50 protein-coding genes (2 of these 50 running past the window's edge) are annotated in these 57,671 nt (G+C 38.5%); 35 read left to right on the top strand and 15 right to left on the bottom strand.

Going from position 1 to position 57,671, the window contains the following annotated elements:
* On the top strand, window positions 1-841 hold the end of the coding sequence (locus tag ACESOD_RS09320) for a YhgE/Pip family protein (protein WP_373095374.1). The gene continues 1,823 nt to the left of window position 1, outside the view; only the last 841 of its 2,664 coding nucleotides appear in the window; the start codon falls outside the window, past its left edge; it ends in the stop codon at window positions 839-841.
* 31 nt (window positions 842-872) lie between these two features.
* Here the strand turns inward: ACESOD_RS09320 and ACESOD_RS09315 are convergent, their stop codons facing one another.
* Window positions 873-3,422 carry a YfhO family protein gene (locus ACESOD_RS09315; protein WP_373095371.1) on the bottom strand — a complete coding sequence of 850 codons (2,550 nt, stop codon included), beginning with the start codon at window positions 3,420-3,422 and terminating at the stop codon, window positions 873-875.
* 61 nt (window positions 3,423-3,483) lie between these two features.
* Window positions 3,484-5,106 (bottom strand): ATP-binding cassette domain-containing protein, encoded by a 1,623-nt coding sequence (locus ACESOD_RS09310; RefSeq protein ID WP_000958799.1) that lies wholly within the window; start codon window positions 5,104-5,106, stop codon window positions 3,484-3,486.
* Window positions 5,107-5,312: 206 nt separating this feature from the next.
* Between ACESOD_RS09310 and trpS the strand changes: the two genes are divergently transcribed.
* A complete protein-coding gene (trpS, locus tag ACESOD_RS09305; protein WP_001039667.1) occupies window positions 5,313-6,338 on the top strand; it encodes a tryptophan--tRNA ligase in 1,026 nt (341 codons plus the stop codon).
* Window positions 6,339-6,500: 162 nt separating this feature from the next.
* The gene (gene guaB / locus ACESOD_RS09300) at window positions 6,501-7,979 is read left to right on the top strand and encodes an IMP dehydrogenase (protein ID WP_045762410.1); all 1,479 of its coding nucleotides are present in this window, start codon (window positions 6,501-6,503) and stop codon (window positions 7,977-7,979) included.
* Between the two features lie 54 nt (window positions 7,980-8,033).
* Here guaB and recF read toward each other — a convergent pair whose 3' ends face one another.
* A complete protein-coding gene (gene recF, locus ACESOD_RS09295; RefSeq protein WP_373095366.1) occupies window positions 8,034-9,125 on the bottom strand; it encodes a DNA replication/repair protein RecF in 1,092 nt (363 codons plus the stop codon).
* 2 nt (window positions 9,126-9,127) lie between these two features.
* On the bottom strand, window positions 9,128-9,496 hold the full coding sequence (yaaA, locus tag ACESOD_RS09290) for a S4 domain-containing protein YaaA (RefSeq protein ID WP_373095363.1): 369 nt from the start codon (window positions 9,494-9,496) through the stop codon (window positions 9,128-9,130).
* A gap of 161 nt (window positions 9,497-9,657) precedes the next feature.
* Here yaaA and yfmF point away from each other — a divergent pair, with 161 nt between their 5' ends.
* From yfmF to tsf, 13 genes are all read left to right on the top strand, one after another.
* Window positions 9,658-10,908, top strand: coding sequence for an EF-P 5-aminopentanol modification-associated protein YfmF (gene yfmF, locus ACESOD_RS09285; protein ID WP_373095360.1), 1,251 nt, complete (start codon window positions 9,658-9,660; stop codon window positions 10,906-10,908).
* Window positions 10,905-12,188, top strand: a complete 1,284-nt coding sequence (gene yfmH / locus ACESOD_RS09280; RefSeq protein WP_373095357.1) for an EF-P 5-aminopentanol modification-associated protein YfmH — start codon at window positions 10,905-10,907, stop codon at window positions 12,186-12,188. The genes yfmF and yfmH overlap by 4 nt, the downstream gene beginning before the upstream one ends.
* 37 nt (window positions 12,189-12,225) lie before the next feature.
* Complete coding sequence (rodZ, locus tag ACESOD_RS09275) at window positions 12,226-13,050, top strand: cytoskeleton protein RodZ (protein ID WP_373095354.1); 825 nt, start codon at window positions 12,226-12,228, stop codon at window positions 13,048-13,050.
* Between the two features lie 12 nt (window positions 13,051-13,062).
* Complete coding sequence (pgsA, locus tag ACESOD_RS09270) at window positions 13,063-13,602, top strand: CDP-diacylglycerol--glycerol-3-phosphate 3-phosphatidyltransferase (protein WP_061863869.1); 540 nt, start codon at window positions 13,063-13,065, stop codon at window positions 13,600-13,602.
* Between the two features lie 2 nt (window positions 13,603-13,604).
* Window positions 13,605-14,432 carry an energy-coupling factor ABC transporter ATP-binding protein gene (locus tag ACESOD_RS09265; RefSeq protein WP_373095350.1) on the top strand — a complete coding sequence of 276 codons (828 nt, stop codon included), beginning with the start codon at window positions 13,605-13,607 and terminating at the stop codon, window positions 14,430-14,432.
* The gene (locus ACESOD_RS09260; protein WP_373095347.1) at window positions 14,417-15,256 is read left to right on the top strand and encodes an energy-coupling factor transporter ATPase; all 840 of its coding nucleotides are present in this window, start codon (window positions 14,417-14,419) and stop codon (window positions 15,254-15,256) included. The genes ACESOD_RS09265 and ACESOD_RS09260 overlap by 16 nt, the downstream gene beginning before the upstream one ends.
* The gene (locus tag ACESOD_RS09255) at window positions 15,249-16,043 is read left to right on the top strand and encodes an energy-coupling factor transporter transmembrane component T family protein (RefSeq protein WP_373095344.1); all 795 of its coding nucleotides are present in this window, start codon (window positions 15,249-15,251) and stop codon (window positions 16,041-16,043) included. The genes ACESOD_RS09260 and ACESOD_RS09255 overlap by 8 nt, the downstream gene beginning before the upstream one ends.
* Before the next feature lie 21 nt (window positions 16,044-16,064).
* Entirely contained in the window at window positions 16,065-16,886 is an 822-nt protein-coding gene (mreC, locus tag ACESOD_RS09250) for a rod shape-determining protein MreC (RefSeq protein WP_049526148.1), read from the top strand.
* Window positions 16,883-17,377 carry a rod shape-determining protein MreD gene (gene mreD, locus ACESOD_RS09245; RefSeq protein ID WP_223140375.1) on the top strand — a complete coding sequence of 165 codons (495 nt, stop codon included), beginning with the start codon at window positions 16,883-16,885 and terminating at the stop codon, window positions 17,375-17,377. Before mreC ends, mreD begins: the two co-directional genes overlap by 4 nt.
* 91 nt (window positions 17,378-17,468) lie before the next feature.
* Entirely contained in the window at window positions 17,469-18,686 is a 1,218-nt protein-coding gene (gene pcsB / locus ACESOD_RS09240) for a peptidoglycan hydrolase PcsB (RefSeq protein WP_373095339.1), read from the top strand.
* A gap of 195 nt (window positions 18,687-18,881) precedes the next feature.
* The gene (locus ACESOD_RS09235) at window positions 18,882-20,096 is read left to right on the top strand and encodes an aminoacyltransferase (protein WP_373095336.1); all 1,215 of its coding nucleotides are present in this window, start codon (window positions 18,882-18,884) and stop codon (window positions 20,094-20,096) included.
* Window positions 20,097-20,532: 436 nt separating this feature from the next.
* Window positions 20,533-21,315 (top strand): 30S ribosomal protein S2, encoded by a 783-nt coding sequence (gene rpsB / locus ACESOD_RS09230; protein WP_000268462.1) that lies wholly within the window; start codon window positions 20,533-20,535, stop codon window positions 21,313-21,315.
* Between the two features lie 78 nt (window positions 21,316-21,393).
* Window positions 21,394-22,434 (top strand): translation elongation factor Ts, encoded by a 1,041-nt coding sequence (gene tsf / locus ACESOD_RS09225; protein WP_373095333.1) that lies wholly within the window; start codon window positions 21,394-21,396, stop codon window positions 22,432-22,434.
* Between the two features lie 122 nt (window positions 22,435-22,556).
* Here tsf and cysK read toward each other — a convergent pair whose 3' ends face one another.
* From cysK to ACESOD_RS09210, 3 genes are all read right to left on the bottom strand, one after another.
* Window positions 22,557-23,483: a cysteine synthase A gene (gene cysK / locus ACESOD_RS09220; RefSeq protein ID WP_373095330.1), complete on the bottom strand. Its 927-nt coding sequence runs from the start codon at window positions 23,481-23,483 to the stop codon at window positions 22,557-22,559.
* Window positions 23,484-23,579: 96 nt separating this feature from the next.
* Window positions 23,580-24,023: a PH domain-containing protein gene (locus ACESOD_RS09215; protein ID WP_045762425.1), complete on the bottom strand. Its 444-nt coding sequence runs from the start codon at window positions 24,021-24,023 to the stop codon at window positions 23,580-23,582.
* 16 nt (window positions 24,024-24,039) lie between these two features.
* A complete protein-coding gene (locus tag ACESOD_RS09210) occupies window positions 24,040-24,675 on the bottom strand; it encodes a YigZ family protein (protein WP_373095326.1) in 636 nt (211 codons plus the stop codon).
* A 55-nt stretch (window positions 24,676-24,730) separates the two neighbouring features.
* Between ACESOD_RS09210 and ACESOD_RS09205 the strand changes: the two genes are divergently transcribed.
* From ACESOD_RS09205 to polA, 9 genes are all read left to right on the top strand, one after another.
* Window positions 24,731-26,029, top strand: coding sequence for a DEAD/DEAH box helicase (locus ACESOD_RS09205; RefSeq protein WP_373095323.1), 1,299 nt, complete (start codon window positions 24,731-24,733; stop codon window positions 26,027-26,029).
* Window positions 26,026-26,688, top strand: coding sequence for a ComF family protein (locus ACESOD_RS09200; RefSeq protein WP_373095320.1), 663 nt, complete (start codon window positions 26,026-26,028; stop codon window positions 26,686-26,688). Before ACESOD_RS09205 ends, ACESOD_RS09200 begins: the two co-directional genes overlap by 4 nt.
* Before the next feature lie 79 nt (window positions 26,689-26,767).
* On the top strand, window positions 26,768-27,310 hold the full coding sequence (hpf, locus tag ACESOD_RS09195; RefSeq protein WP_045762429.1) for a ribosome hibernation-promoting factor, HPF/YfiA family: 543 nt from the start codon (window positions 26,768-26,770) through the stop codon (window positions 27,308-27,310).
* 148 nt (window positions 27,311-27,458) lie between these two features.
* On the top strand, window positions 27,459-29,432 hold the full coding sequence (locus tag ACESOD_RS09190; RefSeq protein WP_373095316.1) for a DHH family phosphoesterase: 1,974 nt from the start codon (window positions 27,459-27,461) through the stop codon (window positions 29,430-29,432).
* Window positions 29,429-29,881: a 50S ribosomal protein L9 gene (rplI, locus tag ACESOD_RS09185; RefSeq protein WP_000864204.1), complete on the top strand. Its 453-nt coding sequence runs from the start codon at window positions 29,429-29,431 to the stop codon at window positions 29,879-29,881. Before ACESOD_RS09190 ends, rplI begins: the two co-directional genes overlap by 4 nt.
* A gap of 42 nt (window positions 29,882-29,923) precedes the next feature.
* Complete coding sequence (gene dnaB / locus ACESOD_RS09180; RefSeq protein ID WP_000852500.1) at window positions 29,924-31,282, top strand: replicative DNA helicase; 1,359 nt, start codon at window positions 29,924-29,926, stop codon at window positions 31,280-31,282.
* A complete protein-coding gene (locus ACESOD_RS09175) occupies window positions 31,279-31,545 on the top strand; it encodes a Veg family protein (RefSeq protein WP_000128621.1) in 267 nt (88 codons plus the stop codon). Before dnaB ends, ACESOD_RS09175 begins: the two co-directional genes overlap by 4 nt.
* Before the next feature lie 101 nt (window positions 31,546-31,646).
* Window positions 31,647-32,780 carry an N-acetylmuramoyl-L-alanine amidase family protein gene (locus ACESOD_RS09170; protein WP_373095311.1) on the top strand — a complete coding sequence of 378 codons (1,134 nt, stop codon included), beginning with the start codon at window positions 31,647-31,649 and terminating at the stop codon, window positions 32,778-32,780.
* Between the two features lie 64 nt (window positions 32,781-32,844).
* Window positions 32,845-35,478, top strand: a complete 2,634-nt coding sequence (polA, locus tag ACESOD_RS09165) for a DNA polymerase I (RefSeq protein ID WP_373095308.1) — start codon at window positions 32,845-32,847, stop codon at window positions 35,476-35,478.
* Window positions 35,479-35,595: 117 nt separating this feature from the next.
* On the opposite strand, the gene ACESOD_RS09160 is transcribed toward polA, so the two are convergent.
* The gene (locus ACESOD_RS09160) at window positions 35,596-37,044 is read right to left on the bottom strand and encodes an APC family permease (RefSeq protein ID WP_373095306.1); all 1,449 of its coding nucleotides are present in this window, start codon (window positions 37,042-37,044) and stop codon (window positions 35,596-35,598) included.
* 425 nt (window positions 37,045-37,469) lie between these two features.
* The gene (locus tag ACESOD_RS09155) at window positions 37,470-39,554 is read right to left on the bottom strand and encodes a GH92 family glycosyl hydrolase (protein WP_373095303.1); all 2,085 of its coding nucleotides are present in this window, start codon (window positions 39,552-39,554) and stop codon (window positions 37,470-37,472) included.
* A gap of 171 nt (window positions 39,555-39,725) precedes the next feature.
* Between ACESOD_RS09155 and ACESOD_RS09150 the strand changes: the two genes are divergently transcribed.
* From ACESOD_RS09150 to ACESOD_RS09105, 10 genes are all read left to right on the top strand, one after another.
* A complete protein-coding gene (locus tag ACESOD_RS09150) occupies window positions 39,726-41,006 on the top strand; it encodes a glycoside hydrolase family 125 protein (protein WP_373095300.1) in 1,281 nt (426 codons plus the stop codon).
* 76 nt (window positions 41,007-41,082) lie between these two features.
* Window positions 41,083-43,728, top strand: coding sequence for an alpha-mannosidase (locus ACESOD_RS09145; RefSeq protein ID WP_373095297.1), 2,646 nt, complete (start codon window positions 41,083-41,085; stop codon window positions 43,726-43,728).
* An 83-nt stretch (window positions 43,729-43,811) separates the two neighbouring features.
* A complete protein-coding gene (locus ACESOD_RS09140; RefSeq protein WP_373095294.1) occupies window positions 43,812-44,681 on the top strand; it encodes an ROK family protein in 870 nt (289 codons plus the stop codon).
* Complete coding sequence (locus ACESOD_RS09135; RefSeq protein ID WP_373095291.1) at window positions 44,675-46,555, top strand: beta-N-acetylhexosaminidase; 1,881 nt, start codon at window positions 44,675-44,677, stop codon at window positions 46,553-46,555. Before ACESOD_RS09140 ends, ACESOD_RS09135 begins: the two co-directional genes overlap by 7 nt.
* Window positions 46,556-46,758: 203 nt before the next feature.
* Entirely contained in the window at window positions 46,759-47,688 is a 930-nt protein-coding gene (locus ACESOD_RS09130) for an ABC transporter permease (RefSeq protein WP_049530327.1), read from the top strand.
* Between the two features lie 13 nt (window positions 47,689-47,701).
* Window positions 47,702-48,622, top strand: a complete 921-nt coding sequence (locus tag ACESOD_RS09125; RefSeq protein ID WP_006149055.1) for a carbohydrate ABC transporter permease — start codon at window positions 47,702-47,704, stop codon at window positions 48,620-48,622.
* A gap of 109 nt (window positions 48,623-48,731) precedes the next feature.
* Entirely contained in the window at window positions 48,732-50,219 is a 1,488-nt protein-coding gene (locus tag ACESOD_RS09120; RefSeq protein ID WP_000800381.1) for an ABC transporter substrate-binding protein, read from the top strand.
* Between the two features lie 158 nt (window positions 50,220-50,377).
* Window positions 50,378-51,067, top strand: a complete 690-nt coding sequence (locus ACESOD_RS09115) for a CPBP family intramembrane glutamic endopeptidase (RefSeq protein ID WP_373095286.1) — start codon at window positions 50,378-50,380, stop codon at window positions 51,065-51,067.
* A gap of 131 nt (window positions 51,068-51,198) precedes the next feature.
* The gene (gene trhO, locus ACESOD_RS09110) at window positions 51,199-52,185 is read left to right on the top strand and encodes an oxygen-dependent tRNA uridine(34) hydroxylase TrhO (protein ID WP_373095283.1); all 987 of its coding nucleotides are present in this window, start codon (window positions 51,199-51,201) and stop codon (window positions 52,183-52,185) included.
* A 123-nt stretch (window positions 52,186-52,308) separates the two neighbouring features.
* Window positions 52,309-53,166: a DUF4299 family protein gene (locus ACESOD_RS09105; protein WP_373095280.1), complete on the top strand. Its 858-nt coding sequence runs from the start codon at window positions 52,309-52,311 to the stop codon at window positions 53,164-53,166.
* A gap of 155 nt (window positions 53,167-53,321) precedes the next feature.
* Here the strand turns inward: ACESOD_RS09105 and ACESOD_RS09100 are convergent, their stop codons facing one another.
* From ACESOD_RS09100 to ACESOD_RS09075, 6 genes are all read right to left on the bottom strand, one after another.
* A complete protein-coding gene (locus tag ACESOD_RS09100; RefSeq protein ID WP_373095277.1) occupies window positions 53,322-54,293 on the bottom strand; it encodes a DUF6574 domain-containing protein in 972 nt (323 codons plus the stop codon).
* A gap of 87 nt (window positions 54,294-54,380) precedes the next feature.
* On the bottom strand, window positions 54,381-55,289 hold the full coding sequence (locus ACESOD_RS09095; protein WP_373095274.1) for a DUF4097 family beta strand repeat-containing protein: 909 nt from the start codon (window positions 55,287-55,289) through the stop codon (window positions 54,381-54,383).
* Window positions 55,282-55,875, bottom strand: a complete 594-nt coding sequence (locus ACESOD_RS09090; RefSeq protein ID WP_049530316.1) for a DUF1700 domain-containing protein — start codon at window positions 55,873-55,875, stop codon at window positions 55,282-55,284. Before ACESOD_RS09090 ends, ACESOD_RS09095 begins: the two co-directional genes overlap by 8 nt.
* The gene (locus ACESOD_RS09085; protein ID WP_006149048.1) at window positions 55,862-56,188 is read right to left on the bottom strand and encodes a PadR family transcriptional regulator; all 327 of its coding nucleotides are present in this window, start codon (window positions 56,186-56,188) and stop codon (window positions 55,862-55,864) included. Before ACESOD_RS09085 ends, ACESOD_RS09090 begins: the two co-directional genes overlap by 14 nt.
* A gap of 173 nt (window positions 56,189-56,361) precedes the next feature.
* The gene (locus ACESOD_RS09080; RefSeq protein WP_373095270.1) at window positions 56,362-56,787 is read right to left on the bottom strand and encodes a hypothetical protein; all 426 of its coding nucleotides are present in this window, start codon (window positions 56,785-56,787) and stop codon (window positions 56,362-56,364) included.
* A 41-nt stretch (window positions 56,788-56,828) separates the two neighbouring features.
* Window positions 56,829-57,671, bottom strand: partial view of a gliding motility protein gene (locus ACESOD_RS09075; RefSeq protein WP_373095267.1) — the 3' portion only. The gene runs 654 nt beyond the window's last position; only the last 843 of its 1,497 coding nucleotides appear in the window; its start codon lies off the right edge, out of view; its stop codon occupies window positions 56,829-56,831.

Below are 57,671 nucleotides of genomic sequence, written 5' to 3'. Positions count from 1 at the left end.
TTCTCAACAATTAGCTGATAAATCAGACCAGCTAGTTTCAGGAGCAAATCAACTGGCTAATGGTTCTGAAAAAATAGCTAGTGGAGCAGATCAACTTGCTCAAGGATCTGAAATTTTACAATCAGGACTCGGAAAATTAAGTGATGGTTCAAGTCAATTAAATCAAGGTTTGACAGAGGCTGATAAACAATTGAATAAGGCTTCAACTGAACCAAAAAATGCAGACTTACTGGCTGATCCTCTAAGTCTTTCAAAAACTGATACGGATCAAGTTGCTGTTAATGGGATTGCCATGGCTCCGTATATGATATCAGTTGCTCTTTTTGTTGCTGCTATTTCAACTAATATGATTTTTGCTAAATTACCTTCTGGACGCCACCCAGAGAGTCGCTGGGCTTGGTTTAAGTCTCGCTTTGAAATTAACGGTATCATTGCTGGTTTGGCAGGATTATTAGTTTATGGTGGGGTACATTTAATCGGACTGACTGCAGTTCACGAATTCAAAACCTTAGCTTTGATTATTTTAACTAGTCTTGCTTTCATGGCGATGGTAACAGCATTGACAACCTGGAATTCTCGCCTAGGCGCCTTCTTCTCCTTAATTTTATTACTCCTTCAATTAGCATCAAGTGCAGGAACTTATCCTTTAGCTTTGACGAATCAATTCTTTAAAACTATTAATCCATGGTTACCTATGAGTTATTCAGTTTCAGGTTTACGACAAACCATTTCTATGACAGGCAATATTCATAGTCAGATTATTTTCCTTATCTTTACAGTAATGATTTTTGTTGCTTTAGGAATGCTAGCCTACCAACCTAAAAAAGTTGAAGAAGACTAAAAACAATCGACCGATTCGGTCGATTGTTTTTTTATCTAGAATATTTTTTTCTTTGAATATCATAAAAAATAAAGACAATAATGGCTATAAGAGAACAACTTGCACCAGCAACCAATCCTTTTGGAATAAAGGAAAGGGTAATAGTTCCTTCACCTTCAGGAACATCAATTTTCATAAATCCAGTTTGTGCCTGTTGAATTTGTATTTTTTTACCATTTTGGTAAGCAGACCATCCTCGGTCGTAAGGAATTGTGAAAAAGATCGATGTCTCATTCTTTACCTTATAATTTACAGTGACTTTATTTTTATAAGAGCTCACTTCTACTGGATTTTCTTTTATTTTGCGTATAGCCTCCGTATATTTCTTAGTATCTAAGCGATAGAAAGTTGGAGATTCAAATGATACTTGAGCATTTCCTGGGAACTTAATCTGGATATCAAAAGTTTGTTTATGTTCTGCATATCCAAGATTAAAAAATGTAAAAGCATTATCTGTGGTAAAGGATTTTTTTTCACCATTGACAATGATGTCAACTTGCTTTTTCTTATCATTTGAAAAATTTAGCTTTGTCATGGAAAGGTAAACCTGACTATTATCAGGTACTTCAATACTGTAGCTGATAGTTGCATCTTCAGTATCAGTTCCGTTTAGATTGACCACGTTGTCACCAGAGTCTGTATGATGATTTATCGGATAAAAGTACTCTTCATTTAAGCCAGCAATTTGATTTAAAAATTGAGTTTGATTATCAAGAGTATGATCATTAAAAGTGACATCTTTGTAAAGAGACTGTGTAGCAAAAGCAATTGGGAGAGCGAATTGATTTTTATAAAGGGTTAGATTATCTTTTTGATAGCTTGGATGAAAACCATATTTATCTGGATAGGTTTCAGAAATATTGTAGCTGATTCCAAATAAACTATCTGCAATGATAGTATTATTTGCATAACGAAGATTAAGGTTGGTACCTGAAGATTTAAAACCCAACTTATCTAACGTTGTACTTGCAGAACGATTACGAACAGATGAAAATTGTGAGATGCCATTGTAGTTAAATTTCATGCTATCGTTTCCAGTTTGAGTTTGTAACTTTTCAGTTCGTGTAAATGTATCTGGTTGCTGTTTGGTATACTCCAAAATAGCTTCCATACTTGGAATATCTTTATCATAGGTACTACGAGAAGCAAATCCCCATTCTTTCGTAATTCCATTTAGTTGAGATGAAGCATTAAAACTAATTTCACTTACTGTAAAAATCAAAATAAGAATTGAAAAGATTTTTGGAGAAATCAGTTTTTTAATAAGTGCTAATAATAACAGTAAGTATACCACTAAGAATTCAAGCGTTAAGAGTATATTTAATTTAGTTAAAAATGAATAATGATTTTTAAAATAAATGGTTGCCAAATAGCCAGATAAAAGTAAAGTCATTGAGAATAAAATATTCCATAACTTAATATCCTTAAATCTATTTAAAACTTCCGCAGATATATAAATCAAAAGAGTAGAGAAAATCCACGCATAGCGATGAAGAAACATATTTGGCGCGTGCATTCCTTGCCAAAATAGATCTAAGGCTTCTAGATAAAAACTAGCAATGATGATAATGAGTAGAGTTGCATAGCATAGTTTCACGTGAAACTTAATTGATTTTAATGTAAAGAATACAATTGTTAAGATAAAAGGAAGGAGGCCTACAAAAATCATTGGGATAGAACCATATTTAGTTGTATCGAAAGCACCAATAAATTGTTTAGCGAATAGATCTAGATACCAACTGGCATCTGTTTTTATTTTTGTAATAGCGGTTAGTTTTTCACCATGAGTTCTTAAATCAAACAAGGTTGGGAGTGTCATGATGAAACTTGTTAAACCAGCGAGTAAGGATGTTAGGAAAAAATCAAGGAAAGAATACTTGCGACTTTTAAAATCCCAGGAAAGTTGGCAAAAATACCAAACTGCCAAAAACAGGGCAGTCATATAACCAAAATAGTAGTTTTGGATAAATAAGATTGACAAACTTGTAAAGTATAGAATACGTTTTTTTTCCGTTATGAGTAGATGTAAACCAGTTAAAATTAAGGGGATTAAAATAAAAACATCTAACCAGGTTTTAATCTCAAGTTGACTAACTGTAAAGCTCATTAATGCATATGAGGTAGATAGAGCTAATCGAAGTAGGGCAGGTATATTTTTGAATATTTTACTCAAGCTAAAAAAGGTTGACAGACCTATCAAGCCAAATTTCAACAAGGTTGACAGATAGACTGCATCTGGCATGCTTGATACATCAAAAAAATAAACAAGAGGAGATAGAAAACTACCAAGGTAATAACTGGACAAGGCATAAAAATTGAGACCTAGACCACTGGTAAAAGTATAAAATAGACTATCACTCCCATGTAAAATATTACGAAGATTTAGATCAAAAATAACATATTGATGAAATCCATCCCCTAATAAAGGTGAAGTATCACTGTTCCAGTAGATACCTTGAGAAAGATAGACTCCTGACATAATTACTAGGGGAATGATGAAAGAAATAAAATAGGTCCAATAGTTTCTAAAAAATGTTTTCATGTTACCTCATAGAATGATAGAAAACTCAGTTGGTTAATCCAACTGAGTTTTAAAGTATTATTTAGTCTTTCCAAAGTTCTTTGACTTTTGCTTGTACTTCAGCATTTTCTAAGAATTCATCATAGGTTTCATCGATACGGTCGATTACACCATTTTTAGATAGGACAATAATGTGGTTAGCCAATGTTTGAATGAATTCATGGTCATGACTGGCGAAGATGATTGATTCTTTGAAGTTTTTCAATCCATCGTTCAAACTTGAAATAGATTCCAAATCTAAGTGATTAGTAGGATCGTCAAGTACTAGAACATTTGATTTCAAAAGCATGAGTTTCGATAGCATCACGCGCACCTTTTCTCCTCCTGACAAGACGTTTACAGGTTTGTTAACCTCATCTCCAGAGAAGAGCATACGACCAAGGAAACCACGCAAGAAGGTATTGTCATCTTCTTCTTTACTTGCAAATTGACGGAGCCAGTCAAGGATAGATTCACTCCCAGCAAAATCAGCTGAATTGTCTTTTGGTAAGTAAGAGCGACTAGTTGTAACCCCCCACTTGACAGTTCCTTCATAGTCGATATCACCCATGATCGCACGAATCAATGCAGTTGTTTGAATGTCGTTTTGACCGATAAGAGCTGTCTTGTCACCTGGACGTAAGATAAAGCTGATGTTGTCAAGAATAGTTTCACCATCAATCTTGACAGATAGATTTTCTACTGTCAAGAGATCGTTTCCGATTTCACGTTCAGCTTTAAAGTTGATAAATGGATATTTACGACTAGATGGCACAATTTCTTCAAGTTCAATCTTATCAAGCATTTTCTTACGTGATGTTGCTTGTCTTGATTTAGAAGCATTAGCAGAGAAACGAGCAACGAATTCTTGTAATTGCTTAATTTTTTCTTCTGCTTTAGCATTACGGTCTGCTAGCAATTTAGCAGCAAGCTCAGAAGATTCTTTCCAGAAGTCGTAGTTTCCGACATAGAGTTTGATTTTTCCAAAGTCAAGGTCGGCCATGTGAGTACATACTTTGTTCAAGAAGTGACGGTCATGGGATACGACAATAACGGTGTTATCAAAATCAATCAAGAAATCTTCTAACCAAGTAATAGATTGGATATCAAGACCGTTGGTCGGCTCATCCAAAAGAAGGACATCTGGTTTACCAAATAGAGCTTTAGCAAGGAGTACTTTCACTTTGTCTCCATTTGCAAGTTCACTCATATTTTGGTAATGAAGATCTTCAGGTATATTCAAGTTTTGCAAGAGTTGTGAAGCTTCACTCTCAGCTTCCCAACCACCTAGTTCAGCAAATTCACCTTCAAGCTCAGCTGCACGAACTCCATCTTCATCAGTAAAGTCTGCTTTCATATAGATAGCATCTTTTTCTTTCATGATATTGTATAGTTTTTCATTACCCATGATAACAACATCAATAACACGTTCATCCTCGTAGTCAAAGTGATTTTGACGAAGCACAGAAAGACGTTCATCAGGTCCAAGAGAAACATGACCAGTTGTAGGTTCGATATCACCAGCTAAGATTTTTAAAAATGTTGATTTACCTGCACCATTAGCACCAATTAAACCATAGGTGTTTCCTTCTGTAAATTTGATGTTGACCTCATCAAAAAGTTTGCGATCACTAAAACGTAGTGAAACATCAGATACTGTTAGCAATTTTTTTCTCCTATTATATGTAATACTCTAATTCTACTAGAAAATCAGCAAATATTCAAATTTTTATCTGTCAATTATTTGTAAAGAATGTTTACAGATAGTTTACAGTCAAGGAGTTGAAATCGTAATTATTTGATAAAAAAAATTACCTGTCTTTTTATCAAAAAAATGCTATAATTGAAAGGACTATATCAAAGGAGAATAAGATGAATAAACCCATTATTTTAACAGGAGATCGTCCAACGGGGAAATTACATATTGGGCACTACGTTGGTAGCTTAAAAAATCGTGTCTTATTACAGCAAGAAGATAAATATGACATGTTTGTTTTTTTGGCTGACCAGCAAGCTTTAACTGACCATGCAAAAGATCCACAAACTATTGTAGAGTCTATTGGGAATGTTGCTTTGGACTATCTTGCAGTGGGATTGGATCCTAACAAATCAACGATTTTCATTCAAAGTCAAATTCCAGAATTGGCAGAGTTGTCTATGTATTACATGAATCTAGTGTCTTTGGCTCGTCTGGAGCGTAATCCTACTGTAAAGACAGAAATTGCTCAGAAAGGATTTGGAGAAAGTATTCCAACTGGATTTTTAGTTTATCCAATTGCTCAAGCAGCAGATATCACAGCTTTTAAGGCTAACTATGTTCCTGTAGGTACAGACCAAAAACCGATGATTGAACAAACGCGTGAGATTGTGCGTTCATTCAATCATGCCTATAATTGTGATGTTTTAGTAGAACCGGAAGGAATTTATCCTGAAAATGAAGGAGCAGGTCGCTTACCTGGTCTTGATGGAAATGCCAAAATGTCTAAATCGCTTAATAATGGTATCTACTTGTCAGATGATGCAGATACTTTGCGTAAGAAAGTAATGAGTATGTATACAGATCCAGATCATATTCGTGTCGAGGATCCAGGTAAGATTGAAGGAAATATGGTCTTCCATTATTTAGATGTTTTTGGACGTCCTGAAGATGCTCAAGAAATTGCTGACATGAAAGAGCATTATCAACGTGGAGGTTTAGGTGATGTCAAGACTAAACGTTATCTACTGGAAATCCTAGAACGTGAACTTGGTCCAATCCGTGAACGTCGCCTAGAATATGCTAAAGATATGGGTGAAGTGTATAATATGCTTCAAAAAGGTAGTGAAAAAGCTCGAGAAGTTGCTGGTCAAACGCTATCAGAAGTAAAATCAGCAATGGGTCTAAATTACTTTCATTAATAGATAAAATATGAACTCTAAAACTATCTCTTCTTTAAAATTAAAGGGATAGTTTTTTTACATTATCTATTATCAATATAATTGACAAATTTTCATAGAATGGTATGATAGATACAATACAAAAAGCGTCAAGCTCAAAAAGAAAGAAAAGAGGAAACTTCAATGTCTAATTGGGACACTAAATTTTTGAAAAAAGGTTTTACCTTTGATGATGTATTGCTTATTCCAGCAGAGAGTCATGTATTGCCTAATGATGCGGATTTAACAACAAAATTGGCAGATAATTTGACTTTAAATATCCCAATTATTACAGCAGCCATGGATACTGTAACAGAAAGCCAAATGGCTATTGCCATTGCGCGTGCAGGTGGTCTTGGTGTTATCCATAAAAATATGTCTATTGAACAGCAGGCAGATGAAGTTCGTAAGGTAAAACGTTCTGAAAATGGTGTTATCATTGATCCATTCTTCTTGACTCCAGAGCATACAATTGCAGAAGCAGATGAACTCATGGGACGTTACCGTATCAGTGGTGTTCCAGTGGTTGAAACTCTTGAAAATCGTAAATTGGTTGGTATTTTAACAAACCGAGACCTTCGTTTTATTTCAGATTACAATCAACCAATCTCAAATCATATGACCAGTGAGAATCTTGTTACTGCTCCGGTTGGAACAGATCTTGAAACAGCTGAGAGCATTCTTCAAGAACACCGTATTGAAAAACTTCCTTTGGTTGATGAAGAAGGTCGTCTTTCTGGCTTGATCACGATTAAAGATATTGAAAAAGTGATTGAGTTTCCAAATGCAGCTAAAGATGAGTTTGGTCGTCTTCTAGTTGCTGGTGCGGTAGGTGTCACTTCTGATACATTTGAACGTGCTGAAGCCCTCTTTGAAGCAGGAGCAGATGCAATTGTCATCGACACAGCACACGGACACTCTGCAGGGGTTCTTCGTAAAATCGCTGAAATCCGTGCCCATTTCCCAGACCGTACACTGATTGCTGGAAATATCGCTACTGCTGAAGGTGCACGTGCTCTTTATGATGCAGGAGTTGACGTTGTTAAAGTTGGTATTGGGCCAGGTTCAATCTGTACAACTCGTGTTATCGCAGGTGTAGGAGTTCCACAAGTTACAGCTATCTATGATGCAGCAGCCGTTGCACGTGAATATGGCAAAACAATCATTGCTGATGGTGGAATCAAGTATTCTGGAGATATTGTTAAAGCCCTTGCTGCTGGTGGAAATGCAGTAATGCTTGGATCAATGTTTGCAGGAACAGATGAAGCTCCAGGAGAAACTGAAATCTTCCAAGGACGTAAGTTCAAGACATATCGTGGTATGGGTTCAATCGCTGCAATGAAGAAAGGTTCAAGCGACCGCTACTTCCAAGGTTCTGTCAATGAAGCAAATAAACTCGTTCCAGAAGGAATTGAAGGTCGTGTTGCTTACAAAGGAGCAGCAGCTGATATCGTATTCCAAATGATTGGTGGTATCCGATCTGGTATGGGGTATTGTGGTGCAGCTAACCTTAAAGAATTGCATGACAATGCTCAATTTATCGAAATGTCAGGTGCCGGTCTAAAAGAAAGCCATCCACACGATGTGCAAATCACAAATGAAGCACCAAACTACTCAATGTAATAAAAAATCTCCTGTAAAACAGGAGATTTTTTATTATTTACGCCAATGTAAAATTTAGTTTACAGATAATTGACCGTTCTTTACAGTAAATATACTGAGATTATCAGGTAAGTTTTGAAGATGCTCTAAACTAGTTGTTGTAATAAAGGTTTGAATATTTTGAGATATAGTTTCTAATAATTTAAGTTGACGAGTATTGTCAAGTTCACTCATAACATCGTCAAGTAAAAGTATAGGCGATTCTTTTGTAATGCTCTCCATTAATTCGATTTCAGCTAGTTTAATAGAAAGAACAAGGCTACGATGTTGCCCTTGACTTCCAAAGTTTGCGTCCATTCCATTGATTAAGAAAATTATATCGTCCCGATGAGGACCAACTCCAGTATTCTTCTTAAATAAATCTCTTGCTCTACTTTTTTGAAGTGCTGCATAAAAAGATTCTGATAGTTTTTCCTTGTCAGTGAAGTTTACAGATGGTTGATAACGAATTGACAACTCTTCTAATTGATCCGAAATATCAAAGTGTTTTTTACGACCAAAAGATTCCATTTTTTTGATAAATTCTTCTCTATGAACCATTACTCGACAACCATAGTCTACTAGCTGGTCATCCAGAACAGATAAAAATGTTTCGTCAATCTGATTCGCTGACTTTAAATAGGTATTTCTTTGTTTGAGCACATGGTTGTAGCTTGACAAGTCTGACAAGTATATGGGTTTGATTTGCCCTAGCTCCATATCTATAAACTTACGTCGGATAGCTGGTGCTCCTTTGACAAGTTGTAAATCTTCGGGTGCAAATAGAACAACATTCATGTGTCCAATATAGTCAGATAGCCGAGCTTGCTTTAAGTGATTGACTTTAGTAATCCGACCTTTTGGGGTTAAGTCAATCTCAAGTGGTACAGTAGCCGTTCTTTTTTGAAGAATTCCAGAAACTTGAAGTTGTTCTTCTTCAAATTGAATTAAATTCTTGTCTGTCTTTGTACGATGACTTCTAGTTAAAGCTAAAAAGTAAATACTTTCCAGAAGATTAGTTTTGCCTTGAGCATTTCGACCCACAAATACATTTAATTTAGGATTAAATTCAATTTCGGTATTCTGATAGTTTCTAAATTGCTTGATGGATAAGTTTTTTAGCCACATACTTATCTACCTGGGAAACGTGGTGCAGTTTTTGTTTTAGCTTTCGGGGTCTTTTTTGTTGGCTTTTTTTTGACCGTCTTATTCATTTCTTTGACAAGTTTAGCCACACGTTCTTTCTCAAGTTTTTCTTGGAGATATTCTTCCTGTTCTTCTAAGCTCGGTTGCGTCAGAATGATTTGGATTTTCATGTCAGGAATGTCGATAGAGTCTCCGATTCTTACTTTTTTCCCACGACGATTTTCTAATTCCCCATTAAAGTAGACATGATGCTCAGCTAAAAAGGATTTAATAGCTCCTCCACTGTGTATAATACCAAGTTCTTTCAAGAGAGCTTGGAGAGTGATAAATTCTTCAAATAATTTGTATTCCATAGTTCACCTCAATCTTTGGTATTATACCATATTTTACCTTGAAATGGCAGAGGTAAATTCGTTAGAAATGAAAGCGATTTTAATTCTAAAAGGGGTAAAGAGAACAAGAAAAATTTCTCTTTTCATGGTATAATAGAACTCTATGTAGAAGGAGGTAAGCGATGGAGTTAGTACCTGGAATTACAGTGCATTTTATCCAATCAAAAAAATTTAAAACTAATAAAATTACTGTGCGTTTCACAGCTCCATTGTCTTTGGATTCAATTTCAAGTCGCATGTTAAGTGCCAGTATGCTTGAAACTGCTAACCAAAGTTATCCAACTGCTCAACTGTTTAGAAAACGTTTAGCAACCTTGTATGGAACTGATTTGTCAGCGCACGCCTATCGAAGAGGACAAAGTCATCTTGTGGATTTGAGTATTTCCTATGTGCGTGATGAATTTTTAAGTAAGAAAAACGTATTAACTTCTCAAATTTTAGAATTACTGCACCAGGTTCTGTTTATACCATTGTCGGATGAGGATGGATTTGAGAAAAATGCTTTTGACATCGAGAAAAAACAGATCTTATCAAGGCTAGAATCAGAATTGGAAGACCCATTCTTCTTTGCACATAAAGACTTAGATCAATTGTTTTTCCAAGAAGAATCAATGCAGCTAGTTCCTAAAGATTTGATTTCTAGAATTTCAGAAGAGACTCCAGAAATATGTTTTTCAAGCTATCATAAAATGCTAAAAGAAGACCAAATAGATATTTTCTTCTTGGGTGATTTTAATGAAATTGAAGTTTTAGAGTTTTTACATAAATTTCCTTTAGTAGGTCGTAAATCAGCTGTAAACATTCAATATCAGCAACCCTATTCTAATATTCTTAGAGAAGGTATTGTTAGAAAGAGATTAGGACAGTCTGTTTTAGAGATGGGCTACCATAGTTCAGTGGCATATGGTGATGAAGCACAGATGGCAGTGCTTCTTGTCAATGGTCTTTTAGGAGCCTTTCCTCATTCGAAACTGTTTACCCAAGTGCGAGAAAAGGAAGGGCTGGCCTATACGGTATCGAGTCATTTGGATCTTTTTAGTGGATTTTTACGATTGTTTGCTGGAATCGATCGGCAAAATAGAAATAAAGTAAGAAAATTGATGAATCATCAGTTGCTTGACATAAAAAATGGCAAGTTTACAGATAAGGAGATTGATCAGACCAAACAAATGATTCGTCGATCAATACTACTTGCTCAGGATAATCAAGATTCTATCGTCGATAAATATTATCTGTCAACTTTTTTTGGAAAAGCGAATCTTGACACAAAAACTTTAATCGATAAGCTTGAACAAGTTGATAGAGAAGCAATTTGTGAAGCAGCAAACAGTTTTAAGTTGCAGGCTATTTATTTTATGGAAGGAGCAGAATGACAAGACCTACTTTTCAAAAGAAATATTATCCTTCTGTAAAAGAAACTTTGTATCAAACTAGCTTAGAAAATGGTTTGACAGTTACTTTACTACCTAAAAAGGACTTTAACGAGGTTTATGGCGTTGTAAGTGTCCAAGTCGGTTCTGTTGACACAAGGTTTACAGTGGATGATAAGGACTTACAACAATATCCACAAGGAATTGCTCATTTCTTAGAACATAAGCTTTTTGAAAGAGAAGATTCTGGAGATGTTATGGCAGCTTTTACAGAGTTGGGTGCTGAAAGTAATGCCTTTACGAGCTTTACGAACACTAACTATCTTTTCTCGACTTCTGAAAATGCTCTAGAGTGTTTAGATTTGCTAGAAGAACTTGTCACTACTTTCAATATGACTGAAGAATCTGTGGAGCGCGAAAAGGATATCATTCAACAGGAAAGAGAGATGTATCAGGATGATCCGGATTCTTGTTTATTTTTCAAGACTTTGGCAAATCTCTATCCAGAAAGTCCTTTAGCTTCAGATATTGTTGGTAGTGAAAACTCTATTGATGCTATTTGTTTGGAGGATTTAGAAGATAACTTTAAAGAGTTTTACAGACCTGTCAATAGTAATATCTTTTTAGTGGGGAATTTTGATTTTGAACTGCTTGAAGATTATTTTGCTAAGAAATCTCATCCTCAAGAAAAAAAACATGAGTTTAAGAGAGAAAAAATACCTTTACATCCTGTAAAGACTACTGAAAGTTTACGGATGGACGTGGCTTCTCCAAAATTAGCGATTGGTATTAGAGGAAATAAAGACATCGGAAATCGAGATCAGTATCGTTATCATCTTTTATTGAAATTGTTGTTTACAATGATGTTTGGTTGGACTTCACAAAGATTTCAAAAATTATATGAGACAGGTAAACTGGATGCTTCCCTGTCTCTAGAAATAGAAGTTGATCCTCGTTTCCATTTTGTGATATTAACAATGGATACAAAGGAACCTGTGGCACTTTCTCATCAATTTCGTAAAGCTATTCGCAATTTTATGAAAGATGAGGATGTAACTGAGGATCACTTGGATATTGTAAAAACTGAGATGTATGGAGAATTTCTTCATAGTATGGATTCCCTAGAATACATTGCCACTCAGTATCATCCAACCGATACAGGTTCTACCCTGTTTGACCTTCCTAAACTTTTGCAGGAAATTACTTTAGAAGATGTTCTAGAGGCTGGACATGATTTGATAGATAATAGCGATATGGTTGATTGTACAATTTTCCCGATATAATCGCTAGAAAATACACTAGAAAGAAGGAATGTTAAGTATGAGAAAAAAAACAATTGGTGAGGTCTTACGTCTTGCAAGAATTAACCAAGGACTGAGCTTAGAGGAATTGCACAGAAAGACAGATATTCAGCTGGATTTGTTGGAGGCAATGGAGTCAGATGATTTTGACAAACTACCGAGTACTTTTTATGCTCGTTCATTTTTGAGAAAGTATGCTTGGGCTGTTGAATTAGATGAAAATATCGTTCTAGATGCCTATGATTCGGGAAGTATGATTACTTATGAAGAAGTTGATGTAGATGAGATTGAACTTTCAGGACGTAGACGGTCTAATCGAAAGAAAAATTCATTTCTCCCGCTATTTTACTTTGTTCTTTTTTCTTTATCAATTTTAATTTTTGTAACCTACTATGTGTGGAATTATATTCAAACCCAACCAACTGCGTCTTCTGCGGCAACTTATAGTGTTGTGAGTTCAACAAGTAGCTCTAGTAGTGTAGCATCAAGTAGTAGTCAAGCTACTAGTTCATCAAGTTCGAGTGAGGCAACTACTTTGACTGTTTCAGGTCAGGGAGATACTTTGTCAGTGGAATATAAGACATCTAAAGATTCTGCGGATCTTCAATTATCTGTAACAGATATAACAAGCTGGATTAGTGTTTCGGATACTGATTTAGCAGGAGGAGTGACTCTCGAACCTAATAATAAAACAGCCAAAACAACCATCTCTAAAGGATCTCCAGTAACCATAACATTGGGTGTTGTTAAAGGAGTATCGGTGAAAATTGATAATAAGGAAATTGACACTTCAAAATTAACTGGTCAAACTGGTTGGATTACTCTAACATTAAGTTCAAACTAAAGGAAGGATAACATGAAAAAAGAGAATATTCCTAATATGCTTACGCTTGGTAGAATTTTATTTATTCCGATTTTTATTCTCCTTCTATCAGTTGGACCATCTCCTGTGTTACATAAAATAGCAGCAGTTATTTTTGCTATTGCCAGTATCACTGATTATCTAGATGGTTATTTAGCTAGAAAATGGCAAGTGGTTAGTAATTTCGGAAAGTTTGCGGATCCAATGGCTGATAAATTATTGGTCATGTCAGCCTTTATTATGTTGGTTGGTCTAAAGATGGCACCAGCTTGGGTGGTAGCAATAATTATTTGTCGTGAACTTGCTGTCACCGGTTTACGCTTGCTCTTAGTTGAAACAGGAGGTACTGTTCTAGCTGCTGCTATGCCTGGAAAAATCAAGACATTTAGTCAGATGTTTGCGATTATATTCTTGCTACTTCACTGGAATGTACTTGGTCAGATAACTCTTTATATTGCCTTGTTCTTCACAGTTTATTCTGGTTATGATTATTTCAAGGGAAGCGCATATTTGTTTAAAGGAACCTTTCGTTAGATATGGAATCGATTATTGAGATAAAAGACCTGTCTTTTCGATATCAGGCAGATCAAGAACATTATGATGTTCATAACATTTCGTTTCACGTGAAACGTGGAGAATGGTTGTCTATCGTTGGTCATAATGGTAGTGGAAAATCAACGACAGTTCGCTTGATTGATGGTTTGCTTGAGGCTGAATCTGGAGAAATTTGGATAGACGGTGATTGCCTAACTCCAGAAAATGTCTGGGAAAAAAGACGTAAGATTGGTATGGTCTTTCAAAATCCTGATAACCAATTCGTAGGAGCAACTGTTGAAGACGACGTTGCTTTTGGACTGGAAAATCAAGGAATCCCACTTGAAGAGATGAAGAAACGTGTTTCTGAGGCTTTATCATTGGTTGGGATGGCTGAATTTGCTAAAAAGGAACCAGCTCGCTTGTCAGGAGGTCAGAAACAGAGAGTAGCTATTGCAGGGGTTGTTGCTCTGCGACCAGATATTTTAATCTTGGATGAGGCTACAAGTATGTTGGACCCTGAGGGACGATTAGAGTTGATTAAGATAGTCCAGAAGATTCGCAAAGACCATCAGATGACAGTCATCTCCATTACGCATGATTTAGATGAGGTTGCTATGAGTGACCGTGTTTTAGTGATGAAAAAAGGAGAGGTCGAGTCAACAAGCGCGCCTAGAGAATTATTTTCTAGGTCAGATTTAGATCAAATTGGCTTAGATCAACCCTTTGTCAACCAATTAAAACAATCACTGCGTGATAATGGCTTAAAATTACCAGAGCACTACCTGACCGAGGAGGAGCTCGAGGAGGCTTTATGGGAATTATTCTAGACAATGTTAGTTATACGTATCAAGAAGGAACGCCGTTTGCCTCAGCTGCCTTGTCCGACGTCAGTTTGTCAATAGAGGATGGCTCTTATACTGCGATTATTGGGCATACAGGAAGTGGGAAATCTACAATTCTACAACTCTTGAATGGTTTGTTGGTTCCTACAAAGGGAAGTGTTCGTGTCTTTGATACATTGATTACACCAACATCCGTCAATAAGCAAATTCGTCAAATTCGCAAACAAGTGGGCTTGGTATTTCAGTTTGCAGAGAACCAAATTTTTGAGGAGACTGTCTTAAAAGATGTGGCTTTTGGACCTCAAAATTTTGGAGTTTCTGTAGAAGAGGCAGAAGCTATCGCGCGTGAAAAACTAGCTTTAGTAGGAATCGATGAATCACTCTTTGAACGAAGTCCATTTGAACTCTCAGGTGGACAAATGAGACGGGTTGCTATTGCTGGAATTTTGGCGATGGAGCCTAGCATTTTGGTCTTAGACGAGCCAACAGCTGGTTTGGACCCAATTGGTCGGAAAGAGTTGATGGCCTTGTTTAAAAAGCTTCATCAAGATGGCATAACAATTGTTCTAGTAACCCACCTTATGGATGATGTGGCCGAATTTGCTGACCAAGTTTATGTGATGGAAAAAGGGAAACTAGTTAAGAGTGGGAAGCCAAGTCTTGTCTTTCAAAATGTCGAATTTATGGAAAAAATCCAATTGGGTGTTCCTAAAATCACACGATTTGCTCAAAGGCTAGTTGACAGAGGAATTTCTTTCGAACAATTGCCGATAACGATAGAGGAGTTTAAGGAGTTTATCAATGGATAATATGATTTTAGGTCGATACATACCAGGAAATTCGATTATTCATCGTTTGGATCCTCGTAGTAAGTTAGTAGCAATGATTTTATTGATCATCATCGCTTTTTGGGCCAATAATCCAATTACAAATCTCATACTCTTCATTGCAACAGCCATATTTGTCATTTTATCAGAAGTTCCCTTATCTTTTTTTATAAAAGGTTTGCGGTCTATGTTTTTTCTGATTGCTTTTACAACCCTTTTTCAACTGTTCTTTATCTCTGGTGGTCAAGTCTTGTTCGAGATGGGATTTATAAAAATCACAAGCTATGGTATTGAGCAGGCAGGAATTATTTTTTGTCGTTTTGTGTTGATTATCTTTTTCTCAACCTTGCTTACTTTGACAACCATGCCATTGAGCTTGGCAACAGCGGTTGAATCCTTGCTTGGACCTTTAAAAAGATTTAAGGTTCCAGTTCATGAGATTGGACTCATGTTGTCAATGAGTTTACGATTTGTACCAACCTTGATGGATGATACGATTCGAATTATGAATGCTCAAAAGGCGCGTGGTGTTGATTTTGGAGAAGGTAATGTAATTCAAAAGGTTAAGGCTATGATTCCTATTTTGATTCCTTTGTTCGCTACAAGTTTGAAACGAGCGGATTCTCTTGCTACAGCCATGGAAGCTAGAGGCTATCAAGGTGGTAATGGACGTAGCCAGTATAGACAGTTAAATTGGATGAACAGAGACAGTATAGCGCTATTATTTGTTTGTGTATTGGGTGCAATTCTATTTTTGCTAAAATCTTAGAATGTAATATAAGGTAGAGGTATGAACCGTTTTAAAAAATCAAAATATATCATTGTTCTATTTGTCGTTGTATTAGTAGTATCCGTTTTTTTAGTAACAACACAATCAAGTGCAGTTGTAACAAAAGCTGGAGATGGCATTTCATTAGTCGATAGAATAGTGCAAAAGCCTTTTCAATGGCTTTCTTCCGTAAAATCTGATTTAGGTCGTTTGACCAGAACCTATAACGAGAATGAAACTCTCAAAAAAGAACTCTATCAGATGAAGAAGGAAACGAATGAAGCAGACAGTCTCAAGGAAGAAAATGAGCAACTGCGTCAGTTATTGGATATGAAGTCAAAATTGAATGCAACCAAGTTGATTGCTTCTGACGTCATCATGAGAACTCCGGCAACCTGGAAACAAGAGTTGACAATTGATTCAGGTTCTCAACAAGGTGTGACCAGTAATATGCTTGTGATTGCTGGTGGGGGACTGATTGGAAGCGTGGGAAAGGTTGAAGATAACTCTACTGTGGTCAACTTATTAACCAACGCGGAAAACACAGAGAAAATATCCGTTAAAATCCAACACGGCTCTACTAGTATATATGGCATTATCATTGGGTACGACAAAGAAAAAGACTTGCTTAAAATAAGCCAGTTAAATAGTAGTAGTGACATTAGTCAGGGAGACAAGGTAGTTACAGGAGGTCTGGGCAACTTTAAAACTACAGATATTCCCGTAGGAGAGGTTGTATCAGTTACCCATAGTAGTGATTATCTAACAAGAGAAGTTATGGTCAAACTCCATGCTGATCCAATGAATCTAAAAGTCGTAGAGTTAGTGGGGAATCCATCATGAGACTGTTGAAGCAGATAGGGATGTTTTTACTCTTGCCTATAGTTGTCTTAATAGACAGTCATTTAGGGCAATTTGTAAATAGTTTTTTTCCACATTTTCAAATTGTGAGCCACTTTATCTTCATCTTCTTGTTGTTTGAAACAATAGAAGTATCTGAGTATCTGTTTTTAGCTTATTGTCTAGTTCTAGGGCTTATATACGATATTTATTTCTTCCATTTGATTGGAATCGCTAGTCTTCTATTTGTGATTATTGGAGCAATAGTGTATAAAAGCAACTCAGTTATTTTGTCAAATAGATGGACTAGACTATTAGCTATTTTAATGATGACTTTCTCTTTTGAATTTGGTAGTTTTCTTCTAGCGCAAATGATTGGATTAACTGCTGAAAGTATAACAGTCTTTATCGTTTATGGCCTAGTTCCGTCAATGATATTAAACTGTCTCTGGATGTTAGTTTTCCAGTTTATTTTTGAAAAAATATATCTATAAGAAAGAAACAAAACTGTAATAAAGGCGTAATATTTATTAGGCCTTTTTTTGATATACTAGTATTGTCTTAAAAGAAGGAGTATTCACACTTATGAAGAAAAAAATCCTAGCATCACTTTTGTTAAGTACAGTATTGGTCTCACAAGGAGCTGTTCTTTCAAGTGTTAAAGCAAATACAACAGATGAAAAGATTGCTGCTCAAGATAGTAAAATTAGTAACTTGACAGCTCAACAGAAAGAAGCTCAAAAACAAGTAGACGAAATTCAAACTAAAGTTTCAGCTATTCAATCAGAGCAAGAAAAATTACAATCTGAAAACGAAAAACTTCAAGAAGAATCTAAAAAACTTGAAGGTGAAATCGCAGAGCTTTCAAAAAATATCGTAGCACGTAATGAATCACTTGAAAACCAAGCTCGTAGTGCACAAACGAACGGAACTGCTACAAGTTATATCAATACGATTATTAACTCTGACTCAATTACAGAAGCTATTTCTCGTGTAGCAGCTATGAGTGAAATCGTATCAGCAAACAATAAAATGTTGCAGCAACAAAAAGAAGATAAGAAAGCTATTTCTGAAAAACAAGTTGCAAACAACGAAGCAATCAATACAGTCATTGCTAACCAACAAACGCTTGCTGACGATGCTCAAGCTTTGACAACAAAACAAGCAGAATTGAAAGTAGCTGAGTTAAATCTTGCAGCTGAAAGAGCTACAGCAGAAAATGAAAAAGCTAGCTTGTTGGAGAAAAAAGCAGCAGCGGAGGCAGAAGCCAAAGCAGCAGCGGAGGCAGAAGCAGCTTATAAAGCTAAACAAGCAAGTCAACAACAAACAGTTGCTGCTTCAGCAAATACAACCTTTGCTGCACAAGTACAAGCAACTTCAAGTTCTTCATCATCTTCATCATCAGATGATGACTCAAGTTACACACCTGCACCAACTCCTGTAAGCCAACGTCCTACATATAGTACAAACGCTTCAAGTTATCCAGTAGGTCAATGTACATGGGGAGCAAAAACTTTAGCACCATGGGCTGGCGATTACTGGGGAAATGGTGGTCAATGGGCTGCAAGTGCAGCGGCTGCAGGTTTCCGTACAGGTTCTACACCACAAGTTGGAGCAATTGCTTCATGGGATGATGGAGGATACGGACATGTAGCAGTTGTTACAGCAGTTGAATCATCAACTCGTATTCAAGTTTCTGAATGTAACTATGATGGTAGTGGAACTCAACCAATCGGAAATTATCGTGGATGGTTTAATCCTACAGCATCACGTGGTACAGTAAGATACATTTATCCAAACTAACATATTAATTATTACTAAATTTAGGGTGAGGTTTTATTAATCTCACCCTTTGTATAGTATTAATAAAAAATTTTTATCATAATGTTTTTGTCATTGTGGAATTAAAGATGGGATGAAAACTATCGGATATGTAGCTAGGATAAGTATGTTTATCTAACAAAATAATATGTTTTTAAGAGAGTTGGTACTGGAATTATGTTTACTTATAAAATGAATGTTGATGTTCAAGAGTGGGATTTATTTTTAGAAAATCATCCTCAAGGGAATTTATTGCAGAGTAGTGATTGGGCCAAGATAAAGGATACTTGGGGGAATGAGAGAGTTGGATTTTATAAAGAAAATCAACTAGTTGGAGTAGCGAACATCTTAATTCAGCCTCTTCCATTAGGATTTTCCATGTTCTATATTCCAAGAGGCCCAGTTATTAATTATGAAGATAAAGAACTTCTGAAATTTGTGATTTTAACATTGAAAAAAATTGCTAAAAAAAGCAATGCAATAATGGTTAAATTTGATCCAAGCCTTTTTATCAGTCGAAGTCTTATCGACCAAAAAACTATTCAAAATTCTAAAACTTTTGAAATTGTTGAGGAATTGCAAAAAAATAAAGTTCATTGGACAGGATTGACAAAGGATATGGCAGAAAACATACAACCTCGTTTTCAAGCTAATATTCATAAAGAAAACTTCTCGCTGGATCAACTGTCCAAATCTACTCGACAGGCCATCCGAACTGCAAGAAATAAAGGATTGGAAGTGAAATTCGGTGGACTTGATTTATTAGATGAATTTTCATTTTTAATGAAGAAAACAGAGTCTCGTAAGAATATCAGTTTACGAGGAAAAGATTATTATCAGAAGTTATTGACTACTTATCCTGATCATTCCTTTATCACACTGAGCTATTTAGATTTACCTAATAGACTGAAAGAAGTTGAGCAGCAACTGGAAAAAAATCTTAAAATAGCGCAGAAATTCACTGATAAAACGAAAGAAGGCAAAGTAAAAGAGAATCAGCAAGAGAGAAAACGATTAGAAGAAGAAATTGCTTTTCTTAAGAGCTGTATTGATAGAGGGGATAGTGTTGTTCCATTGTCTGGAACTTTGACCATCGAATTTGGGAAAACATCTGAAAACTTATATGCTGGAATGAATGAAGAATTTAGACACTATCAACCTGCTATTCCAACATGGTTTGAGACTGCTCAACATTCATTTGAACGTGGAGCAGAGACTCATAATATGGGTGGAATTGAAAATAATTTAGAGGGTGGGTTATTTAATTTTAAATCTAAGTTTAATCCCACTATCGAGGAATTTGCTGGTGAGTTTAATTTCCCAACTAGCTCATTGTATTTCTTGTTTAATATAGCCTATAAAATCCGTAAGAAACTGCGAAGTAGCAAGTAGAAAGTCAAAGACTTATTGTCAAGTTTAATCTTTAGTAATTGTTTTTTTGAGAACATAGAGTATGAAGATATGACACTTGCTATCAAAAAATATAAAGTAGATTCTTTCATATCAAAACATTTAAGTTATCAACTCGAAATATTTTGTATTTATCTGAATCTCAACATAAGTGGTTATTGCATATTTAGCAGTAACAATTTATGTTGGGATATTTTTTTATTCAAAGTTAATAAATTTTTTTAAAATTTCAGTTGGGGAGTTAGGTTATGAAGGAAAAACTAGCAAAATTACTTGAAAAAAAGGCTCAACTATGATACAATGTAACTTGTCGTGTAAACGATAATACTCATTCTTGATGAATTGTGAAGCTGTTGCCTTCGGGTCGTTTTGCAAGCTGAAATCAAGAAGAGGAAAAAAACAAAAAGGAGAAATACTCATGGCAGTAATTTCAATGAAACAACTTCTTGAGGCTGGTGTACACTTTGGTCACCAAACTCGTCGCTGGAACCCTAAGATGGCTAAGTACATCTTCACTGAGCGTAACGGAATCCACGTTATCGACTTGCAACAAACTGTAAAATACGCTGACCAAGCATACGACTTCATGCGTGATGCTGCAGCTAATGATGCAGTTGTATTGTTTGTTGGTACTAAGAAACAAGCAGCTGACGCGGTTGCTGAAGAAGCAGTACGTTCAGGTCAATACTTCATCAACCACCGTTGGTTGGGTGGAACTCTTACAAACTGGGGAACAATCCAAAAACGTATCGCTCGTTTGAAAGAAATCAAACGTATGGAAGAAGATGGAACTTTTGAAGTTCTTCCTAAGAAAGAAGTTGCACTTCTTAACAAACAACGTGCACGTCTTGAAAAATTCTTGGGTGGTATCGAAGATATGCCTCGTATTCCAGATGTAATGTACGTAGTTGACCCACATAAAGAGCAAATCGCTGTTAAAGAAGCTAAAAAATTGGGAATCCCAGTTGTAGCGATGGTTGACACAAACACAGATCCAGACGATATCGATGTAATCATCCCAGCTAACGATGACGCTATCCGCGCAGTTAAGTTGATTACAGCTAAATTGGCAGACGCTATCATCGAAGGTCGCCAAGGTGAAGATGCTGTTGCAGCAGTTGAAGCAGAATTTGCAGCTTCAGAAGCTCAAGCAGACTCAATCGAAGAAATCGTTGAAGTTGTAGAAGGCGACAACGCTTAATTCATATAAATAGTAATTACCTAGGAGGGCGGGGCTTAGCCCGGCTCTCCTATTTTTAAAAAATATAGGAGAATCAAAATGGCAGAAATTACAGCTAAACTTGTTAAAGAGTTGCGTGAAAAATCTGGTGCTGGTGTTATGGACGCTAAAAAAGCATTGGTTGAAGTTGAAGGCGATATCGAAAAAGCGATCGAATTGCTTCGCGAAAAAGGTATGGCAAAAGCAGCTAAGAAAGCTGACCGTGTTGCTGCAGAAGGTTTGACTGGTGTTTATGTTGACGGTAACGTTGCAGCAGTTGTTGAAGTAAATGCTGAAACTGACTTCGTTGCGAAAAACGCTCAATTTGTTGAGTTGGTAAACGCAACAGCTAAAGCGATCGCTGAAGGAAAACCAACTAACAACGAAGAAGCTCTTGCTTTGACAATGCCTTCAGGTGAAACTCTTGAAGCAGCTTATGTGTCTGCAACAGCAACTATCGGAGAAAAAATCTCATTCCGTCGTTTTGCTTTGATTGAAAAAACAGATGCACAACACTTCGGAGCATACCAACACAACGGTGGACGTATCGGTGTTATCTCTGTAATCGAAGGTGGAGACGAAGCACTTGCTAAACAAATTTCAATGCACATCGCTGCTATGAAACCAACAGTTCTTTCATACAAAGAATTGGATGAGCAATTTGTTAAAGATGAGTTGGCACAATTGAACCACGTTATCGACCAAGATAACGAAAGCCGTGCTATGGTTGGTAAACCAGCTCTTCCACACTTGAAATATGGATCAAAAGCTCAATTAACTGATGAAGTGATTGCTCAAGCTGAAGCTGATATTAAAGCTGAGTTGGCTGCAGAAGGCAAACCAGAAAAAATCTGGGATAAAATCATCCCAGGTAAAATGGATCGTTTCTTGCTTGACAACACTAAAGTTGACCAAGCATACACACTTCTTGCACAAGTTTACATCATGGATGACAGCAAGACAGTTGAAGCTTACCTTGAAACAGTTAACGCTTCAGTAGTTGAGTTCGCTCGCTTTGAAGTTGGTGAAGGTATCGAAAAAGCTGCAAACGACTTTGAAGCAGAAGTTGCAGCTACAATGGCAGCAGCCTTGAATAACTAATAAAAAAGTAAGGAAGCAAATCTGCTTCCTTTTCTTTTGTTAGAGGGGATTCATAGGAATCCTTTTTTTATTTTAAACGGTAAACAAAAAGCCCTATACAAGGGCTTAGTGTATTTAGGAGACTATACTTCGAATTCATAGAGTGCTGTAGATAGGTAACGTTCTCCATTATCTGGTGCAAGCGCAAGGACTTTTTTACCTGCTCCAAGTTTTTTAGCGACTTCAATTGCTGCATAGATAGCTGCTGCAGAAGAAATACCGACTAAGAATCCTTCTTTTCCACCGATTTCACGGCCAAGTGCAAGAGCATTATCTGATGTTACACGAACGACACCATCGTAAGCTTTTGTATCAAGTGTATCTGGAATGAATCCAGCAGAGATACCTTGAATTTTGTGAGGACCTGGCTTTTCACCAGACAAGATAGCTGACTCGTCTGCCTCAACAGCAAAAACTTGAATGTTTGAGTTAGCAGTTTTAAGAGCATGAGAAACACCAGAAATAGTTCCTCCAGTACCAACACCAGCAACAAAGGCATCTAAACCATCAGATCCGAAATCAGCTAGAATTTCAGCTCCTGTTGTTCTTTCGTGAACTTCTGGGTTAGCTTGGTTATTAAACTGTAATGGTAGGAAACCATCACGCTCAGCAGCAATTTCCTGCGCTTTTGCAATCGCACCTTTCATTCCTTCGCTACCAGGAGTGAGGACTAGTTCAGCTCCATAAGCTTGGATAATTTTACGACGTTCCACGCTCATTGTTTCAGGCATAACGATAACAACTTTGTAACCTTTAGCGGCACCAACCCATGAGAGACCAATACCAGTGTTCCCACTAGTTGCTTCTACAATGGTAGAACCTGGTTTCAATTTACCTTCTTGTTCTGCTTTTTCAATCATGCTTAGGGCGATACGGTCCTTAACTGACGATCCTGGGTTAAAAGCTTCAAGTTTTACATAAACATCTGCTGCACCTTCTGGTACAATGTTATTCAATTTAACAATCGGTGTTCTACCGATGAGTTCTGTGATATTGTTATAAATTACCATATTAGCACCTCTTTATATAAGATGTTACTAGTATAACGCTAACTTTAACTTTTGTAAAATATAGAAATCCTATCGGAGTGATAGGATTTTTTTATATCAGTGATTCAAACCATTCATATTCAATCGATTATGATAAGCTAAGTCAAATAGATAGGTGTAAAGAGGTACAATATCAGTTTTCTTTGGAAATTCAAATTTGTGAGAATTAAAATGCTCATTGTGAGATTTTAAAAAGGCATTTTCTAAATAAGTAATCGTAATCTCACTATCATCAATCCCAAGTCCAGCAGTTTCCATTTCAACATTGACAATGTTCATGAGGAAAATTGATTTGATAGACATCTTCCGTCCGGTTGCCCCTTGTTTATCTGTAAAGATGATTCGGATATTTGTAAAGATAATTGAGTCACGAATGAGTTTATATCCGCTTTGAATTTCTTCATTTTCTAATAAATATTGTCCAAACTCCTTGGTAAGAGCTTCTTTACTTTGCTCACTGAAGTTTCCAGCGAGTCCCTGAATTAATCTTCCAAAAGCCATATGATATTTCCTTTCTTTACGATAGGTTTACAGGTACTTCAACTTCACGTAAACCTTTGTCGGTTAGAGTAACTTTTCCATTGAAAAATTCAATGAGATCAGCCTTGATACCGTATTTCTTTTCTTTATCAATGAAAATCATAGTGTCAACTTTATCTGTAAAGTTTGTCTCTAATTCTATAAGATTATTCTCTTTAAGAAAATTACCGTATTCTTGATATTGGGCATAAGACATTTGAATGGAGATGCCAGCTTGCTCTTTGATTTCAATAATGCCAATTTCCTTAACTGCTAGGGCAACACTACCAGCATAAGCGCGAATCAAACCACCAGCCCCTAGTTTGATACCACCAAAATAACGAGTAACTACAACACAGACATTAGTAAGGTTGTGATTCTCCAGAACTCCTAGCATAGGAACGCCAGCAGTCCCACTAGGTTCTCCATCATCACTAGTTCGCTTGATTTCACTACGCTCACCGACAATAAAAGCAGAGCAGTTGTGTGTAGCTTTATAGTGTTCTTTTTTAATAGTTGTGATAAAATCACGAGCCTCTTCCTCACTATAGACACGTTTGGCATGACAGATAAAGCGTGATTTTTTGATTTCTTCTTGGACTTGTCCGTCCTCTTTTATAGTTCTGTATTCCATATTTTTATTGTACTAAAAAATAGCGTAAAGTTCTACATTTTACGAATAAAGAAATATGAAAGTAAATCCAAATTATCTCGGTCGCCTTTTTACCGAACAAGAATTAAGTCATGAGGAGAGACAACAAGCAAAACAAATTCCATCCATGAAAAAAGAAAAGGGTCAACAATATTGTCAGCGTTGTGGTAGTCAGATAGAAGAAGAATGGCATTTGCCTATTGGTGCTTTTTATTGCCGAGAATGCTTGATTATGAAGCGAATAAGAAGTGATCAAAATCTCTATTATTTTCCGCAAGAAAGGTTTCCACAGCAAGATGTACTAAAATGGTCAGGTCAACTGACTCCATTTCAAGAGCGGGTATCACAAGGACTCCTTCAGGCGGTAGATAAGAAGGAGGCTACCTTGGTACATGCAGTGACAGGAGCTGGTAAGACAGAGATGATTTACCAAGTTGTTGCCAAGGTAATTGATCAAGGTGGAGCTGTTTGTTTGGCCAGTCCACGAATTGATGTTTGCCTAGAACTCCATAAACGATTACAAAATGATTTTGCATGTGAGATTGCACTATTACATGGGGAGTCGGATCCGTATTTTCGTACACCTTTAGTTGTAGCAACCACTCACCAGCTATTAAAATTTTATCAAGCTTTTGATTTATTGATTGTGGATGAAGTAGACGCCTTCCCTTATGTTGATAATCCTGTACTTTACCATGCTGTCAATAATTGTGTAAAGGAGACCGGATTGAGAATATTTTTAACAGCAACGTCAACTGATGAGTTAGATAGAAAAGTTAAACAAGGGGAGTTAAAGCGTCTTAGCTTACCCCGTCGTTTTCATGGAAATCCTCTCATTGTTCCCAAGCCAATCTGGTTATCGCATTTTAATAGATATTTAGAAAAAAATGGCTTACCTCCAAAATTAAAACTTTACATTGAGAAACAGAGAAAGACGGCCTATCCCTTACTAATCTTTGCCTCTGAGATTAAAAAGGGAGAAAAACTAAAAGAAATTTTGCAGGAGAAGTTTCCGAATGAGAAAATAGGCTTTGTATCTTCAATCACAGAAGACAGATTAGAGCAGGTACAGGCCTTTCGAGATGGAGAGTTAACGATATTAATAAGCACAACTATATTAGAGCGTGGAGTTACCTTCCCTCGTGTAGATGTTTTTGTGGTGGAAGCCAATCATCAACTCTTTACCAAGTCAAGTTTAGTACAAATTGGTGGACGAGTTGGAAGAAGCATGGATCGTCCTACTGGAGAACTTATATTTTTCCATGACGGACCCAATCTGTCCATTAAGAAAGCCATAAAGGAGATTAAACAAATGAATCAGGAGGCAGGAGTATGAAGTGTTTATTGTGTGGTAAAAACTTGCAAAAAGAAATAACCTTTACTAACCTGCTCTGTTTTAAAAAGGAGGAGGAACTAGTCTGTGAATCCTGTATTTCGTCTTTCGAGAGCGTTGGTGGTAATCATTGTCCGAGTTGTTTTAAAAAAGGTTTGTCAACTATTTGTCAAGATTGTCAATTTTGGTGTAAAAAAGGTGTAAAGGTTGATCATGTGGCTCTTTATTCCTATAATCAGGCCATGAAAGAATATTTTAGTCGCTATAAATTTGATGGTGATTATCTTCTTAGAAAGGTATTTTCTGAGATATTGCAAAAAAAGTTAAAGAAGTATAAGGACTATCAGATTGTGATTGTTCCTCTGAGTGACCATCGTTTAAAAAGCAGAGGCTTTAATCAAGTTGAAGGTTTGATAAAGGATACTGGGTTAGCATATCTGGATATTTTGGTTAAAAAAGAAGTGGAGGCTAGTTCTTCAAAAAATCGAGCTGATCGTTTACTTACAGAGTTTCCATTTTTTCTGAAAGATGGCGTGAAGCCCCCAGAAAATATCTTACTCTTTGATGATATTTATACAACTGGAACTACCTTGAATCGTCTTAAAAGTATGTTTTTAGAGGCTGGTTGTCAGAATATTAAAACTTTTTCCCTCGCAAGATGAGGAAAAAGTTTGCAAAAAAAATATGAAAGCGTTATAATATAATTAGAAAAACAAATATGTTTAGAAAGAAGGTACTTATATGATTAAATATAGTATCCGTGGTGAAAACCTAGAAGTAACAGAAGCAATTCGTGATTATGTAGTTTCTAAACTCGAAAAGATCGAAAAATACTTCCAAGCAGATCAAGAATTGGATGCGCGTGTTAACTTGAAAGTTTATCGTGAAAAGACTGCTAAAGTTGAAGTAACCATTCCGCTTGGATCTATTACTCTTCGTGCAGAAGATATTTCTCAAGATATGTACGGTTCTATTGATTTGGTGACAGATAAGATTGAGCGTCAGATTCGTAAAAACAAAACTAAAATTGAACGTAAGAACAGAAATAAAGTATCTACAAGTCAACTCTTTACAGATGCTTTAGTTGAGGACTTAGATGTAGCACAACCAAAAGTTGTTCGTTCAAAACAAATTGATTTGAAACCAATGGATTTGGAAGAAGCTATCTTACAGATGGATTTATTGGGACACGACTTCTTTATCTATGTAGATGTTGAAGATGAAACAACAAATGTTATTTATCGTCGTGAAGATGGAGACATTGGTCTTCTAGAAGTTAAATAATCAAAAAAATTAGTCTGTAAAAGTGGTTTACACTAGTGTAAACCACTTTTTAGTTTGGATGTTTTACTATTATTTGAAAATAGTGTTTCCTCTTTAAAAGTCGCATTTTGGCTACATTTATGGTATAATAATGCGCAAGAGGTTTGTAATGAAAAAAAATGAAATAAATCCCTTTTTTATGTATCTGATTGCTATGGTAACCTTTACGATTATGACCATTTTGATTGTGTTAGTAAAGGATAATCTTATCACTATAGCAAGTCTATTTTTATTTATCGTATTCTATGTTCTGCTATTTAATTTCCAGAAAAAATATTACAAAAAAACAGATATCGAGCAAATCCAGTATGTTAATCATCAGGCTACGGATAGTTTGAGTGCTCTGTTGGAGCAAATGCCTGTCGGGGTTGTTAAATTAAATATGGACAGCAGTGAGATTGAATGGTTCAATCCCTATGCGGAATTAATTTTGACAACTGAGGATGGAGAAATTGATTTTCCTCAATTTCAAAAGATTTTAAAGAGTTCGATTTCTACTCCAGGGTCTTATGCCATTGTTGGGGAGAAACGTTATGCAGTGCATTTAGATAGAAATTCAGGTGTCTTATACTTTTTTGATGTTTCTGGTGAGTATGAGGCGACTGTTGAGCTTGTGACAAGTAGACCGGTAATCGGGATTATCTCAGTTGATAACTATGATGATTTGGAAAATGAAACGTCTGAATCAGACATTAGTCATATCAATAGTTTTGTTGCAAATTTTGTTTCAGAATTTGCTGGGAAACATGCCATGTTTTCTCGTAGAGTGAGTATGGATCGGTTTTATCTATTTACTGACTACACTGTACTTGATCACTTGATGCAGGATAAGTTTTCTGTGATTGATACCTTTCGTGAAGAAGCCAAGCAACGGAATTTACCACTAACGATGAGTATGGGAGTTTCCTATGGTGATGGGAATCATGATCAGATTGGGAAGGTGGCTCTTCTTAATCTCAACTTAGCTGAAGTTCGTGGTGGTGACCAAGTTGTCGTAAAAGAGAATGATGAAACTAAAAATCCAATCTACTTTGGAGGAGGTTCAGCTGCATCTGTTAAACGTACTCGGACACGAACTCGTGCCATGATGACAGCTATTTCAGATAAACTTAAAAGTGTCGATCGAGTTTTTGTGGTTGGTCATAAGAATCTGGATATGGATGCTCTTGGCTCAGCGGTTGGAATGCAGTTGTTTTCGAGTAATGTACTGGAAGATAGTTATGTGATTTATGATCCTACACAAATGTCTCCAGATATTGCTCGAGCGGTTAACTACTTGGAAGAGGAGGGTGTTTCAAAACTTCTTCCTTTAGGACAGGCTATGACAATGGTTACCAAACGTTCCTTGCTTGTGATGGTTGACCATTCTAAGACAGCTTTAACCTTATCCAAAGAGTTTTATGACTTGTTTACACAGACGATTGTCATTGACCATCATCGTCGCGACCAAGATTTTCCAGATAATGCGGTTATTACCTATATCGAGAGTGGAGCAAGCAGTGCTAGTGAACTTGTAACTGAGTTGATTCAATTTCAAAACTCTAAGAAGAAACGTTTGAGTCGCATTCAGGCTAGTGTTCTTATGGGAGGAATGATGTTGGATACTAAAAATTTCACCTCTCGGGTAACTAGTCGAACTTTTGATGTTGCAAGTTATCTCAGAACGAGAGGGAGTGATAGCATTGTCATTCAGGAAATTTCGGCCACGGATTTTGAAGAATATCGATTAGTAAATGAGTTAATTTTACAAGGGCAAATGGTGCAGCCATCAATCCTGGTTGCTCAAGCTTTGGAGGATAAAGAGTACGATACGGTTGTTATTAGTAAGGCTGCTGACGCTATGCTTGCTATGTCTGGTATAGAGGCCAGTTTTGTAGTTGCTAAGAATAGTCAAGGAGCAATCTCCATTTCTGCGCGAAGCAGAAGTAAGATCAATGTCCAACGAATTATGGAAGAGTTAGGTGGCGGTGGTCACTTTAACTTAGCTGCGGCACGTTTGACAGATATGAGCCTGCAAGAAGCAGGAGATAAACTGAAAACAGTTATTTTTAATGAAACAAAAGAAAAGGAGTCAGAAGAATGAAAGTAATCTTTTTAGCAGATGTTAAAGGTAAAGGAAAAAAAGGTGAAATTAAAGAAGTGCCAACTGGATATGCACAAAACTTTTTAATTAAGAAAAACCTTGCTAAGGAAGCTACAGCTCAAGCCATTGGTGAGTTGCGTGGTAAGCAAAAATCAGAAGAAAAAGCACATGCAGAGATGCTTGCAGAAGCGAAGGAAATTAAAGCAAAACTGGAAGCAGAAGAAACAATCGTTGAGTTTGTCGAAAAAGTTGGTCCAGACGGACGAACTTTTGGGTCAATTACTAACAAGAAGATTGCAGAAGAATTGCAAAAACAATTTGGTATTAAAATTGATAAACGCCACATTCAAGTTCAATCACCAATCCGAGCAGTTGGTTTGATTGATGTTCCGGTTAAGATTTATCAAGATGTAACAAGTGTAATCAATCTTCGTGTCAAGGAAGCTTAATTTACGATTGGTTGACAATATTGTAAAAGGAAGGAAAGTCTGATGGCAGAAGTCGAAGAACTGCGTGTTCAGCCTCAAGATATCCTGGCAGAACAATCTGTGTTGGGAGCCATTTTTATTGATGAGACTAAACTCGTTTTTGTCCGAGAATATATCGATTCACAGGACTTCTTTAAGTATGCTCACCGTTTGATTTTTCAGGCTATGGTTGATTTATCTGATCGTGGAGATGCTATTGATGCAACCACAGTTCGGACGATACTAGATAGCCAGGGTGATTTACAAACTATTGGAGGCTTGTCTTATCTGGTTGAGATTGTCAATTCGGTGCCAACCTCTGCCAATGCGGAATACTATGCTAAAATTGTAGCAGAAAAGGCTATGCTTCGACGCCTAATTGCTAAGTTGACAGAGTCTGTAAACCTAGCCTATGAAGCTTCTCAACCTGCTGACGAAATTATTGCTCGTGCAGAAAAAGGCTTGATTGACGTTAGTGAGAATGCCAATCGAAATGGCTTTAAAAATATTCGAGATGTATTGAATATCAACTTCGGAAATCTAGAAGCTCGTTCTCAACAGACTTCGGATATCACGGGTATTGCGACGGGTTATCGAGATTTAGATCACATGACGACAGGTCTGCATGAGGAAGAATTGATTATTTTGGCAGCTCGTCCTGCGGTTGGTAAGACAGCCTTTGCTTTGAATATTGCGCAAAATATCGGAACCAAACTAGACAAGACAGTTGCTATTTTCTCTCTGGAAATGGGTGCTGAAAGTTTGGTCGATCGTATGCTGGCTGCGGAAGGGTTGGTAGAGTCGCATTCTATCCGTACAGGTCAATTGACCGAGGAAGAATGGCGCAAGTATACGATTGCTCAGGGTAATCTGGCTAATGCAAGTATCTACATTGATGATACACCAGGGATTCGGATCACAGAAATTCGCTCTCGTTCCCGTAAACTGGCTCAAGAAACAGGTAATCTAGGCTTGATTTTGATTGACTATCTTCAGCTGATCACAGGGACTGGTCGAGAAAATCGTCAACAAGAAGTATCTGAGATTTCCCGTCAGTTGAAAATCTTAGCAAAAGAACTCAAAGTTCCAGTTATAGCTCTCAGTCAGCTTTCTCGTGGTGTAGAGCAACGTCAAGATAAGAGACCAGTTTTGTCTGATATTCGTGAATCTGGATCTATTGAGCAGGATGCTGATATTGTAGCCTTTCTTTATCGTGATGACTATTATGAGCGCGGTGGTGAAGAGGAGGAAGGTATTCCAAATAATAAAGTAGAAGTGATTATCGAGAAAAACCGTAGCGGTGCTCGCGGAACGGTAGAATTGATTTTCCAAAAAGAATATAATAAATTTTCAAGTATTTCTAAGATGGAGGAACCAAGATGACAGACGCATTTACAGATGTGGCTAAAATGAAAAAAATCAAAGAAGAAATTAAGGCGCATGAGGGACAAGTGGTGGAAATGACCTTAGAAAATGGTCGTAAACGTCAAAAGAATCGTTTAGGAAAACTAATTGAGGTTTATCCATCGCTCTTCATCGTTGAGTTTGGAAATGTTGAAGGAGACAAACAGGCTAATGTCTATGTTGAATCTTTCACCTATTCAGATATTTTGACAGAAAAGAACTTAATTCATTATTTGGATTAAGGATAATCATGAAAGTGAGAAGATTTCTCACTTTTTTTATTTTCTTTCGAATGATATAGATGAGGTCAACCTCAAAAATCTAATTATTTGAAGGAGAATGAATGACATTTACTAAAGCAGGACATAAAAAGGGAACTTTTCTCAGAAAGACAGCTGTAGGATCAGCTTCACTATTACTAGCAGGAGCTTTTTTATTTGGTGGAGGAATTGTTCATGCCAACCAGGCAAACAATGGATCACTGGCACGAGGAGATGATTATCCCTATTATTATAAAAATGGAAGTCAAAAAATTGATAAGTGGCGCATGTACTCAGGACAGTGTACCTCTTTTGCTGCTTTTCGTTTAAGTAGCGTCAATGGTTTTGAGCTACCAGCTGCTTATGGGAATGCTAATCAATGGGGTTATCGAGCCCAAAAAGAAGGCTATCGTGTGGACCAGCAACCAGCAATTGGTGCGATTGCTTGGAGTACAAGAGGGCAATATGGTCACGTAGCTTGGGTATCTAACGTGATTGGAGACATGATTGAAATTGAGGAGTACAATTACGATTATACAGAAACGTATCATCGTAGAATTGTAAAGGCAAGTTCTATGACTGGTTTTATTCACTTTAAAGATGTTGGGAATGCTAGTGTAGGGCATCATCAGTCTCTACTAGCTTCTAGTGGAACACATTACTTTACGGAAAAAGCAGCTATTATGGATCAGCCGACACTGACAGCTACTATTATTGAATACTATGAACCTGGAATGAGTGTTCATTATGATCAAACTCTTGAAAAGGATGGCTATAGATGGATTAGTTATATGTCACGAAGTGGAAACAGACGTTATATCCCCTTAACTAAAACAAGTAGTTCTAAAAATGGTTGGGAAAAAGAGGGAACAGCTTGGTACTACTATGAAAATGGTCAGAAAGCAGTTGGTTGGAAGAAGATTAATGGGAACTGGTATCATTTGCAAGCTGATGGTAGAATGACGACAGGCTGGTTAAAAGAAGGTTCGAATTGGTATTACTTGAAGTCATCTGGTGAAATGCAGACAGGTTGGCTGAAGGATAAAGGTATTTGGTATTATCTGGAAAGTTCTGGAGCTATGAAAACCAGTCAGTGGTTCCAGGTTTCAGGAAAACATTACTATGTAAATGCATCTGGAGAATTGGCAGTAAATACTACTATCGATGGATTTCAAGTTGATGCTGATGGAGTTCGAGTAGAAAACCCAGCCTCATAAGTGTTATTCAGCATTTGGGCTCTTCCTAATGGTATTTTTCCCTGCTTTCCTTTATAATGGGTGTATGGACAAGAAAAAATTATTACTAATTGACGGCTCTTCAGTTGCTTTCCGAGCATTTTTTGCCCTTTATCAGCAACTGGATCGTTTTAAAAATGACAATGGACTACATACCAATGCAATCTACGGTTTTCACCTGATGCTAAATCACCTGTTGGAACGTGTCCAACCGAGTCATATCTTGGTTGCTTTTGATGCGGGGAAAACGACTTTCCGTACAGAGATGTATGCAGACTACAAGGGTGGTCGTGCCAAGACTCCGGATGAGTTTCGCGAGCAATTCCCTTTTATTCGTGAGTTGCTAGATCATCTTGGGATTCGTCATTATGAGTTAGCCCAGTATGAGGCGGATGATATCATTGGTACCTTGGGTCGTTTGGCTGAAAAGGATTCATTTGATGTAACTATCGTCAGTGGAGACAAGGACTTGATCCAGTTGACAGATGAACATACAGTGGTTGAGATTTCTAAGAAAGGTGTAGCTGAGTTTGAGGCATTTACACCAGAATATCTCATGGAAAAGATGGGCATCACACCTGCTCAGTTCATTGATCTTAAAGCCCTCATGGGAGATAAGTCAGATAATATCCCTGGCGTAACCAAGATTGGTGAAAAGACTGGTATCAAGCTCTTGTTAGAACATGGCTCGCTCGAAGGTATTTATGAAAATATTGATGAGATGAAGGCTTCTAAGATGAAGGAAAATCTCATTAACGACAAGGAACAAGCCTTCCTATCTAAAACACTGGCTACCATCGACACGAAAGCGCCGATTGAGATTGGACTGGATGATTTGGTTTATAGCGGTCCAGATGTGGAAAATCTTGGGAAATTTTACGATGAGATGGGCTTCAAACAACTCAAGCAGGCTTTAAATGTATCATCAGCTGATGTGGCTGAGAGTTTGGACTTTACTATTGTTGACCAAGTCAGTCAAGATATGCTAAGTGCGGACTCCATCTTCCACTTTGAACTCTTTGGAGAAAACTACCATACAGATGACTTGATTGGCTTTGCCTGGTCGTGCGGAGACAAACTCTATGCTACAGATAAGCTGGAACTTCTGCAGGAGCCGATTCTTAAGGCTTTTCTAGAAAAAACACCTCTGAAAGTATACGACTTTAAGAAAGCAAAAGTTCTCTTAAATCGCTTTGGTTTGAATTTGCAGGCTCCTGCTTTTGACAGCCGCTTAGCAAAATATCTCCTATCAACAGTCGAGAATAATGAAATTTCAACCATTGCTAGTCTCTATGGCCAAACTTACCTAGCCGATGATGAAACCTTCTACGGTAAAGGTGTCAAAAAAGCTATCCCAGAGCGAGAGAAACTCTTGGAACACTTGGCTCGTAAGGTTGCTATATTGGTTGAGACAGAGCCTGTTTTACTTGAAAAATTAAGCGAAAACGGACAACTTGACCTTCTTTATGATATGGAGCAACCTCTAGCCTTTGTCCTTGCTAAGATGGAAATCGCTGGGATCAAGGTCAAAAAAGAAACACTTCTTGATATGCAAGCTGAAAATGAACTTGTCATTGAAAAGTTGACGCAAGAAATTTATGAGCTGGCTGGGGAAGAATTTAATATCAATTCACCAAAACAGCTGGGAGAATTGCTTTTCGAAAAGTTAGGGCTCCCTCTCGAATACACCAAGAAAACCAAGACAGGTTACTCGACAGCAGTAGATGTCTTGGAGCGCCTAGCTCCTATTGCACCAATCGTCAAGAAAATTCTCGATTACCGTCAGATTGCTAAGATTCAATCCACTTATGTGATTGGTTTGCAGGACTGGATTTTAGCTGATGGCAAGATTCACACGCGCTATGTGCAAGATTTGACTCAGACAGGTCGTCTGTCTAGTGTCGATCCAAACTTGCAAAATATCCCTGTTCGTTTGGAACAAGGGCGCCTCATTCGTAAGGCTTTCGTGCCAGAGTGGGAGGACAGTGTCCTTCTCAGCTCGGACTATTCACAGATTGAGTTGCGCGTTTTGGCCCATATCTCTAAGGATGAGCACTTAATTAAGGCCTTCCAAGAAGGAGCTGATATTCATACCTCGACAGCCATGCGGGTCTTTGGAATTGAACGTCCTGAGGATGTGACTCCAAACGATCGTCGCAATGCCAAGGCTGTCAACTTTGGAGTGGTCTACGGAATTTCAGACTTTGGTTTATCGAATAATCTAGGCATCAGCCGTAAAGAGGCTAAAGCCTACATAGATACCTACTTTGAACGCTTCCCAGGTATCAAAAACTACATGGATGAAGTGGTTCGTGAGGCGCGTGATAAGGGTTATGTAGAGACCCTCTTCAAACGTCGTCGTGAGTTGCCAGATATCAATTCGCGTAACTTCAACATTCGTGGTTTTGCGGAACGTACAGCCATCAACTCACCTATCCAAGGATCGGCTGCAGATATTCTCAAAATCGCTATGATTCAGCTGGATAAAGCCTTGGTTACAGGTGGTTATCAGACTAAGATGCTTCTACAAGTACACGATGAAATTGTTCTTGAAGTGCCTAAGTCAGAATTAGCTGCCATCAAAAAACTCGTCAAGCAAACCATGGAAGAAGCTATTCAACTCAGTGTGCCCCTCATTGCTGATGAAAATGAAGGTGTCACTTGGTATGAGGCCAAGTAAAAAATAGACTATTAAACAAGAAGAAATCCCCTTGAACGTTACTGTTCAAAGGGGATTTTTGCTGAGAAAATTTTGCAAGAAAAGATAAAAGTGATTATATTTAGCTAGTAGTAGAATTTATTTGATTTGTTTCTTTTGTTCTTTTTTGGCAAGTACTGGTAGAATCACACCTAATCCAATCAGAATAATTGGGGTTAAGATGTTTGTAAGAAGAGAGAATTGCCAAGCCGTTGGATTCTCAGCGTAGTTAATTTTTGGAACCATACCAAGGATACAAGCGAAGGCAGTAAAGAGGAAGCACCAAGTACCGATAACAAAACCAAGTTTAGGATTATTCACAAACTTGTATTCGGCATTTTTGTATGTTTTCCAAGCACGGTTGAGCATCATATAGGCAAGGAATACCCAGAGGTAACGCATCGGCATTACGATAGAATTGAGGTTGGTCATCCATTTTACAAGTCCGTCAATTTCCTGAATACCAAAAATTGGAAGGATGATGATAAGGCTAACGAGGACACCTGTAAGAAGGTAGCCGTTAATGAGGACACCTTTTTCAGTACGTTTGCGAAGCCAGCTTGGGATGTAGTTTTCATCAGCGTTATTGAGAAGGATTTGCAATGGTGCGTCAATAGAGAAGGCAAGCGCAGCGATTTGTCCGACCATGTTTGTAAGAGCGTAGATCACGACAAAGAGGTTTCCAACTCCCCAAGAATTTCCTAACATTTGGAAGGCTTGATAAGCACCATTACGCATGAGGTCTTCAGGGATGTTATTGCCATCAAATAGCATTCCCATGGCAACTGATCCGAGGATAGCAGAGAGCCCCACCATGATGGCCATGACAATCATACCTTTTGGAAATTCTTTTGCAGGGTTGCGGGTTTGATTCACATAAGGGGAAATTTTTTCACAACCACCAACTGCAAAGACTAGTAGTGAAATCGTTGTAAAATAAGAAAAATCAAAGTTTGGAATGTAGGTGCTCAGTTGATCCATGTGCGGTGTCGCAAATTGGATGTCTGGTTTAATGAAAGGCAGACCGACAGCCAAAAGCACAAAGAGTAAAGACATAATCAACATAGCACTTCCTGCCAAGCTACCAATGACTTTTAGAGTTGCCAATCCCTTTGTAGAAAGGTAGAGGAAAAGTCCAAAGATTAGCAAGCAGAGAATAACGATCCAGTGGATGTCGATTTGTTTAAGAAGTTGTCCGTTACCTTGCAAGGCCCAACCAAGCGGAATTAGAATTCCTTGAGGTTTTTGTGCGAGATAAGGGATATGCACAACCCAGTAGGTCCAAGCAGCAAAGTAGGCTAAACGTTTGGTTGATGTTTTTTCAACCCAGTCACTAACACCACTTCCGCTTTCCTTAAAGGTAGAACCTAGTTGTCCAACGATGAGGGAATAGGGGATAAAGTAGAGTGCGAGGATTAAAATCCAAGATACGACGACTGAAATTCCCTGTTGAGAATAGTTGTTGACGACGTTTCCTAGCCCCCAAACCATGTTGAAGGCAATCAGAGAAACCATCAGCCAATTAAGTTGGTGTTGATCTTTTTTCATAATGTCTCCTTTTCTATTAGTTTCAGTATATCATGTTTTTTTGAAAGCGCATAACAAAATTTGAAATTTACTATAAAAAATGTAGGGGGAATTTATCAGCTGGAGTTTGTACTTGAGTAAAAGTTATACACAATCTGTGGATAACTTTGTGAAATAAACAATTGTTTTCCAAATGTTAGTTTAGAAAAAAGAGATAGAATGTATGAGTTGGGTACTAAGCTAGTCGGTTATAAAGACTGATAGAACAGTCTATTGAGGGCGTTTTACTTTAGAATGTCAAAAAAATGGTTGAGAGAAATCGTTTGGAAGTACATGAAATTGATTTGAAAGTTGATTGAAAGTTATACACAATCTGTGGATAACTTTGTGGAGGATTTGGTATAAATCAGAAAATCCCCTTGTACATGACAAAGGGATTTGAACTATTAGTGATTTGGTAACCAGCTGAGGGTAAAGTCGAGAGATTGGGCGTTTAGCAAATCTTGGTGATCAATACTCTGAACTTCTTGTCCGTCAAGATGACAGTCTTGTACAAAGTGGAAATGTTCATGGTTTTGATGCGCGTGAATATCCAACCACTGTTCTTTTTCTGCCAGATAGACACGTAGGTTATCAAAGAGTGGAATCCCAAGGTCGTAAGACGCTTTACCTGGACAGGTTGGATAAAGACCGAGAGCAGACCAGACATACCAAGCCGATAAACTACCGTTATCCTCATCTCCTGGATAAGCATCCCAGCCAGCTTGAAAGGCTTTTTGACGGAGAGTCTTGATTAAGAGACTGGTATATTGGGGATAATTACTGTAACGGAACAGATAAGGGATGTGGAAGCTTGGTTGGTTTGAAATGGCTAGTTGACCAAATAGCGCTGTTGCCATTTCGCTCATCTCATGGATTTCATAGCCATAACCTGTCGTTTCAAAGAGAGGTAAACTTTGGCAAGCTTTTAAGAGATAGTCGCTAAAGGCTTCTTTTCCACCCATTAGTTGGCTCAGTCCAGAAATATCGTGTAAGACACCGAGACTGGCTTGGATGGCTGAACACTCAGCATAATCACGGCCCCAACTATAAGGAGAAAAGTCAGGGCGGAAGTTGCCATCTACATCACGCGCCCTCATATAACCTGTCTCAGGGTCAAATAGGTTTTGATAGTTCTTAGAATATTGAGTATAGGTCTGAGCTAGCTCTGCTTGATCTAATTTTGCTGCGCAAGTAGAGATACAAAAATCACTATAGGCATAGTCTAGTGTGTGACTGACACTTTCATGGAAGTCTGTGGATAGGTAGCCTAGTTCTTGGTATTGTGCCAGGCCGTGTCGTCCGTTGATAGCTTTTGGATCAGCCTTAGTCGCAGTTTCAAGCATGGCTTTGAGAAATTCCTCCTCAAGTTCAGGTGCCATGTCTTTACAAGCACTATCTGCAATAAGGCCATCAATCAAGGTGCCAGGCATCATCCCTCTTTCGTCAGGAGCCAGCCACTTAGGGAGATACCCAGTGTCTCGATAGCTATTTAGGAAGCCTTCAAGAAACTGACGATAGCGTTTCGGAATAATCAAGGCAAAGAGTGGGAATGAAGTACGGAAGGTATCCCAAAAGCCATTGTTGGTAAAGAGTAGACCAGGTTTGATAGTTCCTGAAGCTAGGTCTATATGGATGTTTTCACCTTGCTCATTTACCTCATAGAAGGTTTGTGGGAAAAGGAAGAGCCTGTATAGGCAGTGGTCAAAAAAGGTCCGATCAACTGGACCAGTTTCCACGACATCAAAACGGCCTAGAAGCTCTTCCCAACTTTTTTTGGCATCTGCTTTTGTTTCTTCAAAATCCTGTTTAGGAAGATTAAAGAGGGCCTGTTCTTTGGAAATAAAGGAAGTTGCTAGTTGAACTTGAACTTCCGCTCCAGCCAAGTCAATACGCCAGTCTTGCCCCTCTTGCGTAATAGAAAGGATTTCTACAGAAAATGCGAGAGCAGTATACATGACGAGAGGACTTTTATTGGTTTCGGTTTCACCTTCTTGTCTCAGGGCCAGAGTTCGCTTATCGACTTGTTCGACTGTCAGTTCATCTGTGGCATGCAGATAGAGTGAGAGGTTCTTGCCTTGTGTCTGTCTTAGTTGAATAGAGGCCCCGTAGCAAGTAGGACTTAGCTGCGTTTCAATCTGATAACGCTCAGAAAAAATCTTTAAAAAATGAGGATTAAAAATAGCACGTTCAAGATTATAAGAAGATTGACGATGAAAGAGGGTGTCGCCGCTGATTTCTCCTGTAATTGGTGTCAGCAAGAGCCAGGAGTAATCGCCAATCCAAGGGCTAGGTTGGTGGGTTAGTCGAATACCCTGAAAGATAGGAAGATGGGGGTCAAAAAACCATGATCCTTCCTGGTCACTAGTTTGGGGGACAAAGTAATTCATGCCAAAAGGAACACCTGTGTAGGGTAGGGTGTTTCCTCGCGAAAAAGCGTTTTTACTGGCTGTTCCAAAACGCGTATCAATGGATTCAAGTATGGGTTTCATAGTAATTCCTTCACTAGTTTTCTACATTATAACAGAAAAAGGAGACTTTTAGAAAGCGACTTCAAAATATAACAATTTTGTAGAATAATGACTAACATTTGTGTATATATTTTCTGGACTAAAAGCTATATACTGAAAATGAAAATCTGTTTGAAAGAGGCAAAATAGTTTATGGTTTATTCAAAAGAAATTGTCAGAGAGTGGCTAGATGAGGTAGCAAAGCGTGCCAAGGAGCATCCTGAGTGGGTTGATGTCTTTGAACGTTGCTATACAGACACCTTGGACAATACAGTTGAAATCTTAGAAGACGGCTCAACTTTTGTACTAACTGGGGATATCCCAGCTATGTGGCTCCGTGATTCAACTGCTCAGCTGAGACCTTACCTCCATGTGGCTAAAAGAGACCCTCGTTTGCGTCAAACCATTGCAGGTTTGGTCAAACGTCAGATGACTTTGATTCTCAAAGATCCCTATGCTAACTCTTTCAATATTGAGGAAAACTGGAAAGGTCACCACGAAACAGACCATACAGACCTCAATGGCTGGATTTGGGAGCGTAAGTATGAAGTGGATTCGCTTTGCTATCCCTTGCAATTGGCTTACCTTCTTTGGAAGGAAACTGGTGAGACTAGCCAGTTTGATGAGACTTTTGTTATAGCGACCAAGGAAATTCTCCATCTCTGGACGGTGGAACAAGACCACAAGAACTCTCCTTATCGTTTTGTTCGGGATACAGACCGCAAGGAAGACACTCTGGTAAATGATGGTTTTGGTCCTGACTTTGCCGTAACAGGAATGACCTGGTCAGCCTTTCGTCCAAGTGATGACTGCTGTCAGTATAGCTATTTGATTCCTTCAAATATGTTCGCAGTGGTTGTTTTGGGTTATATTCAGGAAATTTTTGCGGAATTAAATCTAGCTGATGGTGAAAGCATTATTGCTGATGCCAAACGCCTGCAAGCTGAAATCCAAGAAGGAATCGAAAACTACGCCTACACCACTAACAGCAAGGGTGAGAAGATTTATGCCTTTGAGGTAGATGGTTTAGGAAATGCTAGCATCATGGATGATCCAAACGTACCAAGTTTGTTGGCTGCTCCATATCTTGGCTACTGTGATGTCAATGATGAAGTGTATCAAGCCACTCGTCGTACCATTCTTAGTCCTGAAAATCCTTACTTCTACCAAGGGGAATACGCAAGTGGACTTGGAAGTTCACATACCTTCTACCGCTATATCTGGCCGATTGCCCTTTCTATCCAAGGATTGACAGCTACAAATAAAGCTGAGAAAAAATTCTTGCTGGATCAGCTGGTTGCTTGCGATGGTGGAACAGGTGTGATGCACGAAAGTTTCCACGTAGACGATCCGACACTTTACTCACGCGAATGGTTCTCATGGGCCAACATGATGTTCTGCGAATTAGTCTTGGATTACCTAGATATTCGCTAATGAGCTTTTGCTCGACAGATTCTTGTACAGAATCACAAATATATTTTTAAATTTAAGTTAGAATGAGGTTTTACTCATGGAAAATGTTGTTGTACATATCATCTCTCACAGTCACTGGGATCGTGAGTGGTATTTACCGTTTGAAAGTCACCGGATGCAATTGGTGGAACTTTTTGACAATCTCTTTGATCTTTTTGAAAATGACCCTGAATTCAAAAGTTTCCACTTGGATGGCCAAACCATCGTCCTTGATGACTACTTAGAAATTCGCCCTGAAAACCGTGACAAGGTGCAGCGCTATATCGACGAAGGCAAGCTCAAGATTGGTCCTTTTTACATCTTGCAGGATGACTACCTGATTTCAAGTGAAGCCAATGTCCGCAATACCTTGATTGGTCAAGCTGAATGTGCCAAATGGGGCAAATCTACTCAAATTGGTTACTTCCCAGATACCTTTGGAAATATGGGGCAGGCTCCTCAAATCCTTCAAAAATCAGGTATTCACGTAGCAGCCTTTGGTCGTGGTGTGAAGCCAATCGGATTTGACAACCAAGTTCTCGAAGATGAGCAATTCACTTCTCAATTTTCTGAAATGTACTGGCAAGGGGCTGATGGTAGCCGTGTACTCGGTATTCTCTTTGCTAACTGGTACAGTAACGGGAACGAAATTCCAGTAGATAAAGACGAAGCTTTGACTTTCTGGAAACAAAAATTGGCAGACGTTCGTGACTATGCATCGACCAACCAATGGTTGATGATGAACGGATGTGACCACCAACCAGTTCAACGAAACTTGAGTGAAGCTATTCGAGTAGCCAATGAACTCTTCCCTGACGTGACCTTTATTCACAGCTCCTTTGATGAATATGTCCAAGCAGTGGAAAGTGCACTTCCTGAACACCTATCAACGGTCACAGGTGAGTTAACCAGCCAGGAAACAGATGGTTGGTACACTCTTGCTAACACCTCTTCTTCACGTATTTATCTCAAACAAGCCTTTCAAGAAAACAGCAATTTGTTGGAGCAAGTAGTAGAACCTTTGACCATCATTACTGGTGGACATAACCACAAGGATCAATTAACTTATGCTTGGAAAGTACTCTTGCAAAATGCACCACATGATAGTATCTGTGGATGCAGTATTGACGAAGTTCACCGTGAAATGGAAACTCGTTTTGCCAAGGTCAACCAAGTTGGAAACTTTGTCAAGACCAACCTTCTCAATGAGTGGAAACATAAAATAGCGACTCAGGAAGCGCAAAGTGATCACCTCTTTACCGTTGTCAACACAGCTTTACATGACAAGGTTGATACAGTCAGTGTTGTAGTGGATGTTGTGACTTGTGATTTCAAAGAATTGCATCCAACAGAAGGCTACAAGAAGATGGCAGCTGTGACCTTGCCAGATTACCATGTTGAAGATTTGGATGGCCATGTCCTTGAAGCCAAGATTGAAGACTTGGGAGCAAGTTTTGGTTATACTTTGCCTAAGGATAAATTCCGCCAACCCTATATTGCACGTCAAGTGCGCGTGACAATCCCAGTTCACCTTGCTCCTCTTTCTTGGGCAAGCTTCCAATTGGTTGAAGGTCAAGTAAATCACCGTGATGGTATTTACCAAAATGGAGTCATTGACACACCATTCGTAACAGTGAGTGTAGACCAAGGAATTACAGTCTACGACAAGACTACTAACGAAGCCTACGAAGATTTCATCCAATTCGAGGACCGTGGAGATATTGGTAACGAGTACATTTACTTCCAGCCAAAAGGAACTGAGCCAATCTACGCTCAACTGAAAGGCTATGAAGTCTTAGAAAATAATGCTCGCTATGCAAAAATCTTGCTCAAACATGACTTGACTATTCCAGTTAGCGCAGATGAAAAATTGGATGCTGAACAAAGAGGTATCATCGAGTTCATGAAACGAGATGCAGGTCGTTCAGAAGAGTTGACAACCATTCCTCTTGAAACAGAAATGACTGTCTTTGTGGACAATCCACAGATTCGCTTCAAGACTCGCTTTACCAATACAGCCAAAGACCACCGCATTCGTCTCTTGGTCAAAACTCATAACACACGTTCAAGTAATGATTCTGAAAGCATCTATGAAGTTGTGACAAGACCAAATAAACCGGCAGCTTCTTGGGAAAATCCTGAAAATCCACAACACCAACAAGCCTTTGTGAGTTTGTATGATGATGTAAAAGGGGTGACAGTAGCCAATAAAGGATTGCACGAATACGAAATCCTTGGAGACGACACAATGGCTGTAACCCTTCTTCGTGCTTCAGGTGAGCTAGGTGACTGGGGCTATTTCCCAACACCAGAAGCCCAGTGCTTGCGCGATATCGAAGTTGAGTTTGCAGTAGAATGCCATCAAGCAGGGGAACGCTTCTCGGCCTTCCGTCGTGCAAAAGCCTTCCAGGTGCCATTTACAGCCCTTCAAGTTGCAAAACAAGAAGGTAGCGTTGCAGCAACAGGTAGTCTCTTTAGCCATGCAGCGCTGAACTTGCCACAAGTCTGCCCTACAGCCTTTAAAGTTGCTGAAAATGAAGAAGGATACGTCCTTCGTTACTACAACATGAGTCAAGAAAATATCCGTGTGTCTGAAAAACAACAAACCATTCTTGACTTGTTGGAACGCCCATACCCAGTCCATTCAGGATTATTGGCACCACAGGAAATTCGTACAGAACTCATTCAAAAAGAAGAAATTTAATTTCAAAAAGTAAACATAAACAGAAAGGAGTAGCGAAAAAGTAAGAACCAAATACTGATTCGCTCCTTTTGCAGGTGAAAGCAATGACCATTGCAACGATTGATATCGGAGGAACTGGCATTAAGTTTGCTAGTCTAACTCCTGATGGAAAGATTTTAGATAAGACCAGCACCCCAACTCCAGAAACTCTAGAAGATTTATTGGCTTGGTTGGACCAACGCTTGTCAGAACAGGACTATCGTGGGATTGCTATGAGTGTTCCAGGAGCGGTCAATCAAGAAACAGGAGTGATTGAGGGAATTAGTGCCATTCCTTATATCCATGGATTTTCATGGTACCAGGCCCTTGCTCATCACCAACTCCCTGTCCATCTAGAAAATGATGCCAACTGTGTTGGACTTAGTGAACTGCTAGCTCATCCTGAGATTGAAAATGCAGCCTGTGTCGTTATTGGTACAGGGATCGGTGGAGCCATGATTATCAATGGCAAAATTCACCGTGGTCGCCATGGCTTGGGTGGAGAGTTTGGTTACATGACAACTATCGAACCAGCAGAAAAACTTAATAACTGGTCACAACTAGCTTCTACAGGAAACATGGTTCGCTATGTCATTGAAAAATCAGGTCAGTCAGTCTGGGATGGCCGTAAGGTTTATCAAGAGGCTGCAGCAGGTAATGCCCTTTGTCAAGAAGCTATTGAGCGTATGAATCGTAATCTAGCTCAAGGACTACTCAATATTCAGTACCTGATCGACCCAGATGTCATTAGCCTAGGTGGCTCTATCAGTCAGAACCCTGATTTTATCAAGGGTGTACAAAAAGCAGTAGACTCCTTTGTGGAAAGATATGAAGAGTATACAATTGCGCCAGTGATCCAAGCTTGCACCTATCAGGCAGATGCCAATCTCTACGGTGCCCTTGTCAACTGGTTACAGGAGGAAAACCAATGGTAAATTTTACTGGAATTAGCAGTAAACAACAGCAAGCTATAGACTTACTTCAAAAGCACATTTCTCTACCAGATGTAGAAGTGGCAGTCGCTCAGTCTGACCAAGCTTCTATCTCTATCAAGGGTGAGGGCGGAGAATATCAATTGACTTATCGCAAACCTCACCAACTCTATCGCGCCTTATCGGTTCTCGCAACAGCATTAGCAGAAGGTGACAAGGTGGAGATTGAGGAGCAAGCGGCTTATGAAGATTTAGCCTACATGGCGGATTGTTCCCGTAATGCGGTTCTAAATGTTGCATCTGCCAAGCAGATGATTGAAGTCTTGGCTCTCATGGGTTATTCAACCTTTGAGCTCTACATGGAAGACACCTATCAGATTGAAGGACAACCCTATTTTGGTTATTTCCGTGGGGCTTATTCAGCTGAAGAATTACAGGAAATCGAAGCCTATGCCCAGCAGTTTGACATGACTTTTGTACCTTGTATTCAGACCTTGGCCCACTTGTCAGCCTTTGTCAAATGGGGTGTCAAAGAAGTCCAGCAACTTCGTGATGTAGAGGACATTCTCCTCATCGGCGAAGAAAAAGTTTACGACCTAATCGACGGCATGTTTGCTACTTTGTCTAAACTACAAACACGCAAGGTCAATATCGGCATGGACGAAGCCCACTTGGTTGGTTTGGGACGCTATCTTATCTTAAACGGTGTTGTGGACCGTAGCCTCCTCATGTGCCAACATTTGGAGCGCGTGCTGGATATTGCAGACAAGTATGGTTTCCACTGCCAGATGTGGAGCGATATGTTCTTCAAACTAATGTCAGCAGATGGCCAGTACGACCGTGATGTCGAAATTCCAGAGGAAACACGCGTTTATCTTGACCGTCTAAAAGACCGTGTGACCTTGGTTTACTGGGATTATTATCAGGATAGCGAAGAAAAATACAACCGTAACTTTAACAACCACCACAAGATTAGCCAGGATATTGCCTTTGCAGGTGGTGCTTGGAAGTGGATTGGTTTCACACCACACAACCATTTCAGTCGTCTCATCGCTATCGAAGCAAACAAAGCCTGCCGTGCTAATCAGATCAAAGAAGTCATCGTGACTGGTTGGGGAGATAATGGTGGTGAAACAGCTCAGTTCTCTATTCTGCCAAGCTTGCAAATTTGGGCAGAACTCTGCTACCGCAATGACCTAGACCGTTTGTCTGCACATTTCAAAACCAATACAGGTCTATCCGTTGAGGACTTTATGCAGCTTGACCTTGCCAACCTCTTACCAGACCTGCCAGGTAATATACATGGTATCAACCCTAACCGCTATACCTTTTATCAGGATGTTCTCTGCCCAATCCTTGATAAGCACATGACCCCTGAACAGGATAAACCACACTTTGCCCAGGCAGCTGAGACTCTTTCTGACATTAAAGAAAAAGCAGGTACCTACGCTTATCTTTTCGAAACTCAGGCCCAGTTAAATGCTATTTTAAGTGGCAAGGTTGATGTAGGCCGACGCATTCGTCAAGCCTATCAAGCAGGTGATAAAGACAGCTTGAAACAAATTGCTAGGGAAGAATTACCAAAATTAAGAAGCCAGATTGAAAACTTCCACAAGCTCTTTAGCCAGCAATGGTTGAAAGAAAACAAGGTCTTTGGTTTGGATACAGTAGATATCCGTATGGGTGGACTCTTGCAGCGGATCAAGCGAGCAGAAAGTCGCATTGAAAACTACCTAGCAGGCGAAATCTCTCGTATTGACGAACTAGAAGTAGAGATTCTTCCATTTACTGACTTCTACGCAGACAAGGACTTCGCAGCAACAACAGCTAACCAGTGGCATACCATTGCGACAGCTTCAACTATTTATACAACCTAGGAAAATTCTATTCAGAAAGAAAGTTTCTCGTGAAACCTATTCTTATATAAAAAAGTTCTCCACATAAAATAATTTGTGGAGTTTTTTCTATAATTAGTAGTTTAAACTATCCTTAAAATAAGAGTATACTATTTTTGTAAACGTTATCAAATCTAAAAAATGTGAGATTATCAAGTTTTAGAAAAATAAAAAGGGAGGAAATTATGAACAAGTTTTCAAAAACTTTGAGAGATAATTGGATTTTTCTCTTAATGGTTTTACCAGGGACATTATGGTTGATTTTATTCTTCTACATCCCAGTATTTGGAAATGTGGTTGCCTTCAAAGACTACCATATGACTGGTGAAGGATTCGTTCACAGTATTATAAATAGTAAATGGGTCGGACTAGATAACTTTAAATTCTTGTTTAGTTCCAAAGATGCCTTTGTCATCACTCGAAACACTGTCCTTTACAACCTTGGATTTATCTTTATCGGTTTGATCGTGTCAGTTGGTATCGCTATTATCCTTAGTGAACTTCGCTCTAAGCAAATGGTTAAAATTTACCAAACATCTATGTTATTCCCTTACTTCCTATCTTGGGTTATCATCAGTTTCTTTACAGATGCTTTCCTAAATATCGATAAAGGGCTTATTAACCACACCTTAGAAGCTCTTGGCATGAAGGGGATTAACTTCTACGCTGACATCAGTATCTGGCCTTATCTTCTCCTCTTCCTAGGAATTTGGAAAGGCTTTGGATACAGTAGTGTTATGTACTATGCAACGATCATGGGTATTGATCCAACCTACTACGAAGCAGCAACAGTGGACGGTGCTAGCAAATGGCAACGTATCCGTAACGTAACCATCCCTCAGTTAACACCACTTGTGACAGTATTGACCATCCTTGCAGTCGGAAACATCTTCCGTGCAGACTTCGGTCTCTTCTACCAAATCCCTCACAACGCTGGTCAGCTCTATAGCGTAACAAACGTATTGGACGTCTACGTCTTTAACGGTTTGACTCAGACAGCAGATATCGGTATGGCATCAGCAGCCGGTCTCTATCAGTCAGTCGTTGGTTTGATTCTGGTTATTCTATCAAACTTACTTGCAAGACGTGTTGATCCTAACTCGGCACTATTCTAGAAAGGAGGAGCATATGGCAAAAAAAATTCAAAAAGAAAAAATTGATAATGTTGGCATACACTCCTTCAGCAAGAAAGCAGATATCTTCTTTAGTATCATATCTGGTTTGCTGGCCTTCTCTTGTATCTTGCCTTTCATCTTTGTAATCATTATCTCAGTTACAGATGAGAAGAGTATCGTTCAATATGGATATAGCTTCTTCCCATCACAGTTTGGATTAGATGGTTTTGAGTTTTTGGCTCAGTTCAAAGATAAGATTTTACAAGCACTCTTTATCTCAGTGTTTGTGACAGTTGTCGGTACATTGACAAACGTCTTTATCACGACAACTTATGCCTATGCCATCTCGCGTTCAACATTTAAGTATCGTAAATTCTTTACAATCTTCGCTCTTCTTAGTATGTTGTTCAACGCTGGTTTGGTACCAGGCTATATCGTAGTGACTCAATTGCTTCACCTTGGTGATACCATTTGGGCCTTGATTGTTCCAATGCTTCTATCACCATTCAACATCATGTTGATGCGTTCTTTCTTCAAGAAAACCATCCCAGAAGCAATCCTCGAATCAGCTCGTATCGATGGAGCTAGTGAAGCTCGTATCTTCTTCCAAATCTGTTTACCACTGTCATTACCAGGTATCGCAACGATCACACTATTGACAGCGCTTGGCTTCTGGAATGACTGGTTTAACGCCCTTCTTTACATCAAGAGTGATAACTTGTATCCATTGCAATATTTGCTCATGCAAATCCAGAACAACATGGATTACATTGCTAAGTCAGTTGGTATGTCAGGACAGCTTGCAGTTGCCCTACCAAAAGAAACAGGTCGTATGGCCATGGTTGTTGTTGCGACTGTTCCGATTGCGATCCTCTACCCATTCTTCCAACGCTACTTTGTAAAAGGATTGACCATCGGTGGTGTTAAAGAGTAAGGATATTTAAGAAACAATGTTTCTTTTCTAACTCTGATTTTTCTGGCAAAGGAAAATCAAGAATCTAATTTTGTTAATAACTTTAAAAATAAAAAAAGGAGTTTTTATAATGAAAAACTGGAAAAAATATGCTTTTGCATCTGCTAGCCTTGTCGCTTTAGCTGCTAGCCTTGCAGCTTGTGGAAACCTTAAAGGAAACAACCAAAAAGCTGCTGAATCATCATCATCAGGTGATAAGACTGTTATCAAAATGTATCAAATCGGTGACAAACCAGATAACTTGGATGAATTGCTAGAAAATGCAAACAAAATCATCGGAGAAAAAGTTGGCGCTAAATTGGATATCCAATACCTTGGTTGGGGTGACTACAGCAAGAAAATGTCAGTTATCACTTCATCAGGTGAAAACTATGATATCGCCTTTGCAGATAACTATGTCGTAAACGCTCAAAAAGGTGCTTATGCTGACTTGACAGAATTGTACAAGAAAGAAGGAGCTGACCTTTACAAAGCACTTGACCCAGCTTACATCAAAGGTAACACTGTAAACGGTAAGATTTATTCTGTTCCAGTTGCAGCCAACGTTGCATCTTCACAAAACTTTGCCTTCAACGGCCCACTTCTTGAAAAATATGGAATTGATATCTCAGGTGTAACTTCATACGAAACACTTGAACCAGTATTGAAACAAATCAAAGAAAAAGCTCCAGATGTAATGCCATTTGCTGTTGGTAAAAACTTTATTCCATCAGAAAACTTTGACTACCCAGTTGCAAACGGACTTCCATTCGTCATCGATCTTGAAGGCGACACTACTAAGATCGTAAACCGTTACGAAGTTCCTCGTTTCGTAGAACACTTGAAGACTCTTCACAAATTCTATGAAGCAGGATACATTCCAAAAGACGTAGCAACAAGCGAAACTTCATATGACCTTACTCAAGATACTTGGTTTGCTCGCGAAGAAACAGTAGGACCAGCTGACTACGGTAGCAGCTTGCTTTCTCGTGTTGCTAACAGAGACATCCAAATCAAACCATTTACTAACTTCATCAAGAAAAACCAAACAACTCAAGTTGCTAACTTTGTAATCTCAAACAACTCTAAGAACAAAGAAAAAGCAATGGAAGTGTTGAACCTCTTGAACACTAACCCAGAACTCTTGAACGGCCTTGTTTATGGTCCAGAAGGCAAGAACTGGGAAAAAGTAGCAGGTAAAGAAAACCGTGTTAAAGTCCTTGACGGATACAAAGGAAACACTCACATGTCAGGATGGAACACTGGTAACAACTGGATTCTTTACATCAACGAAAACGTTACAGATGAACAAATTGCACAATCTAAGAAAGACTTGGAAACTGCAAAAGAATCTCCAGCGCTTGGATTCATCTTTAACACTGACAACGTGAAATCTGAAATCTCAGCTATCACTAACACTATGCAACAATTCGATACAGCTATCAACACTGGTACTGTAGATCCAGAAAAAGCTATTCCAGAATTGATGGAAAAACTTAAATCTGAAGGTGCTTACCAAAAAGTATTGGATGAAATGCAAAAACAATACGACGAATTCTTGAAAAACAAAAAATCTTAAGATAGATTGATTTCGTGTATTCATTCCTAAAAATTGCAATCACTGCCTTGTCTGGAACTTTCTAGATAAGGTGGTGATTCTTTTTAAAGTATTTACATATAATTATTTGTATTCAAAATCATATATTTACTCTTACATATAACGTTGGACGCAGACACATGAAAAAATACCATCTACTCTTTAAAATCAGTGCAATCTTATCCTACTTATTTTTCATATATGGACTCTCTCAGCTAACACTTGTGGTCCAAAATTACTGGCAATTTTCTTCTCAGATTGGGAATTTTTTCTGGATTAAAAATCTTATCAGTCTTGTCTTTATTGGCCTCATGATTTGGATACTAGTCAAGACAGGCCATGGATATCTTTTTGTTATTCCAAAGAAAAAATGGCTATGGTATACAGTTTTGACGGTTTTCGTAACTGTACTTTGCATATCTTTTAATTTTCAAACGGCAAGACATGTACAGTCAACCTCTGAAGGCTGGGCTGTACTAATCGGCTATAGTGGGACAAACTTTGCCGAGTTGGGGCTCTACCTGACCTTATTTTTCCTAGGTCCTCTGATGGAAGAGTTGATTTATAGGGGTTTGTTCCAACACGCCTTCTTTAAAGATTCGAAGCTTGGACTTGACCTGATTCTTCCTTCGGTTTTGTTTGCTCTTCCTCACTTTTCTAGCTTTCCAAATTTCTTAGATATTCTTGTTTTTTCGACATTTGGAGTATGTTGTGCTGGATTAACTCGTTATACCAAGAGTATCTATCCTAGCTATGCAGTCCATGTTACTAATAATATCGTTGCGACCTTACCATTTTTGTTAACGTTTCTTCATCGAATATTTAGCTGAAACAAGATCTGAAAATGGTCTTGTTTTCAATTTTCAGTCAAATAAATTGCATTCGCTTTCCTGGGAGAGTATACTGGTATAGTTGAATGAAAAATTCTGATAATTTAATCTTAGAAAAGAGAATCAATCTTATGTCAAAAGATATTCGTGTCTTACTATACTACCTTTATACTCCAATTGAAAATGCAGAGCAATTTGCTGCAGACCATTTGGCTTTCTGTAAGTCTATCGGGCTCAAGGGCCGTATCCTAGTGGCTGACGAAGGGATCAACGGAACCGTTTCTGGTGACTACGAAACAACGCAAAAATACATGGACTACGTTCATAGCCTTCCAGGTATGGAAGACCTCTGGTTCAAGATTGACGAAGAAAGTGCGCAAGCCTTCAAGAAGATGTTTGTTCGCTACAAGAAAGAGATTGTCCACCTTGGTTTAGAGGATGATAACTTTGACAACGACATCGACCCACTTGAAACAACAGGTGCTTACTTGTCTCCAAAAGAATTCAAAGAAGCTCTTCTAGACGAAGATACAGTTGTCCTTGATACTCGGAATGACTACGAGTACGATCTTGGTCATTTCCGTGGAGCTATCCGTCCGGATATCCGCAACTTCCGTGAATTGCCACAATGGGTCCGTGATAACAAGGAAAAATTCATGGATAAACGTGTCGTTGTTTACTGTACAGGTGGAGTCCGCTGTGAGAAATTTTCAGGTTGGATGGTCCGTGAAGGCTACAAAGATGTTGGCCAATTGCACGGAGGAATCGCCACTTACGGGAAAGACCCAGAAGTTCAAGGGGAACTTTGGGATGGGAAAATGTACGTTTTTGATGAACGTATTGCAGTCGATGTCAACCATGTCAATCCAACCATTGTAGGGAAAGATTGGTTTGATGGAACACCATGTGAACGCTATGTCAACTGTGGAAATCCATTCTGTAACCGTCGTATCTTGGCATCAGAAGACAACGAAGATAAATATCTCCGTGGTTGCTCACACGAGTGCCGTGTTCACCCACGTAATCGCTATGTTTTAGAACATGAATTGACACAAGACCAAGTCATCGAGCGTCTATCAGCGATTGGTGAGAACCTAGATCATTCTGAAGTCGTATAATAGTATCAACAGTCCTGACGGGCTGTTTTTCTATGCTTTTGACCAAAAAATCTTAAATTTGTTTCTGCATCTTTCAGGAAAATGGTGTATACTATATGTAAACGATTTCAAAGGAGACCATTTATGGTGAAAACATTTTTTATTCCAAATAAACAAAGCATTTTAGGACAACAGGAGATTTTAACAGCTAAGTCAGTCTTGGCCCTAGTAGATGGCTTAGAGTCACATAGTTATGATGCTGTTTATCTTCGTCAACCCCTCAATCGCCTTGAGTATATCGAGTGTGGAATCATAGGCAAGTCTCAATTTCTCTTTAAAGTTCGTTATGTAGACGCTCAAAAAGGCTATCAAGTGATCATTCCTGACCTGATTACAAGAGCTGACTGGGTGATTGTAGAAGCTCTCTTGCAAGCCTTGTCTAGCAAGGTTGGTGAATCTGTTGAAGGTTTGTCAGACTTTGATTTGGAAAACTATTTCCAAGAAACTGTTAAAAACTATCTAGCTGATAAGAATGCTCGTTTGGCCTTCTGCCAAGGAATTCTATCAACTATTTACTTTGATAAGAAGGACTTAGAAAGCTTCCTAGAAGAAGATGGCTTGGCACGTTTTGAAGAGCTAGTTAAGAGGGTTCAAGGGTCAGATGCTTATCCTGCAAGTGCTAAATTCTACCCAGATAGTGAGGGTAAGGTTCATGGAATCTACCACCTGGCTCAAGGAGTAAAGACTATTTTGCCAAAAGGTCCTGTTGTTCCTGTGCCTTATGTTGAGCAGTTGGTTGGTAAGGATCTTGTATGGGAGATTGACCTGGTGAAAATCTCTGGAGATGGTTCTAAGCCTGAAGACTATGAAGCGGTAGCTAGACTGGATTACCAAGCCTTTTTAGAAGCTCTTCCAAAGGAACTTTGTCAGGACTTGGATGCCAACCAAGTAGAGGTAGGACCTGTTTCAGGAGAGGATTTTGAAGCTTTAGCAAATAGATAAATAAGGAATCTGTGACAAAAGTTTCTATAAAGTTAAAAAGCGAACAAGATTAGTTTTCTGATTATCAGAATTCTGTCTTGTTCGCTTTTTTATTTCTAAAATTTTATAGTAAAAATCCCCTAAAACTAATATCTTTCTATCTCGCTACCTTTATCTTACATAAAAGCTAGGATTCGTAGATATTCAAAAACCAGAGTCATTTCTGCTAGGAAGAAGAGAAATAGGATACCACCGTTAACTAGAAATGCTAAGAGAAGGCGATAGAAGGAGTCAGTTTGGCTATCTTTACTTGGTCTTGAGATGGTATAGAAGTTGGCAAGAAGTACCAGACCAATGCTAATGAGGCAAAGAAGAGCCGCAAAACGTAGACTATTAAAGAAGGCAAAGAAACTCGCGATACCCGTGAGCAGGATAGGAAGGGCGAAGAGTCTGCTGTACTCTTGCAAGGCTTTTTCCAGTGTCCAGTCATTATCCTGATTGACAAAACGTTTAACCACGAATCCACCCATAAGGATAGAAAAGAAGAATAAGCTTGTCGCTACCAAGATGGAGAAGATAGAAAAGAGATTCAGTGAAGGGAACTGCTCGACGGCATGAGAGTTGATAGCCGCCATATGGCCGTAGTAGTCATGCTTGATATGATAAATCGCACAGAAGAAACTAAGAGCAGAAAAGATAGTTAGGAGTGCAAAGGCATTATAACTATGTTTTTTATCTGTATCAATGCTTGCTGTCGGTTCTTTAAGGGCTCCTTGTAGCCAAACCCACTGATCAGCCAGTTCTTCTTTGAAAACTGCAAATACTGCTGTTTTTGTAGATGCAGAATCTGGTAAAAATGGGCTTTCCAAAGACTTGCTAGTCAAAGATTGACTTTTCTGAGAAGCTTCTTTAACAGGTTCTTCTGACTCGTCTATCTTTTCTAATTTTTCATCGAGCTCTTCAGTCTCTACAGTTTCCTCACTAGTTTCCTTATCTTCTGGGTTGGCTTGAGGATTTTCCTCAACTACTGACTCCTCTTCTCTTGTCTCTGCATCTTCTTCAAGGAGAACTGAGTCGGATGGGTTATCTTTTTTATCATTGTTGGCTGTTTTTTCGAAATCAGCACTTTCAAACCATTCTTGAGTCATAATAGACCTCCCTTTTTTGATTAATTTTTGAGTAGTAACTACTGGTTGTCTTTATTCATGATTTCTATAAGAAAGCAAGCGATCTTATTATGGGAAATAGATACTTTGATTCGATTTTGCGACGAGGAGATCTTGCGTATCTTTTTTTTCTGTTTTGTAAGGGTTCGCTAATGCTTCACCTTTACTACCTCCCGTAGGTATGTCACGTCTGTCTCGATGCCAACGATAGATATCACCATGTTCAGCAGAAAACTCAACATTGATTCGATCAAGTTCCTTTTGGGATAACTCGAGTGAAATATCTTTTCTTGCCTCGAATTCCACTCTCCCATGCACTTGGATATCGTCTGCCTTGATATGTTCATGATCCGCTTGGATGCGGCTATCTGTTAGACTGGTTTCAAATACATTGACAATTCCAGTTGTGATCAGTTGGCTATTTTTAATCTCGCTATCAGTGATACGAAGAAGATAGCCATTTGACAGAATCTTGGCATTGCTGAGTTTTGCATTGGCAATTGAAAGGATACGATGGTTTACCTGGGCAGTTAGATTTTTTAATTCTCTTCCTCTTGGTAATGAGAGAACAACTTCATCATTGCGGCTGGAAATTCCGCTTGCGATAAAGAGGATACCTTCGATACTAGAACCTATAGAGCGACGTGTAGTTGATTTGGTATCAGTTATTTCAAGACTTTTCTCTTTGATAGAGTGTTGAAGATTTTCTTTTTCAGAGATGGTTGGATGATACTGGATGTGAATCTTATCATCGTTTGACTCCGTAATGACGAGCGAATGTTCTGTCAGTGAGATGTTTAGATTTTCAATATCTTGATCAAAAACGAGCTCTTCCATTCGACTTTCAAATACTGGATTTTGAGACATTGCAAGGAGGCTTCTGACACCATCTGTTTGGATACCGATGATCATCATGGAAAAACCAATGATACTGGTGACAACACCAAAGATAAGAAATCCTTTTGTCCATTTACGCATGTCTTTCACCTCTCTTTCCTCTATTAAGAATCCATTGGATAAGTCGAAGGACTAGTAATCCAAAGAAACGTGTTACGTAAGAAGTGGCTAGTAAGACTAGGGATGAAGCTCCGATCGCCAGTAAACCACCACCAAAAATCAGCACAAAAGCAGATGTAGATTCAGCCAGAATGTAGAAGCTTTCAAATAGGAGAACAGCTCCGAGAACCATCCCAGCTGCTGAAACAGCAAAGAAGGCTATAAGTACGCTGACAGCGGCGATAAAAATGCCGATGATAGCCATGAGAAGAGCAATTCCGACCGGAATTCCGATAGGCGCTGCAAGAAGGGCTAGTAGAGCGATGCGTAAAATATGGCGGTCGTTCTTACTGGAATTTTCTTCGTTGATTTTCTTATCAAGAAGTGTAGTCAGGACATCATGGGCAGCTTCTTTTGGACTTCCCAGGCTAGCTATTAGGTCTTCCTCACCTTCTGGACCAGCATCATCAAAGAGTTCTTTGAAGTAGTCCATGGCTTCGATGCGATCAGATTGAGGAAGCTTCATCAGATAGGCTTCAAGCTGATTCAAATATTCAGTTCTTGTCATGGCGAATGCTCCCTTCTATGATGCCATTGATCGTGTCAGTGTAGAGTGTCCACTCTTCTCTGAGTACAAATAGTTGCTCCTCCCCAATCTCTGTCAAGGAGTAGTACTTCCGCATCCGACCTTGGTATTCGCGAGAGTATGTAGTCAGATAGCGGTTGGTATCCAGTTTTTTCAAGATGGGGTAGAGGGTAGATTCCTTGATTTTGGCAATGAGTTTAATGGTTTGGCTAATCTCATAACCATAGGAATCCCCTTGTTCTAGAATGGCCAAGATGAGAAATTCAATCAAAGCCGCTGATGTTGGAAAATACATGGGGCACCTCCTTTTTTAGTATGTAAAAATTTTATATATAATTATTCTACACATACATCATACATCTAAATGTAAGCCCTGTCAAGTAATATGTGTAAAAATTTTATATATAAAAAATCTTCTAGCAAAAACTAGAAGATTGGAGGCTGTTTTGCATTACTTTAAGGCAATGCTTATCTGTAATCCTCATCATAAATGGGCGGAAGATAAAAATACTTGTCTTCAATCTTGATTTTGGCACAGAGGATGCCGTTTTGATAGACATATCCGTTAAATGGAGGATAGCTATCCAAGTTTTTTAGGATATTCTCAGGCAAAGAACTAAAATTGTAATCCCTCAGAGCCCCAGAACCAATCAATCTTTCAGTCCGATAAGCCTTGATTTCTTTTTCATATTTTTTGAGAAATTCTTCTCGTTTGCTTTCAAAGAGAGCCAAATCTCCGTCATCTAACTCGTAATAGCGTTCGTAACCAGCAATCCAAGAAATATAAACACACAGTAAAGATTTTTCTATCTCAGGAGAGTAGCCAATTGTAAAGTAATTTTCTTTGTCGACCTGCCGATTTTCGACTGTGATAGTCTGTATAAAGTTAGTCATGATAATCTCCGTTTCAAGAATGAACTAGAAATGCTTCTCATTTAAAAATCTTTTAGCTCATCAAAGATTTCTATAAATTTTTCTTTGTCCATCCCTAAATCTTCAGGTAGTAAATCTAAGATCTCGACCAGGGCATCATAGATATCCTCTCTCTCGATTGTTTCAATAAAACAGTTACGCTTGTCCATTTTATTGAAACCTTGAGTATATTCTCTTATGAGGGCTTCTATGTGTTCCATAGTGTCCTCGTTGGGGTTTTCTAGAAGCTTTCTAACACTTGCTCTAGTCTTTCTATATAGAGAGGCTGCTTTTTTTGCGTTTGCTGTTGAAATATTCTCTTGTCCATCCCATGAGCGAAATGGATTGTCTAGGTTTTGGGCTAGCCATTCAGCTTTTCTTGGTTTTGTTATCCAAAGATTCAGTCCCTTGTCTTGCTGTTTTTTATAATATTTTTTGGCTACTTTAGCGGCCTCTTCTGGTAAACTGCTCATCCAAAACATGCTTAATCGAGGTAAATCTTCTGGTTTGGGAATATCTTTTGCAGTAAAGCCAAACAAATCCACAGTGGAAAATATGACTAACTCTTTTAACTCTGATAATTTATGGAAATTAAGAATATGACCAGGTTTCCCCCACAATCTTAATTCCCTAAGATTTGGATAGTTATTCAAGATATGTGCAAAGTCTATTTCAAGGATGTTCGAACAATGGATGGCTCCTAAATCTTTTAAACCCAGTACCTTAGGTAGAGAACGATCAAGTTGTAATCGTAAGCTGGCTCCATGGTCCTTTACAAGGATCTGACAATTGTCGCTCATGTCTCCTAATAAGACTAGCTCCTCCAAATCATCGTTCAGTCTAAGTTCCTCTACGCCTGTCAAATC

Source organism: Streptococcus oralis, assembly GCF_964238205.1.
Classification (GTDB): Bacteria; Bacillota; Bacilli; order Lactobacillales; family Streptococcaceae; genus Streptococcus; species Streptococcus oralis_CZ.
Note: the sequence above shows the minus strand (reverse complement) of the source record. Positions and strands in the feature narration are given on the sequence as shown.

Coding starts and splice junctions, on each gene's coding strand:
- ACESOD_RS09115 (WP_373095286.1), top strand. CDS start 50,378: ATGAAAAAATACCATCTACTCTTTAAAATCAGTGCAATCTTATCCTAC.
- rpsB (WP_000268462.1), top strand. CDS start 20,533: ATGGCAGTAATTTCAATGAAACAACTTCTTGAGGCTGGTGTACACTTT.
- ACESOD_RS09125 (WP_006149055.1), top strand. CDS start 47,702: ATGGCAAAAAAAATTCAAAAAGAAAAAATTGATAATGTTGGCATACAC.
- ACESOD_RS09100 (WP_373095277.1), bottom strand. CDS start 54,293: ATGACTCAAGAATGGTTTGAAAGTGCTGATTTCGAAAAAACAGCCAAC.
- yfmH (WP_373095357.1), top strand. CDS start 10,905: ATGACAAGACCTACTTTTCAAAAGAAATATTATCCTTCTGTAAAAGAA.
- ACESOD_RS09120 (WP_000800381.1), top strand. CDS start 48,732: ATGAAAAACTGGAAAAAATATGCTTTTGCATCTGCTAGCCTTGTCGCT.
- ACESOD_RS09130 (WP_049530327.1), top strand. CDS start 46,759: ATGAACAAGTTTTCAAAAACTTTGAGAGATAATTGGATTTTTCTCTTA.
- ACESOD_RS09210 (WP_373095326.1), bottom strand. CDS start 24,675: ATGGAATACAGAACTATAAAAGAGGACGGACAAGTCCAAGAAGAAATC.
- yaaA (WP_373095363.1), bottom strand. CDS start 9,496: ATGGAATACAAATTATTTGAAGAATTTATCACTCTCCAAGCTCTCTTG.
- ACESOD_RS09170 (WP_373095311.1), top strand. CDS start 31,647: ATGACATTTACTAAAGCAGGACATAAAAAGGGAACTTTTCTCAGAAAG.
- polA (WP_373095308.1), top strand. CDS start 32,845: ATGGACAAGAAAAAATTATTACTAATTGACGGCTCTTCAGTTGCTTTC.
- ACESOD_RS09135 (WP_373095291.1), top strand. CDS start 44,675: ATGGTAAATTTTACTGGAATTAGCAGTAAACAACAGCAAGCTATAGAC.
- rplI (WP_000864204.1), top strand. CDS start 29,429: ATGAAAGTAATCTTTTTAGCAGATGTTAAAGGTAAAGGAAAAAAAGGT.
- guaB (WP_045762410.1), top strand. CDS start 6,501: ATGTCTAATTGGGACACTAAATTTTTGAAAAAAGGTTTTACCTTTGAT.
- trhO (WP_373095283.1), top strand. CDS start 51,199: ATGTCAAAAGATATTCGTGTCTTACTATACTACCTTTATACTCCAATT.
- ACESOD_RS09235 (WP_373095336.1), top strand. CDS start 18,882: ATGTTTACTTATAAAATGAATGTTGATGTTCAAGAGTGGGATTTATTT.
- ACESOD_RS09160 (WP_373095306.1), bottom strand. CDS start 37,044: ATGAAAAAAGATCAACACCAACTTAATTGGCTGATGGTTTCTCTGATT.
- trpS (WP_001039667.1), top strand. CDS start 5,313: ATGAATAAACCCATTATTTTAACAGGAGATCGTCCAACGGGGAAATTA.
- ACESOD_RS09145 (WP_373095297.1), top strand. CDS start 41,083: ATGGAAAATGTTGTTGTACATATCATCTCTCACAGTCACTGGGATCGT.
- ACESOD_RS09215 (WP_045762425.1), bottom strand. CDS start 24,023: ATGGCTTTTGGAAGATTAATTCAGGGACTCGCTGGAAACTTCAGTGAG.
- ACESOD_RS09155 (WP_373095303.1), bottom strand. CDS start 39,554: ATGAAACCCATACTTGAATCCATTGATACGCGTTTTGGAACAGCCAGT.
- ACESOD_RS09095 (WP_373095274.1), bottom strand. CDS start 55,289: ATGCGTAAATGGACAAAAGGATTTCTTATCTTTGGTGTTGTCACCAGT.
- ACESOD_RS09315 (WP_373095371.1), bottom strand. CDS start 3,422: ATGAAAACATTTTTTAGAAACTATTGGACCTATTTTATTTCTTTCATC.
- ACESOD_RS09175 (WP_000128621.1), top strand. CDS start 31,279: ATGACAGACGCATTTACAGATGTGGCTAAAATGAAAAAAATCAAAGAA.
- ACESOD_RS09105 (WP_373095280.1), top strand. CDS start 52,309: ATGGTGAAAACATTTTTTATTCCAAATAAACAAAGCATTTTAGGACAA.
- tsf (WP_373095333.1), top strand. CDS start 21,394: ATGGCAGAAATTACAGCTAAACTTGTTAAAGAGTTGCGTGAAAAATCT.
- rodZ (WP_373095354.1), top strand. CDS start 12,226: ATGAGAAAAAAAACAATTGGTGAGGTCTTACGTCTTGCAAGAATTAAC.
- pcsB (WP_373095339.1), top strand. CDS start 17,469: ATGAAGAAAAAAATCCTAGCATCACTTTTGTTAAGTACAGTATTGGTC.
- ACESOD_RS09255 (WP_373095344.1), top strand. CDS start 15,249: ATGGATAATATGATTTTAGGTCGATACATACCAGGAAATTCGATTATT.
- ACESOD_RS09140 (WP_373095294.1), top strand. CDS start 43,812: ATGACCATTGCAACGATTGATATCGGAGGAACTGGCATTAAGTTTGCT.
- recF (WP_373095366.1), bottom strand. CDS start 9,125: ATGTGGCTAAAAAACTTATCCATCAAGCAATTTAGAAACTATCAGAAT.
- ACESOD_RS09190 (WP_373095316.1), top strand. CDS start 27,459: ATGAAAAAAAATGAAATAAATCCCTTTTTTATGTATCTGATTGCTATG.
- mreC (WP_049526148.1), top strand. CDS start 16,065: ATGAACCGTTTTAAAAAATCAAAATATATCATTGTTCTATTTGTCGTT.
- yfmF (WP_373095360.1), top strand. CDS start 9,658: ATGGAGTTAGTACCTGGAATTACAGTGCATTTTATCCAATCAAAAAAA.
- ACESOD_RS09205 (WP_373095323.1), top strand. CDS start 24,731: ATGAAAGTAAATCCAAATTATCTCGGTCGCCTTTTTACCGAACAAGAA.
- cysK (WP_373095330.1), bottom strand. CDS start 23,483: ATGGTAATTTATAACAATATCACAGAACTCATCGGTAGAACACCGATT.
- ACESOD_RS09200 (WP_373095320.1), top strand. CDS start 26,026: ATGAAGTGTTTATTGTGTGGTAAAAACTTGCAAAAAGAAATAACCTTT.
- ACESOD_RS09265 (WP_373095350.1), top strand. CDS start 13,605: ATGGAATCGATTATTGAGATAAAAGACCTGTCTTTTCGATATCAGGCA.
- ACESOD_RS09260 (WP_373095347.1), top strand. CDS start 14,417: ATGGGAATTATTCTAGACAATGTTAGTTATACGTATCAAGAAGGAACG.
- ACESOD_RS09150 (WP_373095300.1), top strand. CDS start 39,726: ATGGTTTATTCAAAAGAAATTGTCAGAGAGTGGCTAGATGAGGTAGCA.
- ACESOD_RS09080 (WP_373095270.1), bottom strand. CDS start 56,787: ATGACTAACTTTATACAGACTATCACAGTCGAAAATCGGCAGGTCGAC.
- pgsA (WP_061863869.1), top strand. CDS start 13,063: ATGAAAAAAGAGAATATTCCTAATATGCTTACGCTTGGTAGAATTTTA.
- hpf (WP_045762429.1), top strand. CDS start 26,768: ATGATTAAATATAGTATCCGTGGTGAAAACCTAGAAGTAACAGAAGCA.
- dnaB (WP_000852500.1), top strand. CDS start 29,924: ATGGCAGAAGTCGAAGAACTGCGTGTTCAGCCTCAAGATATCCTGGCA.
- ACESOD_RS09085 (WP_006149048.1), bottom strand. CDS start 56,188: ATGTATTTTCCAACATCAGCGGCTTTGATTGAATTTCTCATCTTGGCC.
- ACESOD_RS09090 (WP_049530316.1), bottom strand. CDS start 55,875: ATGACAAGAACTGAATATTTGAATCAGCTTGAAGCCTATCTGATGAAG.
- mreD (WP_223140375.1), top strand. CDS start 16,883: ATGAGACTGTTGAAGCAGATAGGGATGTTTTTACTCTTGCCTATAGTT.